This window comes from Bacillus sp. JJ1562 (genome assembly GCF_036962705.1).
In the GTDB taxonomy this organism is placed as follows: Bacteria; Bacillota; Bacilli; order Bacillales; family Bacillaceae_L; genus Ferdinandcohnia.
Genome location: NZ_JBALOQ010000033.1, coordinates 1 through 57,671, shown reverse-complemented (window position 1 = coordinate 57,671; position 57,671 = coordinate 1). Strand labels below are relative to the sequence as shown.

54 protein-coding genes (1 of these 54 running past the window's edge) are annotated in these 57,671 nt (G+C 37.4%); 45 read left to right on the top strand and 9 right to left on the bottom strand.

Annotated elements, in window-relative coordinates:
• On the top strand, window positions 1-851 hold the 3' portion of the coding sequence (locus V7097_RS18545; RefSeq protein ID WP_335705126.1) for an LLM class flavin-dependent oxidoreductase. Its footprint begins 211 nt before the window's first position; 851 of the gene's 1,062 nt are visible here — the last part of the coding sequence; its start codon lies off the left edge, out of view; it ends in the stop codon at window positions 849-851.
• 585 nt (window positions 852-1,436) lie between these two features.
• On the top strand, window positions 1,437-1,742 hold the full coding sequence (locus V7097_RS18540; RefSeq protein WP_335705136.1) for a Uma2 family endonuclease: 306 nt from the start codon (window positions 1,437-1,439) through the stop codon (window positions 1,740-1,742).
• A gap of 67 nt (window positions 1,743-1,809) precedes the next feature.
• On the opposite strand, the gene V7097_RS18535 is transcribed toward V7097_RS18540, so the two are convergent.
• Window positions 1,810-2,169, bottom strand: coding sequence for a Lin0512 family protein (locus tag V7097_RS18535; protein WP_335705125.1), 360 nt, complete (start codon window positions 2,167-2,169; stop codon window positions 1,810-1,812).
• A gap of 342 nt (window positions 2,170-2,511) precedes the next feature.
• On the opposite strand from V7097_RS18535, the gene V7097_RS18530 reads away from it, so the two are divergent.
• The 4 genes from V7097_RS18530 (at window position 2,512) to V7097_RS18515 (ending at window position 7,789) form a co-directional block, all read left to right on the top strand.
• Window positions 2,512-4,005 carry an ATP-binding protein gene (locus V7097_RS18530; RefSeq protein ID WP_335705124.1) on the top strand — a complete coding sequence of 498 codons (1,494 nt, stop codon included), beginning with the start codon at window positions 2,512-2,514 and terminating at the stop codon, window positions 4,003-4,005.
• Window positions 4,006-4,241: 236 nt separating this feature from the next.
• Window positions 4,242-5,672 carry an aldehyde dehydrogenase family protein gene (locus tag V7097_RS18525; RefSeq protein WP_335705123.1) on the top strand — a complete coding sequence of 477 codons (1,431 nt, stop codon included), beginning with the start codon at window positions 4,242-4,244 and terminating at the stop codon, window positions 5,670-5,672.
• A gap of 125 nt (window positions 5,673-5,797) precedes the next feature.
• Window positions 5,798-6,700, top strand: a complete 903-nt coding sequence (locus V7097_RS18520; RefSeq protein ID WP_335705122.1) for an AEC family transporter — start codon at window positions 5,798-5,800, stop codon at window positions 6,698-6,700.
• An 81-nt stretch (window positions 6,701-6,781) separates the two neighbouring features.
• Window positions 6,782-7,789 (top strand): LacI family DNA-binding transcriptional regulator, encoded by a 1,008-nt coding sequence (locus V7097_RS18515; RefSeq protein ID WP_335705121.1) that lies wholly within the window; start codon window positions 6,782-6,784, stop codon window positions 7,787-7,789.
• Window positions 7,790-7,832: 43 nt separating this feature from the next.
• Here the strand turns inward: V7097_RS18515 and V7097_RS18510 are convergent, their stop codons facing one another.
• Window positions 7,833-8,378, bottom strand: a complete 546-nt coding sequence (locus V7097_RS18510) for a shikimate kinase (RefSeq protein WP_335705120.1) — start codon at window positions 8,376-8,378, stop codon at window positions 7,833-7,835.
• A 451-nt stretch (window positions 8,379-8,829) separates the two neighbouring features.
• On the opposite strand from V7097_RS18510, the gene V7097_RS18505 reads away from it, so the two are divergent.
• From V7097_RS18505 to V7097_RS18410, 20 genes are all read left to right on the top strand, one after another.
• Window positions 8,830-10,254, top strand: coding sequence for an aldehyde dehydrogenase family protein (locus V7097_RS18505; RefSeq protein WP_335705119.1), 1,425 nt, complete (start codon window positions 8,830-8,832; stop codon window positions 10,252-10,254).
• 43 nt (window positions 10,255-10,297) lie between these two features.
• Window positions 10,298-11,290, top strand: a complete 993-nt coding sequence (locus V7097_RS18500; protein ID WP_335705118.1) for a zinc-dependent alcohol dehydrogenase — start codon at window positions 10,298-10,300, stop codon at window positions 11,288-11,290.
• A gap of 3 nt (window positions 11,291-11,293) precedes the next feature.
• The gene (locus tag V7097_RS18495) at window positions 11,294-13,057 is read left to right on the top strand and encodes a thiamine pyrophosphate-binding protein (RefSeq protein ID WP_335705117.1); all 1,764 of its coding nucleotides are present in this window, start codon (window positions 11,294-11,296) and stop codon (window positions 13,055-13,057) included.
• Between the two features lie 82 nt (window positions 13,058-13,139).
• Complete coding sequence (locus V7097_RS18490; RefSeq protein WP_335705116.1) at window positions 13,140-14,345, top strand: CaiB/BaiF CoA transferase family protein; 1,206 nt, start codon at window positions 13,140-13,142, stop codon at window positions 14,343-14,345.
• The gene (locus V7097_RS18485) at window positions 14,346-15,293 is read left to right on the top strand and encodes a hydroxymethylglutaryl-CoA lyase (protein ID WP_335705115.1); all 948 of its coding nucleotides are present in this window, start codon (window positions 14,346-14,348) and stop codon (window positions 15,291-15,293) included.
• Window positions 15,294-15,410: 117 nt separating this feature from the next.
• Window positions 15,411-16,232 (top strand): sugar phosphate isomerase/epimerase family protein, encoded by an 822-nt coding sequence (locus V7097_RS18480; protein ID WP_335705114.1) that lies wholly within the window; start codon window positions 15,411-15,413, stop codon window positions 16,230-16,232.
• Between the two features lie 166 nt (window positions 16,233-16,398).
• Window positions 16,399-16,842 carry a type II 3-dehydroquinate dehydratase gene (gene aroQ / locus V7097_RS18475; protein WP_335705113.1) on the top strand — a complete coding sequence of 148 codons (444 nt, stop codon included), beginning with the start codon at window positions 16,399-16,401 and terminating at the stop codon, window positions 16,840-16,842.
• 175 nt (window positions 16,843-17,017) lie between these two features.
• Window positions 17,018-17,779: an IclR family transcriptional regulator gene (locus V7097_RS18470; RefSeq protein WP_335705135.1), complete on the top strand. Its 762-nt coding sequence runs from the start codon at window positions 17,018-17,020 to the stop codon at window positions 17,777-17,779.
• 41 nt (window positions 17,780-17,820) lie between these two features.
• On the top strand, window positions 17,821-18,729 hold the full coding sequence (locus V7097_RS18465; protein WP_335705112.1) for a LysR family transcriptional regulator: 909 nt from the start codon (window positions 17,821-17,823) through the stop codon (window positions 18,727-18,729).
• A gap of 288 nt (window positions 18,730-19,017) precedes the next feature.
• On the top strand, window positions 19,018-20,607 hold the full coding sequence (locus V7097_RS18460) for an acyl CoA:acetate/3-ketoacid CoA transferase (protein ID WP_335705111.1): 1,590 nt from the start codon (window positions 19,018-19,020) through the stop codon (window positions 20,605-20,607).
• Window positions 20,608-20,667: 60 nt separating this feature from the next.
• Window positions 20,668-21,102, top strand: a complete 435-nt coding sequence (locus tag V7097_RS18455; protein ID WP_335705110.1) for a MaoC family dehydratase — start codon at window positions 20,668-20,670, stop codon at window positions 21,100-21,102.
• A gap of 41 nt (window positions 21,103-21,143) precedes the next feature.
• Complete coding sequence (locus V7097_RS18450) at window positions 21,144-22,088, top strand: ketopantoate reductase family protein (RefSeq protein WP_335705109.1); 945 nt, start codon at window positions 21,144-21,146, stop codon at window positions 22,086-22,088.
• A 49-nt stretch (window positions 22,089-22,137) separates the two neighbouring features.
• Window positions 22,138-22,527, top strand: a complete 390-nt coding sequence (locus V7097_RS18445; RefSeq protein ID WP_335705108.1) for a VOC family protein — start codon at window positions 22,138-22,140, stop codon at window positions 22,525-22,527.
• A gap of 89 nt (window positions 22,528-22,616) precedes the next feature.
• Complete coding sequence (locus V7097_RS18440; RefSeq protein ID WP_335705107.1) at window positions 22,617-23,612, top strand: Gfo/Idh/MocA family protein; 996 nt, start codon at window positions 22,617-22,619, stop codon at window positions 23,610-23,612.
• A 314-nt stretch (window positions 23,613-23,926) separates the two neighbouring features.
• Window positions 23,927-24,424: a TRAP transporter small permease gene (locus V7097_RS18435; RefSeq protein ID WP_335705106.1), complete on the top strand. Its 498-nt coding sequence runs from the start codon at window positions 23,927-23,929 to the stop codon at window positions 24,422-24,424.
• Window positions 24,424-25,701: a TRAP transporter large permease gene (locus tag V7097_RS18430; protein ID WP_335705105.1), complete on the top strand. Its 1,278-nt coding sequence runs from the start codon at window positions 24,424-24,426 to the stop codon at window positions 25,699-25,701. The genes V7097_RS18435 and V7097_RS18430 overlap by 1 nt, the downstream gene beginning before the upstream one ends.
• Window positions 25,702-25,785: 84 nt before the next feature.
• Window positions 25,786-26,829: a TRAP transporter substrate-binding protein gene (locus tag V7097_RS18425; RefSeq protein ID WP_335705104.1), complete on the top strand. Its 1,044-nt coding sequence runs from the start codon at window positions 25,786-25,788 to the stop codon at window positions 26,827-26,829.
• 300 nt (window positions 26,830-27,129) lie between these two features.
• Window positions 27,130-28,092 carry a Gfo/Idh/MocA family protein gene (locus V7097_RS18420; protein WP_335705103.1) on the top strand — a complete coding sequence of 321 codons (963 nt, stop codon included), beginning with the start codon at window positions 27,130-27,132 and terminating at the stop codon, window positions 28,090-28,092.
• Window positions 28,093-28,124: 32 nt separating this feature from the next.
• A complete protein-coding gene (locus tag V7097_RS18415; RefSeq protein WP_335705102.1) occupies window positions 28,125-29,108 on the top strand; it encodes a zinc-dependent alcohol dehydrogenase in 984 nt (327 codons plus the stop codon).
• Window positions 29,109-29,146: 38 nt separating this feature from the next.
• Entirely contained in the window at window positions 29,147-30,322 is a 1,176-nt protein-coding gene (locus V7097_RS18410; RefSeq protein ID WP_335705101.1) for a Gfo/Idh/MocA family protein, read from the top strand.
• Between the two features lie 103 nt (window positions 30,323-30,425).
• Here the strand turns inward: V7097_RS18410 and V7097_RS18405 are convergent, their stop codons facing one another.
• The 3 genes from V7097_RS18405 to V7097_RS18395 form a co-directional block, all read right to left on the bottom strand.
• Window positions 30,426-31,154, bottom strand: a complete 729-nt coding sequence (locus V7097_RS18405) for a CAP domain-containing protein (protein ID WP_335705100.1) — start codon at window positions 31,152-31,154, stop codon at window positions 30,426-30,428.
• A gap of 292 nt (window positions 31,155-31,446) precedes the next feature.
• Window positions 31,447-32,220: an SGNH/GDSL hydrolase family protein gene (locus V7097_RS18400; RefSeq protein WP_335705099.1), complete on the bottom strand. Its 774-nt coding sequence runs from the start codon at window positions 32,218-32,220 to the stop codon at window positions 31,447-31,449.
• A gap of 194 nt (window positions 32,221-32,414) precedes the next feature.
• Complete coding sequence (locus V7097_RS18395; RefSeq protein WP_335705098.1) at window positions 32,415-32,849, bottom strand: CBS domain-containing protein; 435 nt, start codon at window positions 32,847-32,849, stop codon at window positions 32,415-32,417.
• A 182-nt stretch (window positions 32,850-33,031) separates the two neighbouring features.
• On the opposite strand from V7097_RS18395, the gene V7097_RS18390 reads away from it, so the two are divergent.
• From V7097_RS18390 to V7097_RS18375, 4 genes are all read left to right on the top strand, one after another.
• Window positions 33,032-33,199 carry a hypothetical protein gene (locus V7097_RS18390; RefSeq protein ID WP_335705097.1) on the top strand — a complete coding sequence of 56 codons (168 nt, stop codon included), beginning with the start codon at window positions 33,032-33,034 and terminating at the stop codon, window positions 33,197-33,199.
• A gap of 18 nt (window positions 33,200-33,217) precedes the next feature.
• The gene (locus V7097_RS18385; RefSeq protein WP_335705134.1) at window positions 33,218-33,547 is read left to right on the top strand and encodes a hypothetical protein; all 330 of its coding nucleotides are present in this window, start codon (window positions 33,218-33,220) and stop codon (window positions 33,545-33,547) included.
• 262 nt (window positions 33,548-33,809) lie between these two features.
• Window positions 33,810-35,228 (top strand): Na+/H+ antiporter NhaC, encoded by a 1,419-nt coding sequence (gene nhaC, locus V7097_RS18380; protein ID WP_335705096.1) that lies wholly within the window; start codon window positions 33,810-33,812, stop codon window positions 35,226-35,228.
• Window positions 35,228-36,094 (top strand): MBL fold metallo-hydrolase, encoded by an 867-nt coding sequence (locus V7097_RS18375; protein WP_335705095.1) that lies wholly within the window; start codon window positions 35,228-35,230, stop codon window positions 36,092-36,094. The genes nhaC and V7097_RS18375 overlap by 1 nt, the downstream gene beginning before the upstream one ends.
• Before the next feature lie 87 nt (window positions 36,095-36,181).
• On the opposite strand, the gene V7097_RS18370 is transcribed toward V7097_RS18375, so the two are convergent.
• Window positions 36,182-38,116 (bottom strand): endonuclease MutS2, encoded by a 1,935-nt coding sequence (locus V7097_RS18370; protein WP_335705094.1) that lies wholly within the window; start codon window positions 38,114-38,116, stop codon window positions 36,182-36,184.
• A gap of 558 nt (window positions 38,117-38,674) precedes the next feature.
• Between V7097_RS18370 and V7097_RS18365 the strand changes: the two genes are divergently transcribed.
• Both V7097_RS18365 and opuFB read left to right on the top strand, forming a co-directional pair.
• Window positions 38,675-39,631: an ABC transporter ATP-binding protein gene (locus V7097_RS18365; protein ID WP_335705093.1), complete on the top strand. Its 957-nt coding sequence runs from the start codon at window positions 38,675-38,677 to the stop codon at window positions 39,629-39,631.
• Between the two features lie 3 nt (window positions 39,632-39,634).
• The gene (gene opuFB / locus V7097_RS18360) at window positions 39,635-41,149 is read left to right on the top strand and encodes an osmoprotectant update ABC transporter permease/substrate-binding subunit OpuFB (RefSeq protein ID WP_335705092.1); all 1,515 of its coding nucleotides are present in this window, start codon (window positions 39,635-39,637) and stop codon (window positions 41,147-41,149) included.
• Window positions 41,150-41,256: 107 nt separating this feature from the next.
• Here opuFB and V7097_RS18355 read toward each other — a convergent pair whose 3' ends face one another.
• Complete coding sequence (locus V7097_RS18355) at window positions 41,257-41,613, bottom strand: GIY-YIG nuclease family protein (protein WP_335705091.1); 357 nt, start codon at window positions 41,611-41,613, stop codon at window positions 41,257-41,259.
• A 21-nt stretch (window positions 41,614-41,634) separates the two neighbouring features.
• Entirely contained in the window at window positions 41,635-42,390 is a 756-nt protein-coding gene (locus tag V7097_RS18350; RefSeq protein WP_335705090.1) for a DUF2087 domain-containing protein, read from the bottom strand.
• A 309-nt stretch (window positions 42,391-42,699) separates the two neighbouring features.
• Here V7097_RS18350 and V7097_RS18345 point away from each other — a divergent pair, with 309 nt between their 5' ends.
• The 4 genes from V7097_RS18345 (at window position 42,700) to V7097_RS18330 (ending at window position 45,877) form a co-directional block, all read left to right on the top strand.
• The gene (locus V7097_RS18345; RefSeq protein WP_335705089.1) at window positions 42,700-42,897 is read left to right on the top strand and encodes a glycine zipper domain-containing protein; all 198 of its coding nucleotides are present in this window, start codon (window positions 42,700-42,702) and stop codon (window positions 42,895-42,897) included.
• 275 nt (window positions 42,898-43,172) lie between these two features.
• Window positions 43,173-43,751, top strand: a complete 579-nt coding sequence (locus tag V7097_RS18340; RefSeq protein WP_335705088.1) for a hypothetical protein — start codon at window positions 43,173-43,175, stop codon at window positions 43,749-43,751.
• 389 nt (window positions 43,752-44,140) lie between these two features.
• A complete protein-coding gene (locus tag V7097_RS18335) occupies window positions 44,141-45,385 on the top strand; it encodes an MFS transporter (RefSeq protein WP_335705087.1) in 1,245 nt (414 codons plus the stop codon).
• A gap of 168 nt (window positions 45,386-45,553) precedes the next feature.
• Complete coding sequence (locus V7097_RS18330) at window positions 45,554-45,877, top strand: hypothetical protein (RefSeq protein ID WP_335705086.1); 324 nt, start codon at window positions 45,554-45,556, stop codon at window positions 45,875-45,877.
• A gap of 70 nt (window positions 45,878-45,947) precedes the next feature.
• On the opposite strand, the gene rsgA is transcribed toward V7097_RS18330, so the two are convergent.
• Complete coding sequence (rsgA, locus tag V7097_RS18325) at window positions 45,948-47,006, bottom strand: ribosome small subunit-dependent GTPase A (protein WP_335705085.1); 1,059 nt, start codon at window positions 47,004-47,006, stop codon at window positions 45,948-45,950.
• A gap of 585 nt (window positions 47,007-47,591) precedes the next feature.
• Between rsgA and V7097_RS18320 the strand changes: the two genes are divergently transcribed.
• From V7097_RS18320 to V7097_RS18280, 9 genes are all read left to right on the top strand, one after another.
• Window positions 47,592-48,713, top strand: coding sequence for an ABC transporter ATP-binding protein (locus V7097_RS18320; RefSeq protein ID WP_335705084.1), 1,122 nt, complete (start codon window positions 47,592-47,594; stop codon window positions 48,711-48,713).
• A 2-nt stretch (window positions 48,714-48,715) separates the two neighbouring features.
• A complete protein-coding gene (locus tag V7097_RS18315; protein ID WP_335705133.1) occupies window positions 48,716-49,654 on the top strand; it encodes a carbohydrate ABC transporter permease in 939 nt (312 codons plus the stop codon).
• A complete protein-coding gene (locus V7097_RS18310; protein ID WP_335705083.1) occupies window positions 49,651-50,466 on the top strand; it encodes a carbohydrate ABC transporter permease in 816 nt (271 codons plus the stop codon). Before V7097_RS18315 ends, V7097_RS18310 begins: the two co-directional genes overlap by 4 nt.
• Before the next feature lie 39 nt (window positions 50,467-50,505).
• Window positions 50,506-51,870 carry an ABC transporter substrate-binding protein gene (locus tag V7097_RS18305; RefSeq protein WP_335705082.1) on the top strand — a complete coding sequence of 455 codons (1,365 nt, stop codon included), beginning with the start codon at window positions 50,506-50,508 and terminating at the stop codon, window positions 51,868-51,870.
• 136 nt (window positions 51,871-52,006) lie between these two features.
• On the top strand, window positions 52,007-52,861 hold the full coding sequence (locus tag V7097_RS18300) for a glycerophosphodiester phosphodiesterase (protein WP_335705081.1): 855 nt from the start codon (window positions 52,007-52,009) through the stop codon (window positions 52,859-52,861).
• A 178-nt stretch (window positions 52,862-53,039) separates the two neighbouring features.
• Window positions 53,040-53,915: a cell division protein FtsQ gene (locus tag V7097_RS18295; protein ID WP_335705080.1), complete on the top strand. Its 876-nt coding sequence runs from the start codon at window positions 53,040-53,042 to the stop codon at window positions 53,913-53,915.
• Window positions 53,905-55,614 carry an ABC transporter ATP-binding protein gene (locus V7097_RS18290; RefSeq protein WP_335705079.1) on the top strand — a complete coding sequence of 570 codons (1,710 nt, stop codon included), beginning with the start codon at window positions 53,905-53,907 and terminating at the stop codon, window positions 55,612-55,614. The genes V7097_RS18295 and V7097_RS18290 overlap by 11 nt, the downstream gene beginning before the upstream one ends.
• The gene (locus V7097_RS18285; protein ID WP_335705078.1) at window positions 55,607-56,419 is read left to right on the top strand and encodes an energy-coupling factor transporter transmembrane component T family protein; all 813 of its coding nucleotides are present in this window, start codon (window positions 55,607-55,609) and stop codon (window positions 56,417-56,419) included. Before V7097_RS18290 ends, V7097_RS18285 begins: the two co-directional genes overlap by 8 nt.
• A gap of 14 nt (window positions 56,420-56,433) precedes the next feature.
• A complete protein-coding gene (locus V7097_RS18280; protein ID WP_335705077.1) occupies window positions 56,434-57,201 on the top strand; it encodes a PHP-associated domain-containing protein in 768 nt (255 codons plus the stop codon).
• The last annotated feature ends 470 nt before the right edge of the window (window positions 57,202-57,671 follow it).

Below are 57,671 nucleotides of genomic sequence, written 5' to 3'. Positions count from 1 at the left end.
TACTAGCTGCTATTGCCCAAGGAACAAAAAATATTCGATTAACAAGTACAACAAGTGTTTTAAGTACGCTTGATCCAGTTCGTCTATTTGAAGATTTTGCTACATTGGATCTACTTTCGGATGGACGGGCCGAAATACTGGCTGGAAGAGGTGCTTTTATCGAATCATTTCCTCTTTTCGGTTATAGTACAAATGATTATGATGAATTGTTTGAAGAACATATGGACCTCCTGTTACAATTGAGCGAAAATGAGACTGTCACATGGTCAGGGAAGTTCCGTTCTCCTTTAAGGAATGCTGAAATTTCGCCAAGACCGGTACAAGAAAAATTACCAGTTTGGATTGGAGTCGGAGGAACGCCTGAGAGTGCCGTTCGTGCTGGAAGATTTGGGGTGGGTATGGCTTTAGCTATTTTGGGTGGTCATCCAAGACGTTTTAAGCCACTTGTCGATTTGTATCGTCAAGCGGGAATTGATGCTGGACATGCACCTCAAAGCTTGAAGATTGGTGTAACAGGTCATGCTTATTTAGCTGAGACGACTCAGCAAGCCAAAGACGAGTTTTATCCTTATTACTCCAACTATTGGGAATATGTGAACCGTCAGCGTGGAATGGGGACAAGGATGTCACGAGAAGACTTTGAGCATATGGCTAGTCCGGATACTGCTTTGTTCGTGGGGAGTCCACAGCAAGTCGTCGAGAAAATCCTTCAACAATACGAACTCTTTGGGCACCAACGTTTCCTTGCACAATTAGATATAGGTGGTCAACCTTTTAAGAATGTAGCAAAAGGAATTGAATTGTTAGCAACGGAAGTAGCTCCAATCGTTCGTAGAGAAACAAGTAAATAATATTGAATCAAAAAATATCAGACTCAATTTTGGTGTCTGATATTTTTTTCTTTTTAGTAGAAGAAAAAACATCCACGTGTTGAAAATGGAAAATAAATTCCATGTAATATAATTAGCTAATTTAGCTAGGTTAACTAATGTGAGGTGTGGCTGAAATGATTGTAAACTCAACGGAACTGCAAAACAATTTTCGAAAATATTTAATGCTTGCAGCATAAGAGGATATCATCATTACCCGTAACAGTACAGAAATTGCTAAGCTAACAGCAGTTAAAGAAACAGTAACAGAAAATAATGTACAGCCAGAAATGGTTTGTGAAAAAGCCTCAGAGTATATACATAATGGAAAAAAGTCGACATATGAGGATTTACTTGCATTACAACAGGAATCAGCTGAAAGGTACGAGTAAATAGTTGGAGAAATTTATTTTCTGCTTCTTCAAGAACTGCTCATCAAATAGCTATTACTGAGTTAATTGGGCTCTTTTATAACTTTTTCCAAGGAACAAGTTTTAGACCAATGGTTGCTCCATATGATATTGAGCTAAAAAAATCACCAGAAAATATTAATATCGTTCAGACTTGATGGTTATTTGTGACTTAGAGGAAAATTCAAATGAAAATGATTATTATAAAGGGGTTCCGACACTTGTTGTAGAGGTGCTTTCGAAAAGTACAAGGAGTAAGGATCTCATAAAAAAACTTGATCTATACATGTCCACTGGAGTAAGTGAGTACTGGATTGTGAATCCGGACAATAAAGAAGTAACCGTCTACCTATTTGAGGATCATAATATCGGTAACAGTGCCACCTACAAGAAAAACGAGGCTGCACAATCATTCATCTTTAAGGGACTTACTGCAGAAATTAGTAGGGTTTTTAAAGTGTAACTGGGACACGGGTTTCCGCATCCCAGCATTATTGGGAGGTGGGACAGTGGACCTGTCCCTCTGTCCTTTAGTACCCAACCTCGACTGACGCAACAACTATGTACATTAAGTCATTTTGATCGCCTTTCTCCTCAAGGACGATCCCACTTGTTGTTAGCATTCCTCCGTCCATAACTTCCACAGAGACTTTTCCGAACGGAATAGCCCTTTTAACTGCCTCAATATCTAGCTGTTCTTTATCACAAGGGACCGCTAATTTTACATTAACAACCATATTATCTAAGCTATTTCCCGGTAGCACAGATCGAATTCCAGGCATTGAGTTAAAGTGAATCGCATTCTTCACAGCTCGAACAGCCGCTTTTGTAATGTTTTGACCGTGAACATCAATTCCCATGCCCGTTTCGATAAACATCAATTTTTCCATCAAATATACACCTCGTTATTAAGTTGATAAATCTATTTTACCTTAGAATAGAGTTTTTGATATGTTTAAGATGTTAAAAATGCAAGTAGTAGAACTTCATAAAAAAATACTTGTAAACATAGATCATGATTAAAAAGAAATTAATTTTAATTCTTTAAAAAAATAGTATAATAGTTACAAAATTGCTTGAATGCTCAAAAAATTATGTAAAACAAATTTAGTGCTTAATATTTAGATAGAAGAGAAATGATTGCAGACTTACATAATCTCGCCTATCTTTTCGGCTTTTTTCAAAAGATAAGATTTTTATTTTTCTACTTTCATCGAAAGGAAAGTTGTCATATGAAACAACACACTATTACAGAAAAAGCCAATGATATCAGCCTACCAGATGATATTAATGAACAATTATGGTCTGAAGTACTAGTACGAATTGATCGAAATGAATTAAATGAAACGATTCGTATGCAGCAAGGAATGATTTTCAAATTCAAAAGCATAAATGGGCAATTTATCCACACATTATGTGATGGTGAGTTAGTATATCGTTTAGGTCTGACTCCAGGCCATATAGTAGGAAAACAGCTAATTGATTTTCTTCCCGAACAGAATGTGAAAAGAAAGCTCCCATTTTATGAACGAGCGTGGAATGGGGAAGATCACGTTACCTATGAAGAAGATTTAAATGGAATTCATTATTTTGCTGCGTTACGGCCAATCATACAAAATGGGGAAGTAATTGAGATAATTGGTTCATGTATGGATATTACCGACAGAAAGAAGGCTGAAAAAGCTTTACATGAAAGTGAAAATAAATACCGTTTGATTGCTGAAAACATGACCGATTTAATCATTTTATTTGATAGTCAAGGAAAGTGTATTTATGCATCACCTTCTCATGAATCTGTATTAGGATATCCACCTGAATATTTTCTGAACCAAAATACATTGCATCTTATTCATCCAAATGACTCTTCACTCATAATCAACGGATTTGAAGAGGTAAATAAAACGAAGGCTCCTATGAGGGTTGAGTCTCGCCTTTTACACTCAGGAAATGGTTGGAAATTATTTGATTGTACTGCTACACCTGTACTGGATGAAGACGATGAAGTTGAGCATATCATGGTTGTAGCAAAAGACATTACTGAGAAAAGAAGAGCGGAAGAGCTTTTATGGAAATCCGAGAAGCTCTCATTAGTTGGGGAGTTAGCTGCGGGTGTAGCGCATGAAATACGCAATCCCCTGACTTCAATAAAGGGATTCATTCAGCTTTTTCAGCAAGGTGTAAGGAAAGAAGAATACTTTGATGTGGTTCTTTCAGAGTTAAATCGAGTTGAAGAAATCATTAAAGAATTTCTTTCCCTAGCAAAACCACAGGAAGCTCAGCTTAAGCCAGTAAATATCCCTTCTTTGCTAAAAGAGATTGACACCTTGATGAAATCTGAAGCTACTCTAAAAAATGTCGAGATTATCATCGAAATTGATCAGGATATTCCACTTGTTATGTGTGACGCAAATCAGGTCAAACAAGTCTTATTGAACCTTTGTAAAAACAGTATCGAAGCAACCGATGCCAATAAAAAAGGATTACTGAAAATTACTGCTCATATAGAGGATAATAATCAACTATGCATCCAGGTAATTGATAACGGGGTAGGAATAAGCGAGGAACGCCTCAAAAGACTAGGGGAACCTTTCTATAGTAATAAGGAAAAGGGAACAGGTCTAGGTCTCATGCTATGTTTTCGGATTATAAAAGAACACAAAGGAACAATAACCTTCGATAGCCTAGAGAACCAAGGAACAACGGTAAAAATCAGACTACTAGTTTAAAAAGAGTAAATGAGGCATAAAGCCCCTAAAACTACATTAAATGAATTTTCATTGATGGCACTCTATAAAATAGGGTGTCTTTTTCATGTTTATTCTAATACTTATTTTTAAAGATTATTAAAAGTATTGAAAAAATTTAAAAAATGATATAAAATCGCAATTAAGATTCCAATAAGTGAAACTGGGTTCCATTTTTGGTGAACTCCTATTCACAAATTATTTAGGAGGTTATACAATTGTCAATTAATGTTATAAAGGAAAAGGGTCTTACAGAGGAGCAGCAGATTGAACTTGATTCCGCGATAGAAAAGGCTAGAAAAGCATTAGCGATTATTGAAACATACGATCAAGAAAAGGTGGATCGTCTATGTCAGGCGGTAGCTTGGGCAGTATCAAACAAAAAAACATTTTCACATTTAACCGAAATGGGTATCGAGGAAAGCAAACTAGGTGACTATGAAAGTCGCATGAATAAACGATTTAAAATTAGAGGGATATTACGAGATGCTTTACGCCAGAAAAGTGTGGGTGTAATTGAAGAAATACCTGAAAAGGGGATTGTGAAATATGCAAAACCTGTTGGAGTTATTGCTTCGATCGTCCCTACAACAAATCCAGATCTTACACCTGCGGGATCAGCCATTTATGCAATAAAGGCAAGGGACGTAGTAATTTTTTCTCCACATCCACGTGCTAAAAAAACTTCCATTGAAACAGTTCAGTTAATGCGTGATGCACTCGAGAAAGAAGGAGCACCTGCGGATATTTTACAGTGTTTAACAAATGTCAATATTCCAATGACAAAAGCACTTATGGAACGCGCTGATCTCGTACTTGCAACTGGTGGTAAGGATATGGTAAAAAGTGCATATAGTTCTGGAACGCCTGCCTATGGCGTCGGTGCAGGTAACTCTACAATGATAATCGATGAAACTGCTGATATTGAAGAAGCTGCCCGCAATTCCATGTTAAGTAAGACATCGGATAATGGGTCGGGCTGTTCCGCTGATGGAAATTTAATTATTAGTGATCAGATTTTTGATCAATTACTTGACCAACTCGTCAAAGAGGGTGGTTATATTGCGGACGAAGAAGAAAAGGAAAAACTTCGTAACGTCATGTGGGATGAAGAAGGCAAACGTCTGCCAACAACTGTCGCGATCTCACCTCAACAATTAGCGGAAAATGCAGGTTTTACAATTCCAACTGACCGAAAGTTCATAATCGTTCATGGCGATGGAATAGGTAAGGAATATCCGTTTTCTGGTGAGAAATTAACTACATTAATGGCTGTTTATAAATACAAGGGTGAATTTGAAAACGCTCTCGATATGATGCGATCTATTTATGAGGTTGGCGGGAAAGGACATTCTTGCGGTATATATTCTTTCAACGATGACCATATTCACCGTCTTGCACTTGCTGCTCCAGTTAGTAGAATTATGGTACGTCAACCACAGTCTAAGGCAAATGCTGGTGCTTTTGATAATGGTATGCCTATGACATCCAGCCTCGGTTGCGGTACATGGGGTGGCAATATTGTATCTGAAAATGTTAATCTTAAACATTATATGAATACGACATGGGTTTCTAGAAAGATTGCTGTAGATCGCCCTTCAGATGAAGAACTATTCGGTGATTTTTATAATGCAGAGTTGGAGAAATAAAAGCCTTCTTATAATCTTAGGAAATGGCTAAATGAAGGGTAACTCACAAAACCGGGTAAGATATATATCCCCCGGTTTTTATTTACTAATCAAGTAATTTTAGATTAATAAAGGGGACTGTTGAAATGGATTTGATATTAATTGTATTGCCAGCATTTCTCATCTTTGGGGCCGGTTATATTGGTCAAAAGATGCTTCATCTAAATGTAAAATCTATTTCTACAATGGCCCTTTATTTAATGACTCCATTTTTAACCTTTGAAACATTTTATTCGAATAAACTAAACATCGATTATTTCTATATGTTTCTTTTTTCTATTTTACTGATTATCATCCTCTTAGGTGTAACATTGATTACTGGTTGGATCATGAAAATGGATAAAACTCATAAGTCCGTAATGTTACTAGGCACTCTTTTTCCTAACAGTGGAAATTATGGGGCACCTGTTGTATTATTTGCTTATGGGACTCATGCATTTAACTATGCAGTTATTCTTATGGTTATTCATGGCCTTTTAATAAATTCAATTGGGATATTTATTGCATCCTACGGTGGTCAAAAATCTGCCACTATAAAGAATGCTGTAATGAGTGTAATCAAAATGCCAGTTCTTTACGGTGTTTATCTTGGTGTACTCCTTCAGCTTCTTCATGTGGAACTACCAACAACTATTGTTGATAGTGTTAGCTTAGTAGGTTCTGCTGCGATTCCAACAATCATGCTCGTTCTTGGTATGCAACTAGCCGAGATAAAACCACAAAAATTTGAATATAAGTATTTAAGCGTTGTATCACTTATACGTATGGTCGCTGCTCCGCTTATTGCTACGGTTCTAGTAATCTTCATGCCTGTAAGCGATGTTATAAAAAGTGTTTTTATTTTGTTAGCTGCTATGCCCGTTGCAGCCAATGTAACGATGTTAGCAGTTCAATTCGATGTAAAGCCAAATTTAATTTCATTAACTACATTAATAACTACACTCATAAGTCTACTAACAATCCCATTAACACTCTTTTTTCTAAAATAATTAAACTATTAATCGAAATAATTGATCTCGAAATAAATATAATTAAACCAATTTAAAAATAGGTAAGCTGGTGAATGAAAATTGAAACCAAAAAAACGTGTAACCTTGTTAGATGTTGCGAAGCACGCAGGCGTGTCTCGAGCTACCGCATCGCTTATTGTTCGTGGAAGTTCAGAAATCACTGAAAAGACTCGTAATAAGGTATTAAAATCAATGCAAGAACTCGGCTACGTTTATGATCGTGTTGCAGCAAATATGCGTTCTAATAAGACTTCGACAGTTGGACTAATTATTACTGATATAGCGAATCCATTTTATTCAGAACTGCTTAGAGGTGTCCACAATTCTTTAGACGAGGCTGGTTATAGTGTATTTTTGGGCACAACTTTTGATTTAGATGCAAAGCAGCAAAAGCTTCTTTCTACAATGCTTGAACATAGGGTAGGTGGACTGATCCTTTGTCCTGTTTCAGAAAGCTCAAAAGAAACAATCCAGCGGATTAAACAATTGGATATACCATTAGTTCTTTCAGTAAGGGAACTTGAAAATGTGGATGCGGACTACGTGGGAATTGATTACGTAGTTGGGGCACAAATGGCCGTAAATCACTTGATTCAGAAGGGGCATCAAAGGATTGCCTTCTTAGGAGGCTTTTCGGGTTCTTCTGCATGGCAGAAAAGAAAAGAAGGGTATTGCAATGCTTTAATCCAAGCTGGAGTAGAAATAGATCAATCCCTCATCATCGAGAGCGAAGTAACGCGGGACGGAGGAAAAGATGCTGTTCGAAAGGTACTGCTTAATGAGGATCCACCAACAGCTGCATTTTGCTTTAATGATTTTGTTGCACATGGAGTGTTATTAGGTCTGAATGATGCTAGGTTAATTCCTGGGAAGGATATGGCGGTCGTAGGATTTGACAATGTTCCAGAAGCATCTCTTTATAACCCGCCATTAACAACCGTATCTTCATATGCACGTCTTATAGGCTCCCAAGCAGCAAGTCTTTTACACCAACGAATATTAAATGAAGATCGTGAACAGCAACGGATCATTTTACATCCAGAACTTGTCATTAGAAGCTCATCCTAGAAAGGTAGAGGAGGGACCACTCTGGTCTCCCCCTCTATTCATTCTAATCATACAGCTCCCAAGCTAACTTTAATGATTCGATAATATAATCAGCAATTTCCTCAACATTATAGTTGTCCGTATTTAATTTGGAATGATGTAACGAATATATATCTTTTCTTTCACTAAAAAGTTCTTCGATTTGTTCTAAAGAGCGACCCTGTAATACTGGGCGGCTATCTATCAAAATGTTTATTCTTTCCTTCCAAGACTTCCAAGAAACGTCTAAATAAAAAACAATACAATTTTCTAAACAAATGTCTCTGGTCTCCTTTTGTAAAAAGGCTCCACCACCAAGAGAGATAATTTTTAATTTTTGAGTGCAATAGTTTGAAATAGTCTCTTTTTCCTTTTCCCGAAAAGCCTTCTCTCCTATTAATTTGAAAATTTGGGATGTGGGCATATTGTATTCTTTTTCAATCACTTGATCGATATCTACAAAACTTCTAAAAAGCTTTTTGGCAACAAGTTGACCAACAGTTGTTTTTCCTACGCCCATAAAACCAATGAAAACGATACTCTTTTCTCTTAATGAAATATTATTAATCATTTCGGCACTTCCTATTGTTAGTTTCATACATTAAATGGTTGCATTTTAATAAATACTACCATATGTTTTTTATTTTTCAAAAGGAAATAAATAAAATCATTCTCGATTATTTAGAAAATTCACAAAAGGGTATTGATGTCAAATGGAATGTATTGTAACATGTGGTTAGGGGTTTCAAATTCAGAATTTTTCTATGGTGTATGAAGGAAAAGGGGGGCGAGTTTTTACATCAGGGTTTTTTATTAGTAAAATTAGATCCATCTAATAAAAATTACTCCCAGATCAATCTTTATCTAAAATGAGTTATATATCAAATGTTCAAAGTTATAATGATGTAAGATTAGGATAACAAGTAATATTTATGCGACGGTTACAAATATGGATATTTATTCTATATTATTAGATCGATCTAATAAAATTATCATACAAATTGAAGGTAGGTGTAATTGTTATGCAAGCCCAGCCTTATATAAATGGCCAATGGTTCTTGGTGGATAGGGATCTTATTGACGTGAAAAGTCCTTATTCAGGAGAAGTAATTGGTCAACAAGTATTGTCGAAAGCTGAGGATGTAGAGAAAGCTCTAGCTTCAGCATATGAAGCTAAAAAAGACATTGCAAAATTGACTGCATTGGAACGATCGAAAATATTGAAAAAGGCAGCGACACTATTAGAAAACAACATAGAGAAGTTCGCTAAGCTCATCTCCCTTGAATTGGGGAAACCATTAAAAAACACAAGAGATGAAGTAACTCGATCAATTGAAACATTAGAACTATCGGGAGAAGAGGCCAAGCGGATAATGGGTGAAACAATGTCAGGCGATTCATCCGAAAGAGGGGAAAATGCTTTGGCTATCACATTCCGTGTACCTGCGGGTGTAGTAGCAGCGATCACCCCCTTTAATGCACCACTAAATCTTGTTTGTCATAAAATTGGCCCAGCTTTTGCTGCTGGAAATAGTGTTGTTTTCAAGCCTGCTCCGCAATCAGCACTGATTGCTACAGAATTCTTAAAGTTATTACTTGAAGCAGGTATGCCGGAAAATGCTATAAATATGGTACTCGGTGGTGTTGAAATTGGACAACAAATTGTAAAGGACAACCGAGTTAATGTTATTTCCTTTACTGGAGGAATTGTTGCTAGCAAAAACATTAGTAAACTTGCAGGAATCAAAAAGGTCCTGTTTGAATTGGGCGGTAATGCAGCAACAATCGTCCATGAAGACGCAGATATTGAAAAAGCAGCAAAAATGTGTGTGGCCTCAGGGTTTAGTAACTCTGGTCAAAGCTGTATTTCTGTACAGCGGATTTATGTCCACCAGGCAGTGGTGGCTCCGTTTACAGACCTTTTAAAAGAAGAAGTATTGAAGTTAAAGGTTGGCGATCCATTATTGCCAGAAACTGATGTAGGTACTTTAGTGGACGAACATGCAGCTACAAGAATTATTGAGTGGCTCGATGAAGCCATCAGCTTAGGCGCAACATTATTATGCGGGGGTGAAAGAATAGGTGCAACCGTAACACCTACTGTTTTAGTAAATCCACCAAAGGAAAGTAAAGTTATTTGTCAAGAAGTGTTTGGACCAATTGTAAGCGTTATCCCTTTTGGGAATATAGAAGAAGCAATCGAATGGACGAATGATTCTTCCTTTGGCCTACAAGCCGGTCTTTTCACAAATAAGATGGATATCATTTACCAGGTAGCACATGCATTAGAGGTCGGTGGTGTCGTTATTAATGGAACATCTAATTTTCGATTGGACCATTGGCCGTACGGCGGTGTGAAAAATAGTGGAATTGGTAGGGAAGGCCCACGCTTTGCTATTGAGGATATGACAGAGACAAAAATGATTGTCCTCAGAGTCTCAGAATAAAAGATACATAAATTTCTTACAAAAAGGTTAGAAGGTGAAGAAAATGTTGGGGTTGTTATTGAATAAACCAGGAGAATTAGAATTAAAAGAAATTCCTTCAACCACAATTTTGCAAGACAATGACGTGAAAATCAGATTAATCTATGGGGGCATTTGTGGATCGGATCTAAGTGTTTTTAAAGGACGATTGGCACATGCCAAGTATCCGATTTGTCCCGGACATGAATTGATTGGTACCATCATCGAAGTGGGTCCAAATTCGACTTTCGAAATGGGCCAAAGAGTTGTTGTCATGCCAAATTCGTATTGTGATGAATGTGCAAATTGCCGAAATGGCAGAAGAAACATATGTGAAAATAAAAAATCATTAGGTGTGAATGTAGACGGAGGTTTCTCTGAAGAATTCATCACGTCTGAAAAATATGTTATGCATATTCCTGATGAACTTCCGAATGAAAAGGCAGTACTGATTGAACCTTTTGCTGTTATTGTTCATGCATTGGAAAAAGTTTCGATCACGAAAGACACAACTGTTGCCATTATTGGTTGTGGAACAGAAGGTTTGCTTGCAATGACATTGGCTAATCACTTAAATGCAATCATTACTGGTATCGACATTAAACAAGGAAAGCTTGAAAAGATCAGAAGTTCTTTTCCTCACATCGAAACGGCATTACCAGAGGATATCAAAGGTAAAGTATTTGATATCGTCATTGAAACAGCTGGTGCAAGGTCTTCCTTTGAACAAGGTGTCGAATTAGTAAAGCCGGGTGGCGCAATGGTGTTAGTAGGGATAACTCCAGAAGCCACAATTCCAATTATTCAGGTAGTAAGAAAAGAAATTACTATATTTGGCTCAATCATTTACAACGCACCTTGCGACTTTCAGAAAAGTATCGATTATTTAAAGAATGATAGTTTCAAAGTCGATCAGATTGTTTCAAAAATCTATCATTTTACAGATTACGCAAAAGCGTATGAGGATGCTACTTCAGGTAATTATGGAAAAATCTTATTGAATTTCAGGGAGGTATAAAGGATGGCAAAACTAATTTCGAATTTATTGGTAAAGTATTTGGAGGATCGCGGTGTTGAACATATTTTCGGACTTTGTGGGCATACAAATATTGCCTTTCTTTCAGAATTAGAAAGAAACAGCACGATAAAATTTGTGAATGTTCGCCATGAACAAGTCGCAGCTCATGCAGCTGATGGCTATGCTCGCGCGAAAAAACAAACGGCAGTGCTGTTAACCCACGTTGGACCTGGATTGACTAATGCAGCAACGGGTGTAGCAAACGCAGCGCTGGATTGCATTCCAATGGTGGTGATTGCTGGTGATATACCGTCCCATTACTATGGTAAACATCCTCACCAAGAAGTGAACCTTCATGCGGATGCGACACAATATGAAATTTATCGTCCATTTGTAAAACGTGCATGGCGAGTAGATAGCGCGCATCTGTTCCCGGAAATTTTAGAAAAGGCATTTCAACTAGCTGAAAGCGGAACACCGGGGCCAGTTCTTATTTCTGTCCCGATGGACATTTTTTCAACTGAAATTGAAGAGGAATGGTTTGAAAGACAAAAACATCATACAAAATCACTTCAAAAGCCATCCATTGACGAAGCAACAGCCGAAAAAATCATTTATACTCTGCTTGATGCAAAAAATCCAGTAGTTTATGCAGGTGGCGGTGTCATTCTAGCAGATGCCGCGGAAGAACTTGCGGAATTCGTCAACCACTTTGATTTACCAGTAGCGCATTCCTTAATGGGTAAAGGCGCAGTAGCAGACGACAATCCACTTGTTCTAGGTATGACAGGCTTTTGGGGAACAGAATTTATTAATAAGAAGACTCGTGAAGCGGATTATATTTTCGGTCTTGGAACGCGCTTTGCAGAAGCGGACTCCAGCTCATGGGAGAATGAATATACTTTTGATTTTCCTAAAACAAAATTGATTCAAATCGATATTGAAGCGAGTGAAATTGGTCGTAACTACCCAGTTGAAATAGGAGTAGTAGCGGATTTGAAACAAGCACTAACTGTCTTGAATCGTGTAGCAAAAAAAATTGCTCCAGGGGGCAGTCAAAATGAAGCATTAAAACAAGAAATTGCGATCAATAAACAGGCATTTAAAGATAGCAATAAAAAATTTGAAGAGGACAATTGTTTCCCAATGCAGCCTCAACGCATATTAGCTGAAGTGCGTGAGGTATTGCCACATGATGCGTTTATCACGACGGATGTTGGCTGGAACAAAAATGGTGTGGGTCAACAGTTCGATATATACACACCAGGCACAATCTTTACTCCGGGTGGATTCGCAACTATGGGATTCGGTGCACCAGCTGCACTTGGTGTAAAGGTCGCACATCCGGATCGAGTTGTCGTATCACTTGTTGGAGACGGTGGATTCGGCCAAAACCCTGCACTTCTTGCGACAGCAGCGGAAGAAAATATACCAGTTATTTGGGTTGTCATGAATAACTATGCATTTGGTACAATTGCTGGTTTGCAGAAAGCTCATTATGATACTACGCTTGGAACATTATTCAAGAAAGATGGCAATCCATACTCACCGGACTTTGCAGGGATCGCTCGTGCTTTTGGAATCGAAGGAATAAAAATTGAAAAAGCAGAAGAATTTAAGCCAGCTCTCGAGAATGCCATTGCGTCCAATAAACCATTCGTGATTGATGTTGCCATGCTAAACAATCCTGTTCCAACTGCAGGTCACTGGAACATTATGGACATCTATTCGCCGGATCGAAAAGTACATCATGTTTCTACAAACTAATATTCTATAAAACATAAAAACAAGTCCTATTCTCTATAACTGTAAAAATAGGACTTGTTTTTTACGGAAGGTGATTGATCATATGGCACAGTCGAACTTCGGACCATTAACAGGTGTGAAAATATTGGATATATCAACGATGATTGCCGCTCCTTTTGGGGCAACATTGCTTGCGGATTTAGGTGCTGATGTAACGAAGGTTGAGTTGCCAGGAAGAGGAGATACATTAAGAAATGTTGGACCATGGAAAGGTACTGAAGCATTAAGATGGCCCGGTTTAGCACGAAATAAGAAATCTCTTACACTTGATATTCGTACAGAAGAAGGAAAAGAAATATTTCTTAAACTTATTGAACGAGTAGACGTCTTAATTGAAAATTTCCGTCCCGGGACTTTAGAAAAATGGGGTTTGGGGTATGAAGAATTAAAAAAATCGAATCCGAAATTAATTATGATGAGATTATCGGGGTATGGGCAAACAGGTCCATACAAAGACAAGGCGGGATTTGGTACACCAAGTACAGCATTTAGTGGCCACACAGCTATACAGGGCTTTAATGATCGCCCACCTGTAAGCCCATCATATTCCTTGCTCGATTATATAACTGGAATATTTGTTGCTTTTTCAACAGTAAGCGCCTTATTCCATATCGTGAAAAATGATGAGGCAGAGGGTCAAGTTGTGGAAATGGGTCTTTATGAGTCGATGTTCCGCATGCTAGAGTTTTTAATTGCAGAGTACGATCAAAATCAAGTTATACGAGAAAGGTCTCCGGGGTTAGCAAATCATTCAAGTCCAGCTGGCACGTATGAAACGAAGGACGGCAAATTTGTCGTATTGGTATGTAGTACTGATTCCACATTTGATCGCTTAGCTAAGGCAATGAATAGAGAGGATATGTTAACAGATCCTCGTTTTCACACGAATAAACAACGTTTGAAAAATGATGCTGACGTACAAGTCATCGTTTCTGAGTGGATAAGAGGCTTTACCCAAAATAAGTTATTAGAACAATCAGATTTTTTCGGTGTCCCAATTAGTCCTATCTACACGATAGAAGATATATTCAATGATCCACATTATCAATCTCGGGAAAATATTGTAGAAGTGGAGCATCCTCGTTTAGGAAAGATTAAAGTTCCGGGAGTTGTTCCGAAATTTTCCAAAACACCAGGAGCGATTCGCCACCGTGCACCAGAATTAGGTGAACATAATGAAGCAATATTAGAAGAGTTAGGGTTTTCGGTAGAAAGAGTAAATGAGTTAAAAGAAAGAGGGGTTATATAAATGACATATTTACCATTGCCAGCAAAGGTAGTGATTTGTGAAGTGGCTCCACGTGATGGCTTCCAAGCTGAACAAAATTGGATTCCAACCGATCAGAAGCTTCATATCATAAGGGAGCTCTCAAAAATTGGCATTAAATCAATGGAAATCACATCGTTTGTTCACCCTAAGGCGATACCCAATTTGAAGGATGCAAGTGAAGTTGTAAGAAATTCTCAAGATTTAACGGGTATCAAGTTCCGTGCTTTAGTTCCAAACGTTAAGGGAGCAGAAAGGGCGATTGAGGCAGGGATTACCAAGTTGAAACTAATGTTGTCTGCAACAGACTCACACAGCATATCGAACGCAAATAGTACTACCGAAGAAGCACTTAATAAATTGGAACCGATCATTGAATTTGCAGAAAAAAAAGGAGTGAATGTGGGCGGTTCAATATCGGTTGCATTTGGTTGTCCGTATGAAGGAAAAGTACCAATCAGTCGCATTGCCTATGTATTAGATCGATATAATCAAATGGGAATTAATGAAGTATCATTAGCGGATACGACAGGGATGGCAAATCCTCGACAAGTTTACAAGATGTTGGGTGAATTGAAACAGCAGTTCACGAAAATGACCTTTTCGATGCATTTGCATAATACCCGTGGAATGGCGATAGCAAATGCATTTGCAGCTTTACAGCAAGGAATCATTCATTTTGATAGTTCGATAGCGGGATTAGGAGGGTGTCCATATGCGCCAGGTGCATCGGGGAATATTGCAACCGAAGATCTTGTGCATTCATTCCATGAAATGAATATAGAGACTGGAATTGACCTAAATTTGGCAATTAATGTCGCAAAAGAAGTGAAGCGAATGTTTGGACATGATGGTGGAAGCTATATGCTCCAAGCAGGTCCCAATTCCAATCTTCATATCACACCAGAATCCCAGAAAAAGCTAGGGTAATGGGTAGAGCTTATCTAGTTTGTTTTGATTCTTAATCAAGTATTAAGCATTGCTTGAAATGAAAGCGATTACGAATTTAAGGAAACCCCCAAAAAATAATAGGAGGTTTTTAAAAAAATGACAAAACAATTTTCTTTAGCGCACTTAACGGTATTAGATTCACCACCACCTGAAATGGTATATTTGGCTCACCGAGCTGGTTATGATTTCGTTAGTTTACGTCCCATTTATATGGGATTACCTGGCGAGCCTAATTACGAGTTAGCTACGAATAGGGGAATGATGCGTGAAACGAAAAAGGCCCTTGCTGAAACGGGAGTAAAGCTTCTCGACATTGAACTTGCTCGGATTTACGACGGAGTTGAACCCAATCAATATTTACCAGCAATGGAAATTGCCGCTGAACTTGGTGGAAAACATATTCTTAGCAGCATTTGGACGGAGGACCGAAATTTTGCCATTGAACGATTTTCTGAGGTTTGCGATCTCGCTAAACCTTTCGGATTAACAGTAGAATTAGAGTTTGTACCGATCGCGAGCGTTAATAACCTCGCAGGAACACTGGATATTCTTCATAAAGCTAATAGAGAAAATGCTGGTCTGATGATCGATATCCATCATTTTCATCGTTCTAAGGACAAGATCGAGGATTTGGACTTAGTACCAAGCGAATGGTTCCGTTACCTCCATCTTTGCGATGCACCGGTAGTTATTCCAGATACGAAGGAAGAGATGACACGTGTTCTTCGTGAGGAAAGATCATATATAGGTGAAGGTGGTATAGACATTGCAAGTATTGTTAATAGGATTCCCGAGATACCGTATTCAATTGAATTACCTAACCTGAGAAGATCAAGAGAACTAGGCAATGAGGAATTTGCCCGTCGCTGTCTTCAATCAGCAAAAGATTACCTGAATAAATATCCACGTACTAGTTAAAATAAATAGTTGGCGAGAGGTTAATAGATTACTTGTAAATGTGAAGGCTGTCATATTACTGGATTGAATAGAGTAATTTCTCTTTTTATTTGCCTGAAAATTCTAAAATAAGTTATACTTAAAAGGTGTTTAATTATACTAAATTCAATTGTTAGGGGAAGAAAAGATGAAAAAAATTCTGATGCTACATGGAATTAATCATAATATGTTTGGAAAGAGAGATCCTGTTCAATATGGTACGGCAACTTTAGAGGAAATTGATGCGGGACTGAAAGAACTAGCAAATGAACTTGGAGTTGAGATTGAAAGCTTCCAGACCAATCATGAAGGTGAAATGTGCGAAAGAATCCATAGGGCTTATCTTGAAAATAAGGACGCTGTGATCATAAATGCAGGCGCATGGACACATTATAGTTATGGATTAAGAGATGCTCTAGCAATACTTGAAGTACCAATCATTGAGATTCACATGTCTAATATCCATGCACGGGAAGAGTTCAGACATAAGTCTGTCTTTGCGGAAATTGCAAATGGTCAAATTTGTGGCTTTGGAATCGACAGCTACTATCTTGGTTTACGTGCGGCTGTATCTTTGATTGACGATAATTAATTTTTTTGAGTTTTAGATAGAGGCATTAGTCCAAACTTTTTAGTAAGTTGTAGTCACTACATTTATCACAAAATTTGGAGTGATGCCTTATTTAAGTATTCTTGAACTTCTTTTGAGATAGCTATTATAAGTTGAATTCATGGATACAAATTTTATTTAGAGGCGCTGATTTTTGATGAACCCAACAGAACAAGAAAAAGGAATTCGTTCATTGCAAAGAGCTATAGATATATTAAATTGCTTTACAATGGAAGAAAATGAACTTTCACTCACAGAAATATCGAAAAAGATTAATCTCGCTAAATCCACCGTTATTCGATTACTTTATACGTTAGAGTTGAATAACTATGTTGAGCGGGACCCTGCAACATTTAAGTATAGGCTAGGTAAACAGTTGTACTTTATTGGCAACCTTGCGGGGCGATCAATAGAAATTCGCTCAGTTGCAAAAGCAACGATGGAAAGACTTCGAGATCAAACAAGGGAAACGGTTAACTTATACGTATTAGAAAAAGAAAGTAGAATATGTATTCAACAATTTGAAAGCTTACAGTCTGTCAAACATACTGTAAGAATTGGGGAAAAATTGCCTCTCACATTAGGTGCAACCGGAAAGGTGTTACTGGCATATCAATCCGATGATTTTATTGAAAAAATATACATTCTTGAAAATCCGAAAAAAAGCAAAGCAGATTTTAAAAAAGAACTCAGACAAATTGTTGATGAGCGATTTGCGAAAAGTATAGATGAACGAGAAGTAGGATCATCAGCTATTGCCACGCCAATAATTGATGTGAATGGCAATGTAATTGCTGCGTTATCAATATCAGGACCAACAGTAAGATTTGAGGAAAAAGTTATTTCTAAATTTAAAAAACAACTAATTGATGGTGGAAAAGAGATTTCAGCTAATCTTGGATTTATGACTGAGATTTAAAACATCAGCTATTTTGCTGGTTGATGTTAGGGGGACTCAAAGTGGATTTTCAACAACTTCATAATTATCTAGTATTATCAGAAGTTAAAAATGTAACAAAAGCTGCAAAGATGCTATCCCTTACGCAATCCGCATTAAGTAAGTCTATTGCCAGATTGGAAGAAGATATAGGGGTTCCGTTATTTGAACGAAACTCACGGGGAGTGCGTTTAAATACCTATGGCAACATTTTTCTTGAGCACGCCAATCGAGCGATTCAAGAAATGACTGATGCCCAGGAAAAGATACATAAAATGGTTGATCCCTCCAAAGGTATGGTTTCATTTGGTTTTATTCCGTCATTACGTCCAAGTTTTGTTCCTAATTTAATTCGACTTTTCTTACAAGAATCTCCGGGTGTAAGATTTCAATTATCTCAAGGCGTTACTGGAGAAATTATACGTCAATTAGAAACTACAGAAGTGGATCTTGTCTTTTGCTCACCTCAAGATAAGGTTGAAAATATAAGTTCTATTTCAATTATTAACGAAGAGCTTTTTTTGGTAGTTCCGAAAGATCATCCATTATCCGATAGAAAGCTAGTTGACTTATCAGAAGTAGCCAATGATCCTTTTGTCCACTATCATAAAGACCTGCCGTTAAGTCATGTTATTGATAAATTTTGTCAAGAGGCTGGATTCCTTCCAAAAGTGGAGATAGAAGGTTCCGAGGATGAGATTATTTGTGGACTTGTTGCAGCAAACTGTGGAGTTGCGCTTATCCCATATACTCCTAGCATTGATATGACGAAAGTTTCTATGCTTCGAATTCGAAAACCACATTGTAGTAGAGTAATAGAAATGGCATGGCGAACTAATAGTTATATGTCACCAGCAGTTGAACAATTTAAGAATTTTGTTATTAAAAATATTCCAAATTTCAATAATAGAAAGTCCATATACTTTAAATAGTATTCGATGAGTGGGGCTAGGAAATTAATTAATTATATATTTTTTGGGAAATCCGGAGAGACATTTTGCTTCGGATTTTTTGTCTTGGGAAAGTAAGGACCTATTGGTTAAATGAAAATTGTTACAAAATGGTTTATCAAATATCTTAATAATGCCAGTAATTCCAATTGTTCATAGATCCCAGTAATTATATTCATTTTTCATTTTTAAACAACCAAGATAAACTGGAATTAGTAGAAAACTGAATATTCAAGAGATTAGCAAAATGCCAATTTCAGGGGGAGCATTATGAAACTTACTAATAGGAGAAAGAGCACTGTGAAAATATTGACTCCGGAAGAAGCTGTAAATTTGATTCCTTCTGGTGTGACTATCGCTTTCCTCGGTGCAGGTGGAGGAATTACTGAACCGACTGCTGTTATTGAAGCGTTGGCAAAGCGGTATCAAGATACAAAAGAACCGCGTGATTTAACGTATTATTTTTCGACTGGTCTAGGAAATCGTGGTGACAGGGGAATATCGCCACTTGCCCAATCTGGAATGGTTAAGAGAGCGATTGGAGGACACTGGGATCAATCGCCCCGTCTTGCAGAAATGGTCGCCAAGAATGAAATCGAGGGTTACAATTTTCCAATGGGCGTCATGAGTCAATTATTGCGTGCAGCTGCGGCAGGACAGCCGGGGATTCTCACACATGTCGGATTAGGTACATATATCGACCCGAGACAAAGCGGTGGGAGATTAAACGAACGTACAACGGAAGAGTTAATTAAGCTGATGAACATAAATGGTCATGACTGGTTATTTTATCCAACTATTTGTCCAGATGTAGCCCTTATACGAGGGACAACGGCTGATACCGATGGCTATATTACGATGGAAGATGAAATTACATTTCTGGATATTTTGCCAATGGCACAAGCGGTAAAAAATAATGGAGGACTTGTTATTGCACAAGTACAGCGATTGGTAAAGGCACGGACACTTCATCCTAAGGATGTTAAAGTACCCGGATTTCTTGTTGATGCCGTAGTGGTTGTTCCAGAACAGCCCCAATTATACGTTGGTGGAGTTAATCGCTTTATGTCTGGGGATTTTATTGCTGAAACGGGTGAAATTACGATTCCTCCTCTGGACCAACGTAAAGTCATTGCACGCCGGGCTCTATTTGAAATAAAGCCTGGGGATGTAGGAAATGTGGGCGTAGGTATTTCAGATGGTATTGGTGTTATTGCCCAAGAAGAGGGTGTGAGTGAGGATTTTACGCTAACAGTGGAGACAGGACCAATCGGTGGGGTAACTTCACAAGGAATCTTTTTTGGAGCCAGTGTAAACAACAGGGCAGTCATAGATATGGCTTCGCAGTTTGATTTCTATGATGGAGGAGGATTGGATGTCTGTTTCCTTAGCTTTGCGGAAGTCGACGAGGCTGGTAATGTCAACGTATCCCGTTTCAATGGCAAAATTGTTGGGACGGGTGGTTTTATCAACATTACATCTAAAAGTAAGAAGATTATTTTTAGTGGCACGCTTACTGCTGGGGGATTAAAAACAGAGATAAATAATGGTAGTGTGCAAATTGTGAAAGAAGGTCGGTTCAAAAAGTTTGTGCCACAAGTAGACGAAATCACATTTAATGGAAAAGTTGCGATAGAAGAAGAAAAAGAAGTTCTTTATATCACAGAACGTGGGGTATTTAGACTGAAAACACAAGGGTTGGAATTATGCGAAATTGCTCCAGGAATGGATATTGAACGTGATATTTTTGCGCATATGGGCTTCAGACCTCTAGTTGCTAATGATTTAAAAGTAATGGATACACGCTTGTTTTTACCTGAACCAATGGGGATTTTGAATGAATGGATGGAGAAGTATTAATTACAGGTTTTATATCAGCAGTTATAAATACTTAAGGTAAAGTAGAAAAGAGGAGAAGCTATGAATAATCAAATACCATTTCAAATTGGGGACACAGTTTCATATACGAAAACGATTAGCGAATCAGATGTATATTTGTTTGCAGGTATAACGGGAGATTTTAGTCAAATGCATATGAATGAGGAATTCATGAAAAATACTCCATATAAAAAGAGAATTGCCCACGGGGTACTAGTATTTGCATTAGGCTCTACGGCCTCTACGCTTATTCAAGTTCAAGCTCGATCAGAAATGCCTAGTGTTTCATATGGTTATGATCGGCTTCGATTTACTAATCCGGTGTTTTTTGGAGATACTTTAACTGCTCACTATACTATTGTAAATATTGATGAAGAAAACTTGAAATCATACGCAAAAGTCGAGGTATACAATCAAAAAGGTGATCTCTGTGTAATAGCTCAACACATTCTAAAATTCTTCACAATTGAGAAATGAGACAGAAAGGTAAGTAAGATGGGATGGGGTGATAGGAAGATATGAAGATTTGTATATTAGGAGCAGGTTCATTAGGGAGCGCAATTGGAGGAACATTAGCAGAAGCTGGAATGGAGGTGATTTTAGTCAATCATCGTCAAGATTATGTCGACACTATTAATTCCAAAGGCCTTATAATTACAGATGGAACGACTGAACGGCTAGTAAAAGCGCAGGCCAGACGGAAATGTGAAGGAATTGGTCCAGTAGACTTGCTAATTATACTTGTAAAATCATTTCATACAAAGCAAGCAATTGAAAATGCAAAAGGGCTCATAGGAGATAAAACAATAGTTATGTCATTGCAAAACGGTCTTGGTAATGAGGAAACCATCGCTGAAGTTATTGGAAAAGAGCGTATCCTGGCAGGAAAAACATATGTAGGTGGTGTTTTGTTAGGACCAGGAAGGGTTCTTGCCGGCACCCAAAATAAATACACTTACATTGGGGAACTAGATGGTAGCATTACAGATAGAGTGACTCAAGTTGCAAAATTGTTTTCGAAAGCGGGATTGTTAACTGTAGTAAGTCATAATATTATGGGAATTCTTTGGGACAAATTATTAATCAATACTGCCACGGGTGCATTGTCAGGTATTACAAGGCTAACATATGGTAACTTGTATAAGGTATCTGAAATTAAGGAGTGTGCATTCGAAGCAATTGCAGAAGGAATCGCCGTTGCAAAAGCCAACGGTATAGTCCTGGCAACCGAGAATCCGGAAGAAATTTGGTTAAAAGCTGCTGAAGGTTTACCTGCAGACTTCAAAACTTCCACTCTACAAAGTCTAGAAAAAATGTCGGTAACTGAAATTGATTACATTAATGGTGCAATAGTCAGATACGGCAAAAAATGTAATATTCCAACGCCTGTTAATCAATCATTAGTAGCTTCTATTAAGGGAATTGAATACCAGCTAAAGAACGTTGAAGGACTAGTAGATTAGGAAGTTACCAAAAAATTAGACACTGTAAATGATAAGGAGTGATAAGGTTTTGAGTTATCATAAAAGATCTTACATTGAGCATACAGCATTTTGTGTAAAAGACATCCTCTGGCATATTCGATTCTTTAGGGAAGCACTAGGAATGAAAGTCGTTAATATGGAAGGATCAGAAGCAAACCCGACACAGGTTTGGTTACAAGGTGGTCTTCAGATAATCTCAGCCCTTGATTTTGAAAAATCTGAGGGGCAATTGACCCATATTGCGATTATGACAGAGGATTTGGAATCCGCACTCCAAGAGGTGTATAACTGGAGCGTAACAGAGTCACATAAGGGACGTAATTGGGTTCAACTACCTGAAGGTCTTGTACTTGAATTGATTCAGGCAAAAAGGAATTCAGTTGAAAAATTACTAGAAATAGATGTCAGTTATATGTAATAAACAAGCCAAAAGCTATCCTCATTAAAAGGAGAAAATGATTTAAAGTGTTTCCTTTAAGGGGTAATATGATAAAAGGGGATGTAAAAATGAGTAAAATTCGTTGGGGTGTACTAGGTACTGCAAATATCGCACGAACACAGTTAATTCCAGCAATAATCCGAGCGAAAAATTCTGAAATCATTGCAATTTCAAGCCGTGGAAGTAAAGCTCATGAATTAGCGAAGGAATTCAATATTCCAAAAGCTTATGAAGACTATGATGAGCTCCTGAATGACAAGGAAGTTGATGCTGTATATATACCTCTTCCAAACCACTTACATAAAAGATGGGTGATCGAAGCTGCTAAACAAGGTAAACACGTCCTATGCGAAAAACCAGCAGCCTTAACATCAGACGAAGCTATTGAAATGATTCAAATTTGTCGAGAACAAAATGTGAAGTTCATGGAAGGATTTATGTATCAATTTCATCCACAGCACGAGCGGGTAAAAGAAATAATCGCTTCTGAGGAAATTGGAGAGGTAAAACTAATCAGAGCAAGCCATACTTATTATATGGAAAATCGTGATACGAACATTCGCATGGGAAAAGATATGGGTGGAGGTAGTTTATATGATGTGGGCTGTTATGCAATCCACGCCATCCGGAATATCTCACAATCCGAACCTATTGAAGTTCAAGCTCATGCAGTAATAGACTCTGCAACAGGAATTGACTTGTCCACATACGGATTTTTCAATCTAGCGAATGGAATAACTGCGATCTTTGATTGTAGTTTTGATATGACGCGTAGACAGGAATACGAAGTGATTGGTACAAAGGGTATGATAAAGGTTCCTTACGCTTTTCGTCCTGATTTTAATGGTCATGTGGGTCAAGTAATTGTACAAACTGCAGGATTAACACGTGAAGAAAAAATTCAAGGTGATATTTTTCGCCTAGAAGTAGAACATTTTTCAAATGCTATATTATACGATTCTGACCCAATTAATACTGGAGTCTCTACAACTCATAATATGCGAGTAATTGAGTCTTGCTATGAATCTATTCAAACGAGTGCACTTGTAAAAGTAGGAGTATAATAAAAAGAGATAAAATTATAAAAATTTACTGACAATTCCAAAGGTTTATGGTATTCTAATTTTAATAAGTTCCGCTATAAGGTTGATGAGTTCCATACCATGGAATCATTAACCCGAGACAAGAGTATTCTTATATTTTTGATCTTTTGAAGACAAATAGATTAGTTAATTTTTAAGTAATTAGAGTGAATGAACTTTCTTAGGAACTTTTTTAGATCGATCTAAAATGTAAGCGTTACCGAGCGGAACGCGCTTAAGAAGAAAAGTAATAAATGAAAAGCAAACAATACGTATTATGGTTAAGGGGTGATGAATTGAAAGTCTTTGTTCTAGTAATGGATAAGGTTAATCAATTGATTAAGTTTTTAATTGGATTTTTGCTAGCGGCGTCATTAGTTATATTAACTTGGCAAATTATTTCACGTGAGGTTTTTAACACTCCGCTTAGTTGGTCTTCCGAGCTATTAAGGTATTTTTTAGTTTGGATCACATTTGTCGGGGCTGGTCTAGCGATTAGATATGCAAAGTTGATCCGTCTTGAATTTTTATTTTCACTTATTAAATTTCCACCCAAAGTCGAAAGAGGAATAAGGGGTCTTGCAGCACTTATTACAATGGTGTTTTGTATCATTATCTTAATGTACAGTCTTCAAATACTTGAAATTGTTCATTTGCAAAAATCTGCTGCGATGCATTTACCTATGTCCATCTCTTACGTTGCAATACCATTAGGAAGTTTAATTATGCTCTTAAATACCGTGGTAGCTTGGGGTGAAGGAGTATGGGATATGGACGGAGGGGAACAAGTGTAATGGGTCCAATTTTATTATTTATCTCGTTTATATTGTTCTTATTATTAAGTGTTCCAGTAGCAATTTCTATTGGGTTATCGTCTGCTTTATTGGTATTTATGGACGGTACCCCACCAACCGTTATCATCCAAAGACTATTTACAACTATAGACTCTTTTACATTATTAGCTGTTCCCTTCTTTATCCTTGCCGGTGGATTGATGGAAAAAGGGGGTATATCAAAAAGAATAGTAGATTTTTCATATTCACTTGTTTCATCAATGACAGGCGGATTAGGAATGGTTTCAGTCTTGGCCTGTATGTTTTTTGCTTCAATCTCAGGCTCAGGTGTTGCAACCGTTGCTGCCATTGGGGCCATTATGATTCCTGCGATGGTAGCCAAAGGTTATGATAAAGGCTTTGCCTCGTCAACTGTTGCTGCATCAGGAGAGTTGGGAGTCATTATTCCACCGAGTATACCGCTCATATTATTTGGCGTTGCTACAGGAGTATCAATAAAGGATTTGTTTTTTGCAGGAATAATTCCTGGTATCATGATTGGATTTACTTTTATGCTTCTTGTTTACGTGGTTTCAAAAATAAACAAATACTCAGGTGAAAGAAGCTTTACATGGAAGGAAAAGTTCGTAACATTTAAGGATGCAATCTTGGCATTATTGATGCCATTTATTATATTAGGTGGTATCTACAGCGGCTATTTTACACCGACTGAATCTGCGGTCGTAGCCTGTGTATATGCTTTGATTATTGGATTATTTGTATACAAAGAACTGAAGTGGAAGGACCTTCCAAAGGTTTTTTATGATGCTGCTTTAACAAGTTCAGTAATCTTAGTAATTATTGCCACTGCTGGACTTTTCGGCTGGATTCTTACAAGTGACGGTGTACCGCAGGCAGTTGCTACTTGGTTTAGTGAGGTTTCAAATAACCCTATTATTTTCTTACTAATTATAAATTTACTGTTATTTATAGTGGGAATGTTCTTCGATTCTGGAGCGGCTATTCTAATACTTGCACCGATTTTAACTCCAGTGGCGATTACATATGGGATCGATCCAGTTCATTTTGGTATTGTGATGATCGTTAACTTAGCAATGGGAATGATTACACCACCATTCGGAGTTAATCTATTTATGGTAAGCCAAGTTGCAAATATTAAGGTAGAGCAATTATTAAAATACTCAGCACTGTTTATAGCTGTGATGATTGCTAATATTTTTATCCTAAGCTATATCCCAAGCATTTCAATGTGGATTCCTGAATTATTTGCGAAATAGGTATTGCTAAAGTTGAAAGAGATTTTGAAGGTTATAACCTAATAACCTTCAAAACTTTCAAATAAAACAAAGGGGTGTCAAAGTATGAAGAAGTTCATGTACGCGATTTGTTTTTTGCTTGTGTTGGCTTTAGCCGCATGTAGCACGGATTCATCAGCTCCCAATTCTGAGAAGCCTAGTGATGGGAAAAAAGAAGAAGCACCAGGAAAAGTTACAGTTATGAAAATTGGCTCTACGGATAAACCAGACGTTGCTATGGGCAAAGCAATGTTCAAATTTAAGGAAATCGTAGAGGCCGAAACGAATGGCTCCATCTCTGTAGAAGTTTTTCCAGACAGTCAACTAGGTGGAGAGCGTGACATCATTGAAGGTATTCAACTTGGTACGATTCATGGTGGACCTGTGGGAGCAGCAGTAACTGCTAACTTCTCGCCTCGTTTCAACCTTTGGTCATTACCATTTGTGTTCCCGGATAGAGAAACATCTCATGAAATACTTGATGGTCCTATCGGGCAAGAAGTTTTAGCTGATCTTGAGGATATTGGGATTATTGGTTTCAGTTTCTGGGAAAGTGGTATTCGAAATCTAACAAATAACACACATGAGATAAAGAAGCCATCGGAGCTTGATGGTTTAAAAATCAGAACATTGGAAAACCAAATCCAGTTAGATGTTTGGACAGAACTTGGTGCAGTTCCAACACCTATGGCATTCCCTGAATTATTTACATCCTTGCAACAAGGAATCGTAGATGGACAGGAAAACCCATTTAGTGTAATCGCCGAGGCTAATTTCAACGAGGTACAAAAATATATTACAGAAACCCAACATCTGATTGGTGTAAATCCATTTATGGTGAATAAGCAATGGTTTGAAGGCTTATCAGAAGATGAGCAGGCGGCAATTAAAAAAGCAGCTACCGAAGCGCGAGATTTCCAACGTGAGGAAAAAGCAAAAGAAGATGAAACATACAAGGAAGAACTCAAGAACAGAGGTATGGTCATTACTGAGTTAACTCCGGAAGAAAGACAGGTTTGGGCAGATAAAGTAACATCTGTGTATGATAAACATAAAAAAGAAATTGGTGAAGAATTAGTTGATAAACTGCTTGAAGCAGCTAAAAATTAACTTTATTCAGTAGAGATCTCCTACTTCTACAAGTGAAGGATAATTGCAAAGAGTGTCTAGATTGCGTGGCGGTTCAAACCCAGACTGAATAAAGTTAAAGCCTCCGGCGGATGCCACAATTTTTCAAAGGAAATTTTTCGAGCAAGCTCGAAAAAAATCGGGCGCAATACGCCAAGGCGCATTTATTATTTATTAACGGGTCCATATTTTACTTGGACCCGTTTTTATTAAAAAAGTATGGGCATTTATTCAGTCTTTCCGAATTTATGCTAGACAAAATCTTGAAAGGAGAGGGGAAACTTGGAAAAGGGTAGGGTTAGATGGGGAATCTTAGGATCTGCCTGGATAGCAAAGGAACGGTTGATACCGGCAATTAAGGAGGCAGCAAATTCTCAGTTACTTGCTATTGCAAGCAGAAGTGAGGAGAAAGCAAAAGAATTCGCACAAACATTTTCTATTCCACGTACATACCGAAGCTATGAGGAACTTCTGAAGGATCCAGATATTGATGCGGTCTACATTCCCCTTCCTAATCATTTACATAAGGAATGGACGATACGAGCAGCAGAAGCGGGCAAGCATGTCTTATGTGAAAAACCGGCTGCACTCACTGTCAAGGAAATAGAAGAGATGGTGTATGTCTGTCGTCAGAATAATGTTGTCTTTATGGAAGCTTTCGCATTCCGCTTTCATCCAGAGTGGCGTCGCTTGAGGGAATTAATTGATTCTGGACAAATTGGAGAAGTTCGAAACGTTCAAATTGGCTATTCGATCTCAGTAGATAATAAGGATGATATTCGGTTGAGCCCATTACTTGGCGGTGGTGTGCTTTATGATATAGGTTCCTATTGTGTAAATGGAATTAGATATATTATGGGTGATGAACCGTTAGAAGTGCAGGCTTTTGCAGATTTTGATGTTAATAAAGTCGATTTATCTGTTGTTTCTTCAATGAGATTTCCAGGGGGAAGACTCGCTCAATTTGCATGCACATTTCAAAGTGATTATAACCAGTCATTAGAGATTTCAGGGACGGAGGGAATCATTAAAATCAATTTCCCTTTTCGCCATCCACAAATAACGATTCAGAAGAACGGAAAAGAGGAGACAGTGGTTTTCCTAGATCCAGTCAACGCCTACGTTTCCCAAGTTGAACATTTTTCTAAGTGTATTTTTATGGGGAAATCTCTTTTATTTAGTCCGGAAGAGTCCATTGCTAATCTAATGGTCATTCAGTCGATTTATGATTGTATAAAACGGTAGTAACACAATACATGGTAATGGAGGGGAAATCAATGTTGGAATTATATGTGAAAAAACCATTTGAAATTGAATTAAGAGAAGTGGAATCATTAGAAACCCCGCAAGATGATGAAGTGAAAATTCGAGTAAGTTATGGTGGAATTTGTGGGTCTGATCTTAGTTTATTACAAGGGAAATTTGCACACGGAAAGTATCCAGTGAGGCCGGGACATGAATTAGTTGGAACGATAATTGAATGTGGTCCGCAATCCAAATATGAAGTGGGAACTCGAGTTGTTATTTTACCCAACACATACTGTGGAGAATGTGAGATGTGTCGGAACGGGCGGACGAATATTTGTCGTAATAAAAAATCATTAGGAATAAATATGGATGGTGGATTTTCTGAGGAATTTGTCATTTCAACAAAACTGATCCTATCGATCCCAGCTGATCTTCCTGACGAAAAAGCGGTTTTGATTGAGCCGTTTGCCGTGGTTGTCAGCGGTTTTAATAAAGTTTCTATCAAAAAGGGGTACGATGTTGCGATTGTTGGCAGTGGGAGTATAGGTATGTTAGCAGCTGCATTAGCTACCCATTTAGGTGCGAATGTGACAGCTATAGACATAAATCCAAAAAAGCTTGAGATGGTCAAAAATATTGGCGATATTCGAACCCTCTTTCCTCAGGAGATTACGGATAATGAAAAGTTTGATATTGTCATCGAAGCAGCAGGAGTAAAAGCATCAGTTGAACATGCTTTCCAAATATTAAAGCCAGGTGGATCTATGCTGGCGATTGGTCTTGCACCAGAAGTAACGATTCCTTTTACACAGCTTGTCAGAAACGATCAATCGATCCACGGAACCATTACTTACAACTTTCCAGAAGATTATTTAAAAACAATTGATTATTTAAGGGATCCTGATTTAAATGTGGATACGATTGTATCAAAGGTTGTTCCATTAGTTGAATATCAACATGCATATGATAGTGCATTATCGGGAGACTTTGGGAAGATTCTTTTGAAGTTTTAATTAACAAGGTCAGCCACTTGCAGAGAGGAGGATAAATAGTGAAAACAGTTACAGTGGCTTTAGTCGGTGCAGGTTATGCAGCACATTTACATGGAAGGGGTTATTCAAAAGTAAGCGGTGTGAATGTTAGGCTAAAAACAATCGTTGATTTAGATAGAAAAAGGGCTGAAGAAGTCGCGAAAACATATGGGTTTGAGAAGATTTCTACTGACTTTTTAGAAGTAATAAATGATGAAGAAATTGATGTCATTGATATTGTAACCCCGCCTCATCTACATTTAAAGTTTGCATTAGAAGCATTAAAAGCTGGTAAGCACGTCATTTGTGAAAAACCGTTAACGGGTTATTTCGGAGAAGAGGAAGACGAAAAGCCGATTGGACTTAAAGTCTCCAAGGAAAAAATGTATGAAACCATTATAAATGAGATCGAAGAAGCGAAAGAGATCATTGCTTCAAGCAAGAAATTGTTTATGTATGCAGAAAACTATATTTATTCACCTAATGTTTTAAAGGCCGCTGAAATCATCAGAAGTAAAAAGAGTAAATTATTGTTTATGAAAGGTGAAGAAAGTATTAGAGGTTCTAGTTCAGCATTGGCGGGGATGTGGGATAAGTCTGGTGGTGGTGCATTGATGCGACTAGGTTGTCACCCTGTTTCAGGTGTGCTCTGGCTAAAGCAAGTAGAGGCGGAAGCTAGGGAAGAAAAAATTTCAGTAGTAAGCGTAACGGCAGATACAGGTAATATCATTACATCATTGTCCGATTATGATAAACGCCATCTTACTAGTAAGCCGATCGATGTAGAGGATTTCGCAAATATCACCATTACTTTTTCAGATGGTACAAAAGCTGTAGTTATGTCAAGTGACCATGTGTTAGGTGGGACAAAGAATTATATTGAGATATATGCTAATGATGGAGTGTTAATGTGCAATATTACCCCAACCAATAATATGCAAACTTATTTTCCAGATCAGGAAGGTCTAGAGAATATCTACATTTCAGAGATGCTAGAGTTGAAAATGGGATGGAATAACGTGTTTATCGCTGAAGAAATCCTAAGAGGCTACACAAATGAACTGCAAGATTTTATGGAATGCATTGTCACGAACAGACAACCTCTATCTGGAATAGATATAGCAGAAGAAACCATCCGAGTTATTTATGCCGCCTATCAATCTGCAAGCGATGGTAAAAGAATACAATTGAAGTAGAGGAAAAAGAAAAAAGACGTTGCTAATAAAAATGGCACTCAACGAACCTTCGCTGAGTGCCAAATCTATTAAAATAGGAAAATATCAACCTTGGCTAAAGACCTTATTTACCAATAAACATCTGTGTCCAATAGTTACCTTCCACATGACCTATACCAATATGAGTAAAGTTTGAGTTTAATATATTCTTACGATGACCTTCGCTATTCATCCACCCATTTACAACCTCTTGTGGAGAACGTTGTCCCATCGCAATATTTTCACCAGCGGCACGATATTGAACGCCAAATTGTTTCATCATATCAAATGGCGATCCATAGGTAGGGCTTGTATGAGAAAAATACCCATTCGTCTTCATATCAGAAGATTTTGTTCTCGCAACCTCACTTAATTTTAGATCAATTTTTAGTGGCTGTAAGCCTTGTTTTGCACGTTCATTATTCGTTAATGTCACTACTTCTTGCTCAAACTGACTTAATGAATAAGTAGCCTGATTTGTCGTTTCATTTGTTTGTTCTACAGGTTGCTGTTGTACTGGCTGCTGAACAACAGGGCTTTCCTGAACAGGTTCCTCAGCCTTTGGTTCTGTTGGTTCCTTAGTTGGTTGTGTAGGTACCTCTATTTTTGGTTGAGTTTGACCGTACCCGGAATAGTATTTTTTAAGTAAGTTTTGAATGAGGTCATTCCAATTCGTAGAGTTATTGACAGATACGACATAACGACCTTCATATACATTTTTATTGGAGCTATCTAATTGTTCCGCAGAACTAGCTAATGGTCCGGTAACCAATAATGCACCTGCTACTGCTAAAGATAGTACTGTTTTCTTCATATTTAGTCCTCCTTGTTGTGTACCAAGATACAACAACATCATAGCATGTGATTTTTGTAATATTGGAGGAAGACTTTTCCTTCTAGTACTTTCTTGCTATTTTAATGTTTTAAGATAGTTGAATATTAATAGATTTAACTGAATTAAATTTTTGTTTCTTTTTGTCAATATAGGAAAAAAATGCTTGGATATTCCTATTGACGGCATTGAGAAAAATGATTTTTTATGACGTATATTACTACTTAATGACGAATGTAACGTGGACAAGGGACAGGTACTGTCCCTCTGTCCCTTAAAATATGTCTTTCATTAGTTTTTCTGCTATTAATCGATATTGTTCTGCTTTAAAATGAATCCCGTCACTTAGATTCCCTTTAATGGGAATTTCCCCACCATTTATATACGGGATCTTTTCTTCTTGTGCTAAGGATTTAATTGCATTTGTATAGTTTAGCTGATTTTTATTTCCATTATTCTTGTTATTGGTAATGGTTGTTGCAGAGATGATGACAGCTTCGATTCCATTTTCCTTTAGCTTTTGTAGGATTTGTCGATTGTTTTCTTTATACCGCTCAACAGCTATGGGAAGCGCATTTGGGCTATATTTCTTATGACCTCTAGCATCATTTATACCAAACATAGTGATGACTAAGTCTGGATTATAGCTAAGAACTTCCTCTTCGACATTTTCTAGAGCCTGAATAGAAGTCCAGCCAGGATGACCTTTATTGATAACTTTTATCTTATTATTGCCGTACTTTTTCCTAAGCTCTTTTTCGAGGACTTTTGGATAAGGATTTTTAACCTGATATACTTTTCCTTTTGTAGAATCCCGTTCATATCCCCATGTAATGGAATCTCCATAGGCCACAATTGTAACAGGTTGATTAAGATGGACCTTTTGAATTACTGAATACTCGTGATCAGATATTGATTCAAGCTTAGCCGCTTGACTTTTCTGTTGAAAGATTAACGGTCCAACTTTTCCATAAACCCCAAATAACATCAATACACATATGAGCATTGATAATAAATAATAAATGTAAACCTTTGGGGAATTCCTCATATAAATCTCCTTCTCTTTTTGGACGCGCTGACCAGATTCCGCATCCCACCAGTATATACAAAAAGGCTATGGATATATTGTGAAGATAAAACCTGAGACCATGAACACTGTCCCTCTATCCCTATTAAACAATATTAGCACAGACCATGGCCAGATCTGTGCTAAGTTTTTATGACGTTAAATAGTATTTCTTATTATTGCTGGGGAGCGGAAGGGGTGGAAATGTTTTGTAATGCTTGTTCCGCCTCGTTTGCATATTGATTTTCCACTGCTAGATCACCTAAAGCAACCATTCCGGTAATTTGTCCATTTTCAACTACTGGCAATCGGCGAATTTGCTGCTGTGCCATTATGTTTGCTGCTTCATGAACATCCATGTCAGGTGTACCTTGTACGATTTGTTGTGCAGTCATTACTTGAGATACTGGTGTTTGTGTACTTTCTCCTTGTGCGGTCGTACGAAGGGTAATATCACGATCCGTGACAATTCCAACCATTTGTCCGCTGTTATTTACTACTGGAATAGCTCCAATATTGTGTTGGCTCATTAATGCCGCAGCTTCTTGGACAGACTGTGTTTCGTTAACTGTAACAACATTTGAAGTCATGATATCTCTTAATTGTGCCATAAAAATCTACCTCCACAAATAATTTTTCCCTTTAATAGGATGGGGAATATTGATGAAATTATTTATAGAATTTTTTTCCATTTAGCAAGGGGGTAGTATCTAGATTAATTGTGTTGACACTATGTAAATGATATAATTGAAAAAAATTTGTGTTGATTACGGAAAAGAGAGGAGGAGAATCTATGAAATTAAAGCTACTCATACTTTTATTAATTACTGCAGTTATACTTACAGGTTGCGGATCTAATGAAATGAGTAAATCTATGACTCTATTGGATCAAAATAAACAAGAAGTTACATTCCCACAAGAGAAACCAGTACTTTTTTTCTTCATCACTACATACACCTGAGGACTTTGCCAAAAGCAACTGGTTCAGTTGCATCAGAATATAGATGTCTTAAATGACTTAGACGTTAATGCATATATTATTAGTGGTGACACTCCAGAACAACAGTTAGAGTTATATACCGCGTTAGAGGAACTTTATGGTGAAAGTCTTCCTTTCATATCGGACCCTGAGTTAGAACTTGTTGAAATGTTTGATATGAAAAATGGAGATGTGGCTTATAGAGGGTATGGAATGTTAGATACAACTGGTAAGGTTGTATTCAACAAAGTTAACGACAACTGGGGAGACCAACTGTCAGAAACAATGGAAGTAATTAATAAAGAGTACAAAAAACTCACTGAAAAATAGAATTAAGCACCGATACCGTAGAGGAAATCTACGGTATTTATTAATTACAGAACGAATTCCTCCACTCGGAATTCGTTCTTTTTATGGTTTCATAAACCATAACAGATCGAGGGCATTTGACTAATTAGGGGAAATATATTATTATGGCAAAATAATATACTTAAAAGCATAAAAGCTTTAAAGTGATAAAGTAAAATTTTAGAAATCTCTAATTCTATTAGAAGAAAAAAGTCATTTGACTGATATATGGTGGGGGAATAAGGTGAAGACAAATCTTACAATTTGGAAAGCAATCATTCCATTACTAGGTTTAATAATTGCTGCAGCATGTTCCATTTTTATTTGGAAAGCAGGTATGAACTTTCCATTAATAATTGGAGTGATTTTAGCAGCCGTAGTCGCAATTAGCTGCGGATGGAGTTGGAATGATATTCAACAAATGATGGTAAATGGAGTAACAAGAGCTTTACCAGCTGTGTTTATTTTATTGGTAATCGGGACGATTATTGGGTCTTGGATAGCGAGTGGTGTTATTCCGACAATGATATATTATGGCATTTCGATTATAGATCCAGCCTGGTTCGTACCAATCGTCGCGCTTGTAACAGGAATTGTTTCTATTACTCTAGGAACATCCTTTACCTCAATTGCCACTGTAGGACTAGCATTCATGGCAATTGGTGAGGGTTTAGGATTTTCACCAGCTTTAGTTGCTGGGGCTGTCATATCTGGTGCATATTTAGGGGATAAGCTATCTCCATTATCAGATACGACCAATATTGCGGCTGCCTTGGTAGATACGGATTTATTTAGTCACATTAAACACATGCTTTGGGATACGATTCCAGCATTTTTGCTATCCCTACTATTATTTTGGGTGTTTGGTAGTTTTGAGGTGTCTAGCACAAGTATTAGCTCTGGAACCATTGAAACTATTATGTCAGGTTTAGATGACGCTTTTGTCATTAACCCTTTATTGTTATTGCTACCGATTTTTACAATCTTTTTAATGATTAAGCGTACTCCTGCGTTGCCGGCATTAATGGGTGTTGGATTATTAGGTGGGGTTTTAGCTGTTTTGGTTCAAGGAACCTCGGTAAGTTCAATTGTTCAATTTATGACCAATGGATTTATGATTGAAACCGGGCTAGGTGAACTTGATTCATTATTAAATCGCGGTGGACTTACTTCAATGCTTGGAACTGTTGGAATGCTTATGATTGCTACTGCCCTCGGTGGTATTTTAGAAGAAACGGGAACATTTGAAGTATTAACAGGTAAGATGATGAAGAAAGTAAAAACCACGGGAGCACTTATCGGTTCTACTCTTTTATCAACATTTGTTGTTGGGTTAGCAAGTGGTGCTCAGTTTTTGGCAATCATTCTACCCGCAAGAACCTTCGTTCAAAAATATAAAGATATGAATATAGATACGAAAAATCTTTCAAGAACAGTTGAATCGATGGGGACTGTCGGAATAAATCTTGTACCTTGGAGTGTACCTGCTGTGTTTGCAACGAGCATTTTAGGGGTCAGTGCATGGGAGTTTATCCCATATGCGTTCTTTATTTATCTTGTTCCGTTAGTAAATCTGCTATTTGGCTACACTGGGTGGACAATTGCTAGGAAGGATTACAGCCAAGAAAAAGAACAGGTACATGTAGAAAGGGACGTTGTATAGTGAGTGAAGTTATATTAAATGTGGTAGGAACTGCACAAGATGGAGGATTGCCACAAGCGAATTGTTTTTGTGAAAACTGTAAAAGGGCAATGGAAGATCCGAGGTTTAAAAGAACCGCCGCATCATTGGCAATTATTTTACCAGAAGAGAATAAATGGCATTTAATTGACGCTACTCCTGATATGCGAGAACAAATGGCACGATTGCAAATGAGATATGGAATGGAATCAAAGCTGATGAGTAGTATTTTTCTATCGCATGCACATATCGGCCATTATCCTGGATTGATGTTTTTAGGGAAAGAAGCGATTAATTCTCGTCAATTACCCGTGATGGCCGGGACAAAAATGAAAAAGGTACTGGAAAGTGATGCGCCATGGAGCCAGTTAATTGCACTTGAAAACATCGTTGTCCAAGAAATCTATAATCAACAACCTGTGAACATTTCTTCGGATGTAACAGTTACTCCGGTTATTGTTCCACATCGAAATGAGTTTTCTGAGACTTTTGCTTTTTGGATTAAAGGTCCGAATAAAAAGGTGTTATTCATTCCAGATATTGATCGTTGGGATGAATGGGATATTGATATTCGTGATGCAGCGAAGGAAGCGGATATTTGTTTACTAGATGGCACTTTTTATTCCTCGCAGGAACTAACAAATATCGGGCGTGATTTTCGGGAAGTTCCTCATCCGCTCATAACAGAGACGATAGATTTGCTCAAAGATGTAGTAGGAGAAACAAAGATTTATTTTACACATTTAAATCATTCAAATCCCGTATTACAAAAAGACGGAGCATTAAGGAAAGAAATCGAGGCAAAAGGTTTTTATATTGCTGATGAAGAGCTTGAATTTAAAATATGATAAACAAAAGATGTTCAAGAAGAGGGATTTTCTTTTTGAACATCTTTTTCTGTAAGAAATAGTGGGAAGCGGGACCTGTCCCGGACCCTACTCCTCTAACCATTTTCCTTCGACGTATTTTCGGTTCATGTCTTTTTTTACTTTTCGATATTCTTTACTTTTGAATATGATGTCAAAATCATAATCGGGTGGGTATAGCTCCTCAGCCGGAATTTTTAACTCCACTCTTTTATAATTAATCGTTCTTTTTTCTCCTTTAATTTGCACAATGTAGTCACCATAATCGTTTGGCCCTTTGTACACAATTCCAGTTTCACCTGTTGCGACGAGGAGGACGTTATCTCCTTGGTTGTAAATCGTTATCTTAGATACAGACTGTTCTTGTTTTCTTTTTCCTACATTACTTCGAGCATATTTATTCACAATGACCTGTTTTTGATAGGAAGGTGATTGTAACTTTTCCTGTGCAATGTTTTGATGAAAATCCTTATGCTCTTGGTACGCCTTTTTATGTGCACGTTCGAGTAGGGAAGGATGCATCCCTAGTTTTGCTGCTATATCGAACGCTTGGCTTTGTCCGCTCTTTCCAAGTAAAAGTCTGTAAGTTGGTTGTAATGTATGGATATCAAACTCCATGGAGCCATTTAAAAAACCTTCCGTTTCATCAGCAAACTTCTTCATTTCACTATAATGGGTAGTTGCAAATAAAGTAGCGCCTTTTTCATATAACTGCTCCAATATGACGATGGCGAGGGACATACCTTCCCTTGGGTCAGTACCAGAACCAAGTTCATCAATTAATACGAGTGACGCATCGTTTGTCGCTCGTAAAATTTCAATAATATTGATCATCCGTGAGCTAAATGTGCTTAAGTTTTGCTCGATGCTTTGGCCATCTCCAATATCGACAAAGATATGTTGGAAGATGGCAAGTTCACTACCCTTTTTAGCGGGAATAGGGAGACCGGATTGTGCCATCAATGTTAAGAGCCCGACCGTTTTTAATGTAACTGTTTTTCCACCAGTGTTTGGGCCCGTAATCACGAGAGCGCGTTCCTTTTCTCCAATCGGAATCGTGAGCGGAATTGCTTTGTTTCCAAGCATCGGATGACGTGCTTCCTTTAGATCAATCCGGAACTCTTCATTGATTGTTGGTATTTCTGCTTGAATCATTTGACTGTACTTAGCTTTAGCGAAGAGAACATCGTAATGATGCATAGTTTCAACAGCAATCTGGATAACCTGTTCATAGGAAAGAAACAGCTGGGTGAGTTCATATAATATCCGCTCTACCTCTGTTTCCTCAGCGATTTTAATGAGCTCAATATCCTCCTGGAGCGTGCTTAATTCAACAGGCTCGATAAAGAGGGTGGAGCCAGAAGCCGAAGTATCTAAGACTGAGCCTTGAATCTTTTTCCGATATTCCTTTTTCACTGCAAGAGCATAACGTCCAGACCGTTCAAAGACGTTCGTTTCTTGCAAGTACGGAGAAATTCTTCCGCTTTTCACTAATGACTGTGCTTTCTCCTTTAATTTTTCTTGTAGAGTGGCAAGGTGTCTTCGCAAATAGTTAAGGTCACTCGATGCATAATCATCCACTCGACCATTCCGTAAACAACGGCTAATTTCTGCTTCCAGCTCTGATACATCCCCGATTGATGAGGCGTACATGCTTACCATCGGACCTACGTATTCCTTATCTTTCATAAATTGCTTTAGCTTTTGACAGTGATCTAGGAACGAGACAATTTGACTAAATTGATCTACTTTTAGAGCCATTCCTTTTTTTGCATGTGTGATGTATTGTCCGATTTGATCCAAAGAGTGGATTGGTATACTTCCACTTATTTTAATGATGTTCATTGCTTCTGAAATTTCATGTAAAGAATGCTCGATTTTCTTTTTGTTTTGTGTCGGACTTAACGAGAGAAGTGTTTCTTTTCCCCTGTTTGTTCTTGCGTATTGTGAGATATCATTTAAAATTTGATAATAACCAAGTGCTTCCATTGTTTGAGTATTCAATGGTAATTCCTCCTTTTTTATGTGTGAAAAATACTTTCATGAGGACTTGTTCACGAGGCCATATACAAAAAGCCGTCATGAACAAAGCGCTCATGACGGCAGAAGATAGACCTTGGGCTTGAAATGTCTAAGATGGTTTTAAACACAAAAAAACCATGACAAACATGCCATAGCAGGATCTATTTTTCATAGCTATGATGCGTGTTCTTAACTTTCTAAAAGAAGCCATAGTAAAATAAACATAGCAATTGCTACGTTTTTGCTTCTTCCAGCTATCCAATTATGGATTAGTTAAGAACCACCGATAACATAAACTCATACTCCATTAGTTAAGGAATTTTTTTACTTACTATTCCTTTATATCCTATGTTCTTTTTAGAAGTCAAGTGCAAGTTGGTTTGAATAATTCAATAAAGATGCATGTTCTTATGAAAAACGTGATATACATGCTAATGTTATGTAGTATTAGTTAAGACTAGTAGTTGTGGTACGTTCAATGCCCAAGTCAAGTGGTGAGAGTTGTAAATAAGTTATCCTATAACAAGGAGAAATCGTTCTATGATTAAATTTGAAAATGTATCTAAAAGATACCCAGATGGAACAGTTGCTGTTGATTCATTATCGTTTGAAATTCAGCAAGGGGAATTTGTGGTCATTATCGGACCAAGTGGTTGCGGGAAAACGACGACTCTAAAAATGATCAATCGGTTAATTCCTCTAACAGATGGTACTATTTTTATGGATGGGAAAAAAATAAGCGAATATGACATCCATGAATTGAGATGGAATATCGGATATGTCCTTCAACAGATTGCCCTTTTTCCGCATATGACAATAGAGGAAAATATTGCGATTGTTCCTGAACTGAAAAAATGGAAAAGGGACAAAATTAAACAACGAATTTCTGAACTTATGGATATGGTTGGTTTAGAATACGAAACATACGCTAACCGAAAACCAAGTGAACTGTCTGGAGGACAACAGCAAAGAGTTGGTGTTATCCGGGCGCTTGCTGCCGATCCGGGGATTATACTAATGGATGAGCCATTTAGTGCCTTGGATCCAATAAGTCGTGAAAAACTTCAAGATGAACTATTAAAGTTAAAGAAAAATCTCAAAAAGACCACTGTTTTTGTCACCCATGATATGAAAGAAGCATTAAAACTAGCAGATCGAATCTGCATAATGAAGGACGGAAAAATTGTTCAAATCGGAACACCACATCAACTGACTTCAAGTCCTTCAAATGATTTTGTGAAAGAATTTGTCCGAGGGAAAAGTGAAAATGAGGATATTGATTTTAATTTGGAAGATTTACTTCAACCGGTAAATGGAAATGAAGTAGAGAAAACCTCTTCTGTTATCGTATCTTCCTCAACTCCAATGAAAGAGATTTTGGATCTCTTATCCCAACATGAACAATTAACGATAGAAAAAGATGGAAACCTAATCGGATATATTGATCGCGGGTCGGTTATGAAGTATCTATCTACAATATTGGAAAAAGGGGGCTGACAAATGAACGATTTTATACAAGAATTTCTGGGAAGAAAAGATCAATTAGTTAGTTCTTTATTAGAACATGTCCAGATTTCTTTTATCGCCCTTTTCTTTGCAGTAATCATTGCGATTCCGCTTGGAATTTATTTAACAAGGCATAAAAAGGTAGCAGAAGGGATAATCGGCATAACATCGGTGATTCAAACCATACCTTCTCTAGCTTTGTTGGGTATCCTGATTCCTTTATTTGGTATTGGACAAGTCCCGGCAATTATCGCTTTAGTTGCCTATGCATTACTACCTATATTGAGAAATACATATACAGGGATTAAAGAAGTTGATTCCTCATTAATTGAAGCGGCCCGCGCGATGGGAATGAACTCAAGAAAAAGATTAATAAGGGTGGAATTTCCGCTAGCAATGCCTGTTATCATGGCCGGGATTCGGACAGCAATGGTGTTAATCGTAGGTACAGCCACACTTGCCGCATTAATTGGCGCTGGAGGGCTTGGGGATATTATTCTTCTAGGAATTGATAGAAATAATACAAATCTGATTTTGCTTGGAGCCATACCAGCCGCACTCCTTGCGATCCTATTTGATTATTTACTAAAAAAGTTTGAAAATCTAACATATAAAAAAGTCCTTATTACCCTTGGTACGATTGGACTATTGGCTTTCGCTATTATCGTCGCTCCGTTTTTTGGACATCAAGATCAAAAAGTTGTGATTGCCGGAAAGCTCGGTTCAGAACCTGAAATATTAATTAATATGTATAAAATCTTAATTGAAGATGAAACAGATTTGCAGGTTGAATTAAAACCAGGTCTGGGCAAAACGTCTTTTGTCTTCAACGCACTTAGATCTGAGGACATCGATATTTATCCGGAGTTTACTGGAACAGCCATTTCAGAGTTTTTAAAAGAAACAGCAAACAGTACAGATCGCCAACAGGTCTATCAACAAGCAAGGGATGGATTATTGGAGCGATTTAATATGGTCTTGCTGAAACCAATGCAGTTTAACAACACATATGCCTTGGCAGTCCCAAATGATTTTGCGGATGAATATGGGCTAGAAACCATTTCCGATTTGAAAGGTATAGAAGATAAAATTAAAGCTGGTTTTACATTGGAATTTTCAGACCGTGAAGATGGGTACCTTGGTATCCAGTCACTATACGGTATTCAGTTCCCCAATCTCGTAACGATGGAGCCGAAATTACGCTATGTAGCAGTCGAATCAGGTGAGATTAATTTAGTTGATGCCTATTCAACTGATAGTGAGCTCCGACAATATCAACTTAAAGTGTTGGAGGATGATCAGCATTTGTTCCCTCCCTACCAAGGGGCTCCATTATTACGTGAAGAAACAGTTAAGAAGTATCCGGAAATCGCAGATGCTTTAAATAAATTATCAGGGAAAATAACGGATGATGAAATGAGAGAAATGAATTTCCTAGTGAATGTAGAAGGATTAAGTCCTTTTGAAGTTGCTAAGGAATATTTGGAAGCACATGGATTAATAAAGTAGGATGCTTTCGCACAGGGGGACACGGGACAGGTTCGTGTCCCCCTATTTTTTTACAAAAAGGTTGTAAATATTTCCTGGGGCAATATACCTATCCCTCTGACACTTAATTAACGGATCTTTTTCTTGTTGTATCCCCGTTCTTCATATGGTTGAAGCTGGTCTAGCCATTTATACTCAAGTTCTAACAAGGCTTCTTTTTCATTAAAATACGGTTCATCTTTCTTTTTGAGTGTTTCTAATATATCAATACTGAATGCACTCGCACCATATTGTCTCCAGTCTTCTTGTAGCTCTTTATTCATAAGTGAGCCTGCCTCTAAACTAAATTTTAACCCATTTAATGTTTTGAAATTTTTGGTGCTACCGATAAATACTTTTCCATTTTGAGTATTTTTTATTTGATAAACACCAGCCTCAATTGGTGTTTCCTTATATTGTTGTTTCAATTCCTTTTTTCGATCCATTGTAGACACTCACTTCCAACTTTATTTTTTCAGCCAATATTGACTCCCATCGGCCTTTCTTTCTAAAAAGCCATAACTAATTAAATATCTCCTAATTAAGACATAATCATCATACATATCCCTTATAACCTGATTAATTTCTTTTTCCGTATAAATCATATCCGTTTCAAATCGCCTTGTTATTTCTCGAAGGATAATCAACCTTTGTTTTTCTTTTGGTGGGAATTTTATTAGTCGTCCATTGATCCCTTCAGGTAAAAACTTTTTAGTGATTTCTTTTTGTTCCTCTTCCGTAATAGCATAGCGATCATCAACCATTGTTGCTGTTTTATGTGGAGGGACAAAAGCTGGCGCATGCTGATCTTTTTCTTTTAAAAGCTCCATAATAGCTAAAAAGGTCCTTGCTTGACGTTCTTTCTCTTTTAATGCAAAACGATGATGCCTAATTGTAGAGGCGCTGCCGATCCCCATCTCAGTCTGAACTTCTTTATCACTTTTGCCCTGATAAAAAAGACGGAGCAGGTGATTCTGATGATCGGTAAGCCCTGTCAGTTTTTTATCAAGCCCAATTAAATAATCAAATACTGATTTGTGGGAGCCTTCAATATGAACACGCATATATCTCTTGGCTTCATAAAAAATTCCCTCATGAGGATAAATGATCCCTTTTTCAATTTTCTCGCCACATAAAAGGCAAAAATATGAGTCTGACTCTTCAATATATCCTTGTTTAAGCTCTTCTAATGACGCATTCCAAAAGCTTTCTGAAATATCCACTATTCAAACACATCCAATCAATGTTTAAAATATAACAAACAAATCATTATATTATTTGGTATTAAAAATATTAACCAAAAAACCACTTGTTGTCAATCAATCAAACAAACAATGCATTTGAATGTTTGTGCATATACAAACAAAATATAAAAATGTCGAATTATAAAAAAGAGATCCTAAATTGTACTTTAATCGAATTGGGGAAATGAGGAAATAAACACTTGATAATTACGTAGCGACTTTGAGCAAACTACCTTTTGAGGGAAGTGTGAAGGGCAAAAGCATTTCCCAAAAGAGGAGGTGGGATAATTGGCTGATAACAAACGAAATCGAGATGATGTCACTGCTGGTGAGGCACTAGGAACGGGTGCAGGTGCCACTGCGGGTGCTGTAGTAGGATCTGTGTTAGGTCCACTTGGTACAGTTGCGGGAGCTATTGCCGGCGGGGCTATGGGAAACAAGGTGGGCGAAGGTGCCGATGAGGCGGTAGAACAAGAGGAAAGATAAAAGTTCTACCTATACTTAATATTGCCGCAACAAATTGATAAGTAATGACATTATGCGAGACTGAATCCAATAAGGGTTCAGTCTTTTCTTCGTTTTTCGGTATGTCCTTAAATCTAACTTCTTCCATTTAAATTTGTGAATAACAAAAAATGACTCCATTTACTTTTTGAAATACGACCAGCGACCTAGGTATTATTTAGTCTCAGGTTGGTTAAACCCATTCATTTTATTTTATATGATGAACACATGATTTCATTATGATGGGGAGAATGATTATGTCAAAAAAGAAGGTGTATATACTCTTAACAGATACAGGTACATTATTTACAAAGTTGATAAAGCTATATACGAAAAAACCATATAACCACGCGTCAATATCCTTTGATTCCGAAATGTCAGAGGTCTATAGTTTTGGAAGAAAGACAGCTAGAAACCCATTTATCGGTGGATTTGTAAAAGAAGATGTGAAGAAAGGATTGTTTAAAAAAGCAGATTGTGCTATCTATTCTTTTACAGTCACAGAAGTTGATATACAAAAGATGAAACGCTATATAAACGAAATTGAAGCACAAAAGGAATATTATCGCTATAATTTATTAGGATTATTTGGGGTTATGTTTAATAAACCATTGAAAAGAAAAAAAGCTTTCTTTTGTTCTCAGTTTGTTGCATCCGTACTGAATGAAGGTGACAGCGTTAATTTTGAAAAACCTCTATCACTTATTGCACCGAATGACTTACAAAAAATATCTAGATTTCATCCTATGTATGAAGGAAAGCTAAACGCTTATTATAATAATCGTGTATGTGAAAAAGTATGTGTTCCTTTCCAATTCATACCTATTGAAAGGTGAATTATGTTTCCTTTAATAAAATGTAAAAAGCACATGCTTTAAATCTGTACCTTTCTCCCTAAGCCTATTGTATTAATGTGACCGATTTGTTATGATTTTAACATCTAAGAAGAAATGGAGGTTTTCCTTGTGACAGCGTCAATTAGATTACGATTCCCATCTTTCATTCGTTAATTAAATACGTTTGAATGCTCTGCCTATTTTCAGAGCAACGGGATTGGTCTGTCTATTTTTAAGGAAACCTATATTTAACGGTTGTTTAAAAGAGGGGACGAGGATTCCCTCTTTTTTGTTGTCTTAAAAATAAGAATGACGTAGAGCGGTACGATGTTTATGGATGTAGGAGTGAACCAAATTTTAAATATTTTATAGAAATGAGTTGTTAGTAAATGAACACTATAGACAATAATCTTAAGGAGAATTGGTTAAAGAATATAGTTCTCTTTTTAAGTAGCCAGTCAATCTCACTTTTTGGATCGTCCTTGGTTCAATACGCCATTATGTGGCACATTACTTTGAAGACGGAATCTGGTTTGATGATGACGTTATATATCATTTGCGGTTTTATTCCAACCTTTATTTTGTCACCCGTTGCAGGGGTATGGGCGGATCGCTATAACCGAAAAATGCTGATTATTTTAGCAGACTCACTTATCGCAATAGCAACTTTAATCCTTGCAATTCTCTTTTTAATGGGATTTGATGCAATCTGGCTGCTTTTTGTGATGGCAGCGGTTCGTGCCTTTGGAACGGGGATTCAAATGCCAGCTGTCGGTGCTATTCTACCGCAAATTGTACCTAAGGATAAACTAACGAAGGTAAACGGAGCAAATGGAAGTATTCAAGCTATAATTATGTTCATTTCCCCGATGGTTAGTGCAGCACTATTAGGGTTCACGTCGATTGAAATGATATTCTTTATTGATGTCATTACGGCAGCAATTGCAATTTTCACACTGCTTGTCTTCTTAAAAATTTCTGTCCATGAGAAGGCAGCTGAAAAACAAACAACAAGCTCCTTTAGTGATTTTAAAAAAGGATTACAATATGTAAATAACCATAGTTTTTTAAAGACATTTTTCCTATTCTTTGCAGTATTCTTTGTATTAATGGCACCAGCAGCATTCTTGACACCATTGCAGGTTACACGTAGTTTTGGTGGTGACGAATGGCGATTAGCAGCAATCGAAATTGCCTTCTCCATTGGCATGATGGTTGGTGGAGGAATAATCGCTTCATGGGGGGGCTTCGATAATAAAATTAAAACGTTGGGGTTCGCAAGTGTAATTATGGGTGTCTGCACATTTGCACTTGGTATTGTTCCGAATTTTTGGGTTTATTTTGCCTTCATGGCTTTATTCGGGGTTGCCATGCCAATTTTTAATACACCGGCAACCGTTTTGTTACAGGAGAAAGTAGAAGAAGATTATTTAGGGCGAGTCTTTGGTGTAATGGGGATGATTTCAACCTCAATGATGCCACTTGGAATGCTAATCTTCGGTCCAATTGCAGATTTCATCAAAATTGAATGGCTGCTAATTGGAACTGGAATATTCATTATCGTACTAGCCGTTTTCCTTGGTCGAAATAAAGTATTACTTGAAGCGGGAAAACCTGCATTAGAAGAATCTTAAATTGTTGAAAACGAGGGACAGACCTAGATATAGGTTTGTCCTTTTTCTTATAGCTCACTACATAATTCAACTTCAATTTTCCTACCTAGCCTATAAATGCCACCTATATTTTAAAGGTTCTTACACAAAATAATATTGGTACCTTACTTTGATTGGAGGGCTATATACATGAACTACACCCAGATACTTTCTTCGTTATTTAAAGTTTTAAGTAGTCAACGTTTCTTTAGAGCTTTTGCAAGAAAAAGAAGAAACAATAAAAGCTGGATACCGATTTCTATCTTAGGTATAACGATTTTAGGGATAGTGGGAGGTAGGAATCAAAAACTAAGACAACCACTACAAAATGGATATAAAAAAGTGAGTAAAACAGTAATTAATAAATTCCAAGCAAACAAAAATCCATTTCAAACTAATTTCAATATGGCAACTGAAATTGCTGAAGAACTTAATCCAGATACCTTAGGTATAAAGAATAGAGACGATATGTAGATGGTAGGGACGCAGGGACAGGTACCGCGTCCCCACCATTTTTTTATAGGTTTAAAAGATCAAACATTATCTATTTTTTATTATTTTTTTGGGAGCTCGAGATTTGCTTCCACTTTGCTTTTTCTGCTATTGCAGCACGCCGATTGCTTTTTCTTTCTAAAAAGGCGAGCTCCTTTTGCAGCTTTACATAGCTTGCGTATCTGCCTTCATCCAACCTACCTTCAGTAAGTGCCTCCTGGACAGCACATCCAGGCTCCTTCATATGTGAGCAATCTCTGAAGCGGCAGTTTTCGAATAGTTCTTCTATATCGGAAAAGCTTTGATGAAAACCCTCATTAGCATCCCAAAGCTGTAGCTCGCGCATCCCAGGTGTATCCACTAAAATTCCACCACTATCTAAGACTATTAGTTCTCGATGAGTCGTTGTATGCCGTCCGCGACCATCATCTTCGCGAATCGTTTGGACATCTTGTTTATCCTTGCCTAACAAAGCGTTGGTGATTGTTGATTTTCCAACACCTGAGGATCCGAGTAATGCAATCGTCTTCCCTTCGCATATATAAGGGGTAAGTTGCTCCATCCCGATATTTTGTTCAGCACTTATGGCGTGGGTTGGCACGCCAAATGCGACAGACTCAACCTGTTGAATCTTTTCCTGCACATCATCACATAAATCAGCTTTGCTTAAAATGATCACCGGATTTGCTCCGCTTTCCCAGGCCGTTAACACATATCTTTCAATCCGACGAAGATTGAAGTCAGCATTTAATGCATTAACGAGGAAAATTGTATCAACGTTTGCGGCCACGATTTGTTCCTCAGTTGTTCCTCCGGCAGCCTTCCTGGAAAACTTACTTTTTCGAGGCAAAATACCATGAATCGTTGCTTTTTGTTCATGCTGTCTTGCACTAATCACAACCCAATCCCCTACAGCCGGAAAATCCTGACGTTCTAATGCTTGAAACCTTAGTTTGCCGGACACCTCCGCCATTAGCTCGCCATGTTCAGATAAAACCCGATATAGCCTTTTATGCTCTAATGCAACTCTTGCAACTTCGAATCCTTGTTGTTTGTATTCTTCAAAAGTCTCTTCAAAATATGAATTCCATCCTAATATTTGTAAATTCAATTGTAACGCCTCCAATTTTAATGTAAAAAAAATAAACCGCATCGAATACGGTTTATTTCAATTGAAAAAATTCATTCAATAAATAAAAAACCATCGACTGATAAATGGCAGCCCATGGTTGTGAATGAACAAATAATAAAATGGATTATGCTACAATCTTACAAATGTCAAGACTCACAAATTCCCACGGGCTGTACTATGAAATTTAGTTTATAAACATTTAGAATTCTTTTCATGATACACACCCCCTTATGGGAAATTTTTGTAACTTACAATAATATTGTAAATGCTTTCTTTTCTATTGTAAAGAGTTTTTGTAGTGGCGTAGGGTCAGGTACCGTGTCCCACCATTTTTTTTGCAAATAATAATATTTAGGATGATGTATACCTGGGACGATGGACCTGTCCCTCTGTCTCGATGTAAATAGTGCATCGGGCTTATTTATTGTGAAAAATTCGTTTAGTTTATGAAGATAAATTACGGTTATTCAATCCTATGTAAATGTTTGTCAATAATCTGTAAATCCGCTTTTTTTGAGTACTAATTGTGGTTTAATGATTTTGTAATTAGGAAGGAGGTTTGGCATGAGTCAGGTTGAATTGGCTGACATCTCTAAATCATACGATAAACAAAAGGATGTATTGGATGGTATTAATGTTTCGATTGAGGAAGGTGAGTTTTTCGTACTTGTTGGTCCTTCTGGTTCTGGGAAGAGTACGTTGCTTCGAATGATAGCAGGACTTGAAGAAATTTCTGGGGGGATATTGAAGATCAAAAATGAAGTAGTGAATCATCTCCCACCGAAAAATCGGGATTTATCCATGGTCTTTCAAAATTACGCATTATATCCACATTTAACGGTTGAACAAAATATTTTGTTTGGATTAAAAGCGAGAAAAGTGGATAAACAAGAACAGCAGAGAAGGCTTAAAGAGGCAGCAGAAATGCTAGGCTTAAGCGAATTATTGAAGCGGAAACCAAGGGAGCTTTCCGGAGGTCAAAGACAACGGGTCGCACTTGGACGGTCAGTTGTAAGTCATGCCCCATTATGCTTAATGGATGAGCCACTCTCTAATTTGGATGCAAAGCTTCGTGCAAATATGCGGGTTCAAATACGTAGATTGCAAAAACGCTTGGGGCTAACCATGATCTATGTTACTCATGACCAAGTCGAAGCGATGACGATGGGTGACCGAATTATGGTCTTAAATGAAGGTAAGATTCAACAAGTTGGTAAACCGATTACCTTATATAATGAACCAGAAAATTTATTTGTTGCGTCTTTTATCGGTTCACCAAAAATGAATTTAGGGAAGGCTGTATTTTCGGAGGATGGTACACAGCTCATAATAGAAAATCAATTACATATATCATTTGATCCAATGATTGTAAAGGATGTGCGGAGAGATCGGAACTTAGTTGTTGGTATTCGAGCAGAGCATTTATTTTCAGGCTTTGAAAGTGAAGATCACATTACATATTTGGAGGCAGTGAATATTGAACAATTAGGAAATGAAACATCCATTGCTTTTGATGTTGGTTCAGAATTATGGACGGCAAAATGGCCAGGACAGTGGAATATCCAATTTGGACAAAGTGTGCCTGTGCAAATTTTACCCCAATACATACTGTTCTTTGATGGAGATACAGGTAAGTTACTTAAATCTGCTGAACTTGGGAAGCAACAAGAGGTTTTAGCGATATGAGTATGCTAAGTCCTATCATTGAAAACAAAGAAACCTTTTCAGTTCAAATTGAAAAAGCAAAAAAACAAAAACGGATGACTAGTTTGCTTAAAGGAATTCTATTTTTATTACCATCGATTGTATTGTTTAGTGTTTTCGTGTTTTACCCCTTGTTTAAGACAATGTATCTAAGTTTCTTTTTGACAGATGCAAAGGGAGCAACAACCGTATTTGTTGGGTTGGAAAACTATCTGTATATGTTTTCAGATCCTATTTTTCTAAAAAGCTTTAAAAATACTTTTTTGTTTGTAATTTATACGGTACCTGCAACGGTGGTTATTAGTTTGTTTCTAGCCGTTATTTCCAATGAAAAACTAAAGGGTATTGGCTTTTTTAGGACCATTTTCACCTCAACCATGGGCGTATCGGTTGCTGCTGCTTCCGTATTTTGGCTGTACTTATTCAACCCGACAATGGGGTTATTAAACCAAATACTTAAAAGTTTTGGAGCAGAGTCGATTGGCTGGCTCACAGATCCAAAATGGGCAATGATCGCGATTGCGATTACTACGATTTGGATGAATATTGGGTTCACATTCTTAATTTTGTTAGGTGGATTACAGTCCATCGACACTTCTTTATATGAAAGTGCTGATATTGAGGGCTCAGGTTATTTTTATAAGTTTAGAAGAATTACGGTTCCAATGCTTTCACCGACCTTATTCTTTGTGATTACCGTCTCCATTATCAATTCGTTCCAAACATTTGGGCAAATTGATATTTTAACCCAAGGTGGACCAGCGAATGAAACGAATTTGATTGTGTATTCCATTTACCGTGAAGCATTTGTGAATTATCAGTTCGGCTCAGCTAGTGCCCAGGCAATCGTGTTATTCATTCTTATTTTATTGATGACTGCACTGCAATTTAAGCTGGGTGAGAGGAGGGTCCACTATCAATGAAGGTGCCATTGGGAAGAAAAGTAATCTTCTATCTATTATTGATCGTTTCAGCGATTCTAATTGCCGGACCGGCGGTAATGGCGATTGTCATGAGTTTCATGACGAACCAAGATATTTTAACGGCCAGTTTGCCGACCACACTAACAGTAGATAATTATGTTGCAGCTTTTGAACGATTTCCTTTAATTCAATATTTGATTAATAGTTTTGTAGTGTCGATTGTGATTATGCTTGGACAATTGGCATTATCCAGTCTAGCTGCCTATGCCTTTGTATTTTTAGAGTTTAGGGGAAGAGATGTTTTATTTTATCTTTTTATTGCGACAATGATGGTTCCTTTTGAGGCGTCCATTATTCCAAACTTTCATATTATCCGTGATTTAGGTTGGCTTGATAGTTATGCTGGGCTAACGATTCCATTTTTTGCAACAACCTTTGGAACATTTTTGTTACGTCAGAACTTTAAACAAATACCTAAAGAATTAAGGGAAGCAAGCCAAATTGCAGGAATTGGTGATTTCAAATTTTACTTAACAGTCGTATTACCTGTAACAAAGACAAGCTTAGTTACATTAGGCATATATGGATTTTTAACATCGTGGAATATGTATCTTTGGCCACTATTAGCCACCACCAACGATACGGTTCGTACGGTACAAATTGGCTTAAAGCAATTACAGACACAGGAACAATTAAATGATTGGGGCGTTATTATGGCAGGCGCAGTTATCGTGATTATCCCAACATTAATTTTACTTTTCTTAGGACAAAAGAAGCTACAAACAGGTTTAACAGAGGGCGCTGTAAAATAACAGATTCCTCGACAATATCATAAAAGGGAGCGAGAAAAAATGAAAAAAATACTGATGTTTCTTGCAGTAGGTTTGCTTTTACTATTGGCAGCTTGTGGAGGAGATTCTACTTCTGGAGATAGCTCCAATAACACGAATTCAGGTAAAAGCTCAGATTCTAAAGAAAATAGTGAGCAACAGGTTGTGACATTCTGGCACTCTATGGGTGGTGCGGGTCAAGAAGCATTAAATAGTATTGTTGATGACTTCAATAATTCACAGGAAAAGATTCAAGTAAATGCGGAATACCAAGGTACCTATGATGAATCATTAACAAAATTTAATGCCGTTGCGGGTACTGATAGTGCACCAACAATGATTCAAACTTTCGAAATTGGAACGATGTCTATGATCAATAGTGGAAATATCAAACCGATTCAGGAATTAGTAGATGCTGATGATTACGATATGAGTGGATTAGAAGAAAACATTATTAATTACTATTCATTAGACGGAACATTTTATTCTATGCCGTTTAACTCGTCTACACCAGTTATGTATTATAACAAGGATGCCTTTACTGCGGCTGGTTTAGACCCAGAAACACCACCAGCAACATATGAGGAAGTAGAAGCAGCAGGTAAAGCAATTGCTAAATCGAATCCAGAAATGAAAGGCTTCGCTTTGCAAGCATATGGTTGGTTATGGGAGCAATTATTAGCAAACCAAGGTGCTTTACTACTGAACAATGACAATGGTCGTTCAGATACACCAACTGAAATTGGCTGGACAGAAGAAGAAGGAAAGTCCATTTTTGAATGGGTTAAACGAATGGTTGATGACGGTACATTTGCGAATTATGGAACAAATGGAGATAACATGGTTGCTGGATTCTTAGCAGGAGATGTGGCTATGTTCTTACAATCTTCAGCAAGTGCAAGGGATGTTATCGATAATGCTCCATTTGAAGTAGGGATTGCATTCCTTCCACACCCTGAAGATAAGGAACGTGAAGGGGTCGTAATTGGTGGAGCTAGTCTATGGATGATTGATGAAAAACCAGAAGCAGAAACAAAAGCAGCATGGGAATTTATGAAATATTTACAGACTCCAGAGGTTCAAGCTAAATGGCATGTTGGTACAGGCTACTTTGCCATCAACCCAAATGCATACGAGGAACAATTGGTAATTGATGCGCATGCTGAAAAGCCACAATTACAAGTAACAGTAGAACAATTACAAGCAACTAAATCATCTTTTGCGACACAAGGTGCTCTAATGGATATGCTTCCACAAGGAAGAAAAGTGATGGAAACAGCACTTGAATCAGTATACAATGGCGGCTCTGTAGATGAAGCCTATACTACAGCAGTAGACCAATTTAACAAAGCAATCGAACAAGCAAACAAAGCAAGAGCAAAATAATCGATTGGGACACGGGGACAGGTACCGTGTCCCACCATTTTTTTACAATAAGGATACCAATAATAGTGTTGATGCCATGCTTTTCTTTCGTTTCAAAATTCTTTTATACAATATTGCAAGGAAGGGAAGGTTATCGATGACAAAAATTTATGGGCACCGTGGAGCAAAGGGGATTTATCCAGAGAATACGTTACTCAGTTTCAAAAAAGCAATTGAACAGGGTGTTGATGGATTGGAATTAGACGTCCATTTGACAAAGGATGGGGAAGTTGTTGTGATTCATGATGAAACCCTTGATCGGACAACAAATGGAGCGGGATGGATTAAAGACTTGAACTTGGCTGAAATCAAAGAATATAGTGCTGGAAAACCGTTTGTTCACTTTAATGAATATGAACAGGATTGGGATAAAGAACAGGTTCCAACACTAGAAGAGGTTTTAAAATTATTGGCTCCGTATGATGTTGAACTTAATATCGAATTAAAAACCAGTTTAGTACCTTATGAAGGAATTGAGGAGAAGATTCTAAAAACCGTTGAACAGTATGGGGAAAATAGGAATGTTATTTATTCTTCGTTCCATTTACCATCGATTTTGCGAATGAAGCAGCTTAATTCAAGTGTGAAAATAGCTTGGTTACTAAATGATGGCATCGCCCTTCCTTACGATTATATCAATGTATTAGATTTAGAGTCTTTACATTTAAACAAAACCATTCTCTTACCGAAGCAAGAAATATTTCAACAGCTACTACAATTTAACAAACAATTCCCGATGTACCTACCAATAGAAATTCTCAATTACCTCAACAAGAGAGCAAATGAGGACAACAATTCAGGTTTGCAAGTGCTTTACGATAAGGTAAGAGTCTGGACTGTCAATGAACCAGATGAAATTGAAAGATTACTTAGATTGCAAGTCGGAGCGATTATAACTGATTTTCCCGATAAGGCAATACGTATAAGAAATGAACAGATGAAGTTAGTTTAAGGGGTTAATGGGACGCGGGGACTGCGTCCTATTATTTTTTAAAAATAATTCCTGGGACGATGAACCTGCCGCTCTGTCCCGTTCTTTACTTTACTTTACTCTAAATCCAAGAAATGTTAATACAAGGTTAATACTAGATGCTTACAATGGGGGTATAAATGATTAGGAGGAAAGTTACATGATTAAAAAGCCGTATGAATTAACGCAGTCTCAAAAGATGATGGTCTTTATTTTATCTATGTGTCTTTACGGGTTAAGCAACATGTTTACAGAATTGGTTCCTTCATTAAACCTTGGTCCAATTGAATTGCAGATTGACGCTTTTGCATTTATACCTTTAACATTATGTATTTTATTCCATCCGCTTTATGCTGCAATTGGTGCATCAACGGGTGAAATTATTTTTGGCGAACTCATGCTTGGACAATTTGGTGGGATCGGAGAAATTGAAAAATTCATTCTGTTTTCTCTTGGAATGGCAATCGGCGGAATGCTGGTTCGCGACCCTAAAAATATAAAGCAGGTAGGATTTGCGGCGATCACAGGCTATGGTATTTTTCTTGTAATTGCCACATTGGTAGATATCTTAAAGGTAGTTATCGGGGTAGAGGATTTCGAAGCAGTTGAAGGCTTAGCTGAGAGTATTTTCGTTGTTGAAGGCGTAGAATTTCTAACGGATTTAATCTTTACTGGAACATTATTTGTTTTACTACCAACGATGTACCTTGTTCCAAGATTATATGGAAAAATTGAACCATTATTAGGGATGAAGCCTCGTACAAGTCAAGTTCGTATTTCTGCAGGAAAGGTATTTACACCGAAGTTAATCATTACAAGCATTTTATTAGCGGCTGTAGCTTTCGGTGCGGAAACACTAAGTGAAATGGATATTGAATTTGCTGTCTGGGAGCCAGAGTTTGTTGATTTATATGGTGACAAGGTGATTTGGATTGTGATCGGTGTTGCTGCTGTTTTCTCATTGGCCATCATTTTATTTTTACTAAAAAAGGGCAAAGAAACGAAGGCTGATGAGGATATCAACCGTGCAGGCTAACCCATTAGTTGAGATTCAGAATGTAAGCTTCCAATATCCTGGTAGTGATAAAAAAGTGTTGAATAATGCTTCCTTAACGATAGATGAAGGGGAGTTCGTCGCGATTATCGGTGGAAATGGTTCAGGAAAATCAACACTTTGCAAAACAATCAATGGACTTATCCCCCGATTTTTTGTAGGTGAATTTACCGGTAGTGTCATCGTAAATGGATTAGATCCAACTGAACATGATGTGGCGGAGCTTTCAAAAATAATTGGGTATGTGTATCAGGACTTTGAGAATCAATTATTACGCCCGACAGTGATCGATGATGCTTCATTTGCCCCATTAAATTATGGGTTAACGGATTTTAAAGAGCGTGGAAAATGGGCCTTAGAAGTTACAGGTCTCTCTGATGTAAGTGATGAGTTTACATGGCAATTAAGTGGAGGGAAAAAGCATTTACTTGCTTTAGCCGGTGCAATTGCGATGAAACCAAAAATACTCATTGTTGATGAGCCTGTTTCACAGCTTGATCCTCAGCATGCTACGCAAATATATGATGTGCTAAAGCATTTAAATGAAGTATATGGAGTAACGATTATCACCATTGAACACCATGCCGAATTTATTGCGAATTATTGCAGCAAGGTCGTCTTAATGGATAAAGGAAAAGTATTTTGGAAAAAGAATGTCCGAGATGCTCTATCGAGTGTAGAAGATTTAATATCCCGACAAATTTATCCACCACAGGTCACCTTAGCCGCTTATCGTCTACATCAAAACGCTGACTACCCGATTACATTGGAAGAGGCGGTGGATTATTTTAGAGGTAATACGCCTAGTTATGTAGAAACATTTACGGCGGAACAAGAGACTAAAGAGGCTGTTCTATCTTTGCGTGATATAACAGTTCATTATCGTACCATTCGTAAACAAAAAAAAGCAGCATTAAGAGGGATTTCTACTACATTTTGCAAGGGAGATAAACTTGCATTAGTCGGGAACAATGGCTCTGGTAAATCAACTCTCCTAAAGGTGATCAGCGGGATTGTCAAACTTACAGAAGGAGAGTTGGAGTTTTCTAATCTTCCTATCAAGAAATACACACCTGAAATTCTATCGAATCATGTAGCATATATCTATCAAAATCCTGAAGAGATGTTTATCGATGATAGTGTTCGGAAGGAAGTTGAATATTATTTGAAGGCAAGAAAAATACAGGATTATTCAGAACAAGTGGATCAGATTTTGGCTGATTTCGATTTAACTGACCTTCAGGATAGAGATGCTCGATTACTAAGCGGTGGTCAACAACGACGTGTATCCTTGGCGATAGGTGTAGCGATGAGTCCATCAATCATTATTTTAGATGAGCCAACTGCGAATTTAGATATTGCCACGAAAAATAATGTAATCACGATGCTTAAGAAGCTAGAAAAGAAAGTTGACACGATTATTATTGCTACTCATGATATGCAGCTCGTTGCAGAATGGGCAAATCGCATTCTTGTCATGCATGATGGTGAATTAATCAAAGAAGGCTCAACGGCAGACATATTTGGAAATGAAGATATTTTGAATCGTGCTGGTTTAGTCGTTCCACAGATAGTTTCTCTAAGTAATCAACTCCAAATTCCATTACATTTAACCGTCGATTCCTTTGTGGAATGCTGGGATTTTGCAGAAGAACGAGGTGAATTAGTTGGAAATGGATAAGTTTTTCCAAGATAAGCTTTCCTTGGAATATATTAAACATGAACTTGTGAAAACAGCCTATAGTGTTGAAGACAATCTATTAACTAGGCTTGACCCACGCGTGCTACTCATTTGGTATTGTTATTTTGCAATTGTGCCGTGGTTTATTTATAGCCATATTATTTTAATTGGATATTTTTGTTTTATGGTGTTCCTTACCTATAAAGCTAAGGTAAGTCCGCTGATTATTACAGTACTTGTATTAGGGCTAATTGGGGAAGTAGGGCTCTTGTTTCTTATTTCTTTATTATTTGGAGGTAATTTTGCGGCGTTGCTCCCAATGTTTTGGTTAAGTATTAAACTAGCATCTATTTCTCTAGCAAGTGTTTCTGTTTTTAGTAGTATGAATCCAGAACGTTTTAGTGATGCACTACTGAGACTAGGGTTCCCTGACAAACTTTCATTCAGTATTGCTTATGGGTACCGTATTTTACCCACTTTATTTGAAGAGTTTCAACAAATCATTCTTTCCTATCGACTTAGAGGAAAGGCGCCTGAACGGAGTGGAATCCTATATTGGCGTAAGATTGTGTATTTCTTATTCATCTTTATTCGTTCCTTTTATCCATTAATCTTGAACACAGCAAAGCGTTCGAGAACAACAGTAGAAGCATTAGAAACAAAAGGCTTTACATATGGAACGAATAATCACAAACTCATTCAATTAAAAACGAGTTATTTAAAAACAACCTATAATGATTATGCCTTTATATTGATTACCTTTTTTTATTTGATCATAGTGCATAGCTTACATTTTGTTTTATAAAGGAGTGCGTAAAAGTGAGATTTGACTTTCATACACATGGAAAACTATCAAAGGGATTTGACTTTTCAATTGATTACTATATAAATATGGCGAAGCATGCACTTGATAGTGGGCTAGATGCCGTAGCGTTAACAGAACATTTTAATACAAAAAATTTTCATGAGGTTTATGATACGTTAGATGAAAGCTTTCCTTATGAGGATGGCTATTACAACGTTTTAGGGTTAAAGGTCTTTCCGGGAATGGAGGTAGATATCCAAGAGGTTGGTCATATCTTATGTATTGGTGATCGTGCTGATGTGAGGGCCTTACGTGAGAGCTTAGACAACTATACCGAGGAAGGCAGATTTGTTCCGTTTGAAAAATTATTAAACTTTATATCTATGTATGACATGCTGGTCATTGGTGCTCATCCTTTTAGACCAAGTACACCATTGCTTGGTTTAGAACCGTCTTTACTTGAGCAGCTGGATGCTTTCGATTTAAATGGGAAGGATTTACACAAGCGTGGAATTGATGAAAATATAAGCGATGTTTTCTCATTTGCCGAGGAGCTTAACAAACCAGTTGTAGGTGGAAGTGACACGCATCATTACAAGCAATTTGGTGCGGTCTATACAGAACTCGAAAAACCATGCTCAAACATTAAAGAATTAAAACAGATCATTTTAAACGGAGAATTCACAGTTGAAATTGCTGAAGACTTGCACGAAAGAGTCTCAGAAGCCGTGCGTTTAAAAAAGATAGAAAAAGCGAAATTAGAAATCGAAAATGTGAAGTAAGAGTGAGGGACGTGGTTAAAGGCTGCGTCTCTCTTTTTTTAGGGACGAGGGGACAGGTTCAATCCTTTGAGACCCTCTCACTTATGAATTTCCCTTCATCTCCATAAATCATCCGGACTTCATTCCATGGGTCAGAGGGATAGATTAAATTTTTATTTTTGTGAATTATGTGTTATATTTAAAAAATATTTTCAAATAACTGTACTGTTTCCAGCATGAGGAAGTCGATGCAGCAAAGTTTATCTTGATATTTCAGAAAAGGGGGAATAATTGAATTGTTTAACTTTATTCAGGAGAAATCCTCTACAATAAGAGGAGGATGAATGCAGAATGAGTAAACAGTTCAGTGGGGGTCCAAACCCCGACTGAATAAAGTTAAAGCCTCCGGCGGATGCCACGATTTTTCAATGGTAGTTTTTCGAGCAGTAAGATTAAAGACTAAAAACGCCACATCCTGATGTCTTCGTCTT

Bases quoted from the DNA above. Each gene is read 5' to 3' on its own strand.
- V7097_RS18540 (WP_335705136.1), top strand. From the start codon at position 1,437: ATGGTTATTTGTGACTTAGAGGAAAATTCAAATGAAAATGATTATTAT.
- V7097_RS18535 (WP_335705125.1), bottom strand. From the start codon at position 2,169: ATGGAAAAATTGATGTTTATCGAAACGGGCATGGGAATTGATGTTCAC.
- V7097_RS18530 (WP_335705124.1), top strand. From the start codon at position 2,512: ATGAAACAACACACTATTACAGAAAAAGCCAATGATATCAGCCTACCA.
- V7097_RS18520 (WP_335705122.1), top strand. From the start codon at position 5,798: ATGGATTTGATATTAATTGTATTGCCAGCATTTCTCATCTTTGGGGCC.
- V7097_RS18510 (WP_335705120.1), bottom strand. From the start codon at position 8,378: ATGATTAATAATATTTCATTAAGAGAAAAGAGTATCGTTTTCATTGGT.
- V7097_RS18505 (WP_335705119.1), top strand. From the start codon at position 8,830: ATGCAAGCCCAGCCTTATATAAATGGCCAATGGTTCTTGGTGGATAGG.
- V7097_RS18500 (WP_335705118.1), top strand. From the start codon at position 10,298: ATGTTGGGGTTGTTATTGAATAAACCAGGAGAATTAGAATTAAAAGAA.
- V7097_RS18495 (WP_335705117.1), top strand. From the start codon at position 11,294: ATGGCAAAACTAATTTCGAATTTATTGGTAAAGTATTTGGAGGATCGC.
- V7097_RS18490 (WP_335705116.1), top strand. From the start codon at position 13,140: ATGGCACAGTCGAACTTCGGACCATTAACAGGTGTGAAAATATTGGAT.
- V7097_RS18485 (WP_335705115.1), top strand. From the start codon at position 14,346: ATGACATATTTACCATTGCCAGCAAAGGTAGTGATTTGTGAAGTGGCT.
- V7097_RS18480 (WP_335705114.1), top strand. From the start codon at position 15,411: ATGACAAAACAATTTTCTTTAGCGCACTTAACGGTATTAGATTCACCA.
- aroQ (WP_335705113.1), top strand. From the start codon at position 16,399: ATGAAAAAAATTCTGATGCTACATGGAATTAATCATAATATGTTTGGA.
- V7097_RS18470 (WP_335705135.1), top strand. From the start codon at position 17,018: ATGAACCCAACAGAACAAGAAAAAGGAATTCGTTCATTGCAAAGAGCT.
- V7097_RS18460 (WP_335705111.1), top strand. From the start codon at position 19,018: ATGAAACTTACTAATAGGAGAAAGAGCACTGTGAAAATATTGACTCCG.
- V7097_RS18455 (WP_335705110.1), top strand. From the start codon at position 20,668: ATGAATAATCAAATACCATTTCAAATTGGGGACACAGTTTCATATACG.
- V7097_RS18450 (WP_335705109.1), top strand. From the start codon at position 21,144: ATGAAGATTTGTATATTAGGAGCAGGTTCATTAGGGAGCGCAATTGGA.
- V7097_RS18440 (WP_335705107.1), top strand. From the start codon at position 22,617: ATGAGTAAAATTCGTTGGGGTGTACTAGGTACTGCAAATATCGCACGA.
- V7097_RS18430 (WP_335705105.1), top strand. From the start codon at position 24,424: ATGGGTCCAATTTTATTATTTATCTCGTTTATATTGTTCTTATTATTA.
- V7097_RS18425 (WP_335705104.1), top strand. From the start codon at position 25,786: ATGAAGAAGTTCATGTACGCGATTTGTTTTTTGCTTGTGTTGGCTTTA.
- V7097_RS18415 (WP_335705102.1), top strand. From the start codon at position 28,125: ATGTTGGAATTATATGTGAAAAAACCATTTGAAATTGAATTAAGAGAA.
- V7097_RS18405 (WP_335705100.1), bottom strand. From the start codon at position 31,154: ATGAAGAAAACAGTACTATCTTTAGCAGTAGCAGGTGCATTATTGGTT.
- V7097_RS18400 (WP_335705099.1), bottom strand. From the start codon at position 32,220: ATGAGGAATTCCCCAAAGGTTTACATTTATTATTTATTATCAATGCTC.
- V7097_RS18395 (WP_335705098.1), bottom strand. From the start codon at position 32,849: ATGGCACAATTAAGAGATATCATGACTTCAAATGTTGTTACAGTTAAC.
- V7097_RS18390 (WP_335705097.1), top strand. From the start codon at position 33,032: ATGAAATTAAAGCTACTCATACTTTTATTAATTACTGCAGTTATACTT.
- V7097_RS18365 (WP_335705093.1), top strand. From the start codon at position 38,675: ATGATTAAATTTGAAAATGTATCTAAAAGATACCCAGATGGAACAGTT.
- opuFB (WP_335705092.1), top strand. From the start codon at position 39,635: ATGAACGATTTTATACAAGAATTTCTGGGAAGAAAAGATCAATTAGTT.
- V7097_RS18355 (WP_335705091.1), bottom strand. From the start codon at position 41,613: ATGGATCGAAAAAAGGAATTGAAACAACAATATAAGGAAACACCAATT.
- V7097_RS18340 (WP_335705088.1), top strand. From the start codon at position 43,173: ATGTCAAAAAAGAAGGTGTATATACTCTTAACAGATACAGGTACATTA.
- V7097_RS18335 (WP_335705087.1), top strand. From the start codon at position 44,141: ATGAACACTATAGACAATAATCTTAAGGAGAATTGGTTAAAGAATATA.
- V7097_RS18330 (WP_335705086.1), top strand. From the start codon at position 45,554: ATGAACTACACCCAGATACTTTCTTCGTTATTTAAAGTTTTAAGTAGT.
- V7097_RS18320 (WP_335705084.1), top strand. From the start codon at position 47,592: ATGAGTCAGGTTGAATTGGCTGACATCTCTAAATCATACGATAAACAA.
- V7097_RS18315 (WP_335705133.1), top strand. From the start codon at position 48,716: ATGCTAAGTCCTATCATTGAAAACAAAGAAACCTTTTCAGTTCAAATT.
- V7097_RS18310 (WP_335705083.1), top strand. From the start codon at position 49,651: ATGAAGGTGCCATTGGGAAGAAAAGTAATCTTCTATCTATTATTGATC.
- V7097_RS18305 (WP_335705082.1), top strand. From the start codon at position 50,506: ATGAAAAAAATACTGATGTTTCTTGCAGTAGGTTTGCTTTTACTATTG.
- V7097_RS18300 (WP_335705081.1), top strand. From the start codon at position 52,007: ATGACAAAAATTTATGGGCACCGTGGAGCAAAGGGGATTTATCCAGAG.
- V7097_RS18295 (WP_335705080.1), top strand. From the start codon at position 53,040: ATGATTAAAAAGCCGTATGAATTAACGCAGTCTCAAAAGATGATGGTC.
- V7097_RS18285 (WP_335705078.1), top strand. From the start codon at position 55,607: ATGGATAAGTTTTTCCAAGATAAGCTTTCCTTGGAATATATTAAACAT.